The sequence below is a fragment of the Magnetospirillum sp. LM-5 genome (genome assembly GCF_902729445.1).
GTDB lineage: Bacteria > Pseudomonadota > Alphaproteobacteria > Rhodospirillales > Magnetospirillaceae > Magnetospirillum.
The window spans coordinates 168,873-212,748 of record NZ_CACVCE010000034.1 but is presented as its reverse complement, the minus strand read 5'-3'; the positions used below and the strand labels follow the sequence as shown (position 1 = coordinate 212,748).

Here is a 43,876-nt window from a genome sequence, read left to right as displayed (position 1 = left end):
TGTTAGACCCTTACGGTGCGGCGAAGTCGGTGCGGTCGAGGCCGCAAATGTGATCCAGCAGCCAGAAGGTCAGGTATTCCGACGCCAGCGCGCCGGGATTGGCCTTGCTGGCGGCTGCCATCTCGGTCAGGCGGTCCAGCATGCTTTGATGATGGCGGCGGTGCTCGGTGACCGAGCCGCCCCGGCGGAGCAGTTCCTGCTCTTCGTCAGTGAAATGGCGCCGCGTGTGTTCGACGAAGTCGTCCAGCATGGCCCCGGCCTGGTCTCGGGACTCGGCATCGTGGGCGCAGGCGATCACCTTGGACAGATCGGCCATGAGCGCCCGATGCTGGTCGTCGATCCAATCGACGCCGATGGCGTAGACCGGCTTCCATTCCAATAGCGGCGACGCCACGTCCTCGGCGCGATGGTCGCGCAGGAATTCCCAATATTGGGTGTCCTCGACGATCTCGTGCTCGAACAGCACCTGCTCCATGCGATCGACCGCCTCGTGACGCAGTGCGGGCGAGTGATCGACGGCGAAGTGTTCGATCATGGCGTCGATGTCGGTCAGGATCTGGCGGTGACGCGCGCGATGGGCCGGGGCGGCGGCAAAGCCGGCACCGCCGACGATGACCTCCTCGACATCGAAGTGCAGGGTCAACATCCGGCGGAACTCCTGCAATGTCGGCAGGAAATCCGGGTGGACATCTTCCTCGCGCGCCAGCAGGGCGGCGCGTCGGATGATCGAGGCCAGCCGGGCATGGTCGGCGTCGATGAACCGGTTCCCGGTCTTGGGAATGCTCTGATGGGGCAGGGGGGGGCTCCTCAGGTCTGGCGGATCGACGGTGAACCAGACCTAAGTATAGCCCGCCATGGATTTTGAATCCAGGATTAGCCGCCCGCCGCCACGCCGGCCTCGGCGAAGGTGGCCATGCCGACATGGCAGGCCAGGGCGGCGCGCACGGTGCCGACCGCCAGGGCCGCGCCCGACGCCTCGCCCAGGCGCATGCCCAGGTCCAGCAGCGGCGCCTTGCCCAGCTTTTCCAGGATGCGCCGATGGCCGGGCTCGGCCGAGGCATGGGCGACCAGGCAATGGTCCAGCGCCCCGGGGGTGTGGGCTTCCAGCGGCGCCACCGCCGCGGTGCAGACATAGCCGTCCAGCAGGACCGGCACCCGCTTCAGGCGGGCGGCCAGCACCGCCCCGGCCATGGCCGCCAGTTCGCGTCCGCCCAGGCAGCGCAGGATGGAAAGCGGCGTTTGGTGCCGATGGCGTTCGATGCCGGCGGCGACCACCTCGGTCTTGCGGGTCAGGCCGGCCCCTTCGATTCCGGTGCCGCGCCCGGTCCAGAAGCTGGCCTCGCCGCCATACAGGGCGCCGGGAATGGCCGCCGCCGGGGTGGTGTTGCCGATGCCCATCTCGCCGATGCACAACAGGTCGGTGTCGTCGGGCACCGAATCCATGCCGGCATTGAAGGCGCGCGCGAACTCGGCCTCGTCCATCGCCGGGCCTTGGGTGAAGTCGGCGGTGGGGCGGTCAAGCTCCAGGGCGACGACGTCCAGCTCGATGCCGAAGGTCTTGCACAATTGATTGATGGCGGCGCCGCCATGGCGGAAATTGGCCACCATCTGCACCGTCACTTCCGGCGGAAAGGCCGAGACCCCCAGCGCGGCGATTCCGTGGTTGCCGGCGAACACCCGGGCGCGGACCCGGTCCAGGCGCGGCGGGTGGCGCCCCTGCCAGGTCGCCAGCCAGCCCGATATCTCTTCCAATCGGCCCAGCGAGCCGGCCGGCTTGGTCAGTTGGGGCTCGCGCGCGCTCCAGGCCGAAGCCGCGTCGGCATCGGGGCCGGGCAGTGAACTCAACAGGGTCGCGACATCGTCAACACTAGAAATGGAGGTATTCAAGAAAACTCTCCCCAACATATTGCGGTGGCGCGGTGATCTGCTCTATAAACCATCCATCCTTCACCGTCACTATGTCCGATGACCGAACCGCCCAATTCTTTCGCCCGCACGCTGGGCGCCGACCTTCATTTGGCCGCCTCGTTCCTGACCCGGCTGCCGCTGCCCGATTGCACGATCGTCGCGGCCGGCGGTCTGGCGCGGTCGATGCGGGTGTTTCCCGTCATCGGCGCCGTGATCGGCGCCCTGGGCGGACTGGTGCTGCTGTTGGCCGATTCCTGGCTGCCGGCCTTGCCGGCGGCGCTGCTGGCCGTGCTGGCGCTGGTGCTGCTGACCGGGGCGCTGCACGAAGACGGACTGGCCGATGCCGCCGACGGGCTGGGGGCCAGGGGCGATCGCGACCGCCGGCTTGAGGTCATGCGCGATTCCCGTTCGGGCGCCTTCGGGGTGCTGGCCTTGATCTTTTCGGTGGGGTTGCGCGCCACCGCCCTGGCCGAGGCGCCCGACGCGCTGGCCGGCCTGGGGGCCTTGGTGGCGGCCGGCGCGCTGTCGCGGGCGTTGGTCCCGGCGGTGATGCAGGTGCTGGGGCCGGCTCGCGCCGACGGGCTGGGGGCCGGGGCCGGCTGTCCCGATATTACCGTCGCCGCCAGCGCGGGCGTGGTGGGGCTGATCTTCGCCTTCATCGGGCTGGGCGGCGGCGCCGTGGCCGCGGTGGCGGCCGCCGGTGTGGCGGTGGCGGCTGGCGTCACGCTGGCCAGGCGCGCTTTCGGCGGCTATACCGGCGACATCCTGGGCGCCCATCAGCAATTGGCCGAAATCGCCATTTTGCTGGCGGCGGCCGGACTTTGGGCGGGGGCGGAACCATGAGCAACGCCACCACCCGCTGGTGGCTGGTCCGCCATGCCCCGGTGCCCTGTCCGCATGGGCGCATCCACGGTCAGCTGGACGTCGCCTGCGACACTTCGGACGACGAGGATTTCCGGCAATTGGCCGCCCGGGTGCCGCCGCAGGCGACCTTGGTGGAAAGCGGCCTGATGCGCTGCCGCCAGACCACCGGCGCCTTGGAGGCGGCCGGCCTGGTGGTGCCGCCGCCGCTGGTCGAGCCTGATTTGATGGAACAGAATTTCGGCCGTTGGCAGGGGCGCAGCTGGATGGAGCTGGAAGCCGCCAAGGATGCCGACCTCGACGCCTTCTGGGCCGAGCCGGCCTTCGCGGTGCCGCCGGGCGGCGAAAGCTTCGCCGCCCTGTGCGACCGCGTCGGCGCCGCCCTGGCCCGGCTGTCGGGGCCGCTGGCCGGTCGCGACGTGCTGGCGGTGGTGCATGCCGGCACCGTGCGTGCAGCCCTGGCCGCCGCCCTGTCGCTGCCGCCCGACATCGCGCTGCGCTTCGCCGTTCAGCCGCTGTCGCTGACCCGTCTGGACCTGACGCCCGAGGGCTGGCGGGTCGAATGCGTCAACGTCACGGCAACGTAAGCGGTTCCACCCGCCAGCTGCCGATGCCGGGCGCCAGCGCTTCGGCCAGCCACGGCAGCAGCTCGGCCATCGCAATATCCAATTGCCACGGCGGGTTGACTACCACCAGACCGCAGCCGTTCAAGGTCTGCGGGTTGTCGCCCGGCTTGATCATCAGTTCGGCGGCGAAGGCGCTTTTCAGCCCCATCATCGAAAGATCGGCATGGAAGCGGGCGACCGGCTCGCGGTCCTTGATGGGGTACCACAGGGCATAGATGCCGGTGGACCAGCGCTTCAGCCCCTGGGCCAGGCCACGGCGCATGCGCTCGAATTCACCCGGCTTCTCGAACGGCGGGTCGACCAGCACCAGGCCGCGCCGCTCGGGCGGGGGCACCAGGGCCTTGATGCCGTCATAGCCGTCGCGGTGATGAACGCCTGCGCGCGCATCGGCGGCGAAGCGTCGGCGCAGATCGGCCGCATCCTCGGGGTGCAGCTCGCACAGGGTCAACCGGTCCTGCGGGCGCGACAGCGTGGCCACCACAGCGGGCGAACCGGGATAGAACCGCAACGCCCCGTCGGGATTGAGGGTGCGGACCACCCGCAGCAGCGGCGCCGCGCTGGGGGGTGGGTTCGGGGCCGCCATCACCCGGGCGATGCCGGCCTGCCATTCGCCGGTCTTCTCCGCCTGGACCGAGGTCAGGTCGTAAAGGCCCAGGCCGGCATGGGTGTCGAGATAGGCGAAGGCCGCCTCCTTGCGGGTCAGATGTTCGATCATCAACCCCAGGGTGGCGTGCTTGTGGACGTCGGCGAAGTTTCCGGCGTGGTAGGCATGGCGATAATTCATGGCCGTTGTCATGACCGATTGCGGTCTTGCTGGCAAGAGCCGCCTGTCGATGCGGATCGTTTGATCAATACGCACAGTGTCATTTTAGAAATTATGTAAAGTGCAGATGTTACACTTGGCCTCGCTATATGTGCCGGCGGTTTATAAAGCACAGGTTGAACCTTGTTTCCCGGGGATGAATGTGAGCTCAAATTAATCTTGGTTTAATTCTTTACGGTCATTAGATTGGCTGTCGTGGTAAGACCACGGCTAGGCCCAGCGCAAGCCGTTCCGTTTGGGGGGGACATGGCAAACGTGCATCTGACCGGCGTCGAGAAGACCTTCAGACCCGACGAAATCATCGTCAGCAAGACCGACACCACCGGCCGCATCATCTATGCGAACGAAGTATTCCTGCGCATGGCCGGCTTCACCGAGGCCGAGATCCTGGGTAAGCCGCACAGCATCATCCGCCATCCCGAGATGCCGCGGTGCGTCTTCAAGCTGCTGTGGGACACCATCAATACCGGGGCCGAGATTTTTGCCTATGTGGTCAACCGGTCCAAGAACGGCGATCATTATTGGGTTCTGGCCCACGTAACGCCGACCTTCGATGCCGCCGGCAAGATCGTCAGTTTCCATTCCAACCGCCGCACCCCGCGCCCCGAGGCGGTGGCCAAGGCTGCGGCGCTTTACGCCGAATTGCGCGCCATTGAAACCGGCCATTCCGACCGCAAGGCCGGTCTGGAGGCGTCGTTTTCGGCGATGCTATCCAAGCTCGAAGGACTGGGAGTGCCTTACGATGAATTCGTCTTCGCTCTCTAAGGCCTGGCAGGCGGCCGCCTTGGCCGCCCTGGCCGGCATGATGGTGGTCATCCTGGAACTGTCGCATGGCGACCAGCTGTCCGCGGCCTTGGGCGCCATCACCGCCCTGGCGGCCGGTTTCGCGCTGATGTCGGTCCTGAAGGCAAGGCAATCGATTCATCGCACAGCCCTGTTGCTGGAACAGGCCGCCGCCGGCCGGCTGGACGTGCGCGTCATCGGCATCCGCGAGGCTGGCGTGCTGGGCGAACTGGACCATGCCGTCAACCGCCTGCTGGACCTGACCGAGGCCTTCACCAAGGAGGCCGACGCCGCCATGGCCAAGACCGCCCAGGGCCGCTATTTCCGGCACATTCTGCTGGAAGGCCTGGTGGGCGAGTTCGCCGACCATGCCCGTCTGATCAACGCGGCGCTGACCAGCATGGAAGACAAGTCGAAGGACTTCGCCACCGAGGCCAACGCCGTCGGCTCTTCGATCAAGACCATGAGCCAGGCCGTGGCCGCCACCGCCACCGAGCTGGAGGCGACCGCCCAGCAGATGAGCCACATCGCCAGCCAGACCAGCAGCCAGTCGGCGACGGTGGCGCGTGCCGCCGAGGACGCCTCGTCCAGTGTCGAATCGGTGGCCTCGGCCGCCGAGCAGGTGTCGTCGGGCATCCGCGAGGTCGCCGCCCGCATCCAGACCTCGGCCGACATGGCCCAGGAAACCGTGCTGGTCGCCGGCCAGGCCGACGTGGCCATTCAGGGCCTGCTGGACGCCACCCGCAAGATCGGCGATGTCGTCAACCTGATCACCCAGATCGCCAGCCAGACCAACCTTCTGGCCCTGAACGCCACGATTGAAGCGGCGCGAGCGGGCGAGGCGGGCAAGGGCTTCGCGGTTGTCGCCAACGAGGTCAAGCACCTGGCCAACCAGACCGCCCGGGCCACCGACGAGATCTCGGCGCAGATCAACGGCATGCGCGAGGCCACCGCGGCGGCGGTCGATGCGGTGCGGGGCATCGCCGGGCGCATCCGCGACATCAACGACAATTCCACCGGCATCGCCACCGCCACCGAACAGCAATCAGCGGCCATCGCCGAGATCAGCCGGGCCATCCGCACCGTGGCGGCCGGCGTCCAGACCGTCGCGGTGACCATTTCCGAAGTGTCGGAAGTCGCCGGTACCGCTACCGAGGCGGCCGATCAGGTGCTGATGGCGGCGGGCGAAATGGCCGGGCGGACGGTGTCGATGAACGATGACATCGACGGCTTCATCCACCGCGTCTGCGCCGGCATCAAAACCGCCTAACGGGGAATTATTCCACCAGTTCTGTTTCCAGGCGGTCGCGCAGGGCGGCCGCCTCTTGCTGCTTGCGCCACATGGCGGCGTAGGCGCCGTCGGCCGCCAGCAGGTCGGGGTGGCGGCCCCGTTCGACGATGCGGCCCTTGTCCAGCACGATGATTTCGTCGGAATCGACCACCGTCGACAGCCGGTGGGCGATGACCAGGGTGGTGCGGTCCTTCGACACCTCGCGCAAGGATGCCTGGATTTCCTTTTCGGTGTGGGTGTCGAGGGCGCTGGTCGCCTCGTCGAACAGCAAGATCGCCGGGCGCTTCAGGATGGTCCGCGCGATGGCGACGCGCTGTTTCTCGCCGCCCGACAATTTCAGGCCGCGCTCGCCGACCCGGGTGTCATAGCCGGCCGGCAGGGTGACGACGAAATCATGGATGCGGGCCAGGCGGGCGGCGGCCTCGATTTCGTCCTGGGTCGCGCCCGGTTTGCCATAGGCGATGTTGTAGCGGATGGTGTCGTTGAACAGCACGGTGTCTTGCGGAACGATGCCGATGGCGGCGCGCAACGAGGATTGCGTCACCTGGCGGATGTCCTGGCCGTCGATGGTGATCCGGCCCCCCGTCACGTCGTAGAAGCGGAACAGCAGGCGGGAAATGGTGCTTTTGCCGGCCCCCGACGGGCCGACGATGGCCACGGTGCGCCCGGCCGGCACGGTGAAATCGACCTTGTCCAGGATGCCCCGGTCCGGGTCGTAGCCGAACGACACCGCCTGGAAACGGACCTCGCCACCATTCACCGAAAGGTCCAAGGCGCCGTCTTCGTCCCTGATTTCGGCGTTTTGTTCCAGCAGGCGGAACATCGCCTCCATGTCGGTCAGCGATTGCTTGATCTCGCGATAGACGAAGCCCAGGAAGTTCAGGGGCAGGTAAAGTTGGACCAGATAGGCATTGACCAGCACGAAGTCGCCCATGGTCATGCTGCCGTCGGCCACCCCCTGGGCCGCCATGATCATCACCACGGTCAGGCCCAGCGCGATGATGGCGCCTTGGCCCATGTTCAGCAGGGCCAGGGTGACCTTGCTTTTGACCGCCGCCGCCTCGTAGCGGGACAGGGCGCGGTCGTAGCGTTCGGCTTCGTGCGATTCGTTGCAGAAATATTTGACCGTCTCGAAGTTCAACAGCGAATCGATGGCCTTGGTGCTGGCCTCGGAATCGGTCTCGTTCATGGCGCGGCGGAACTTGGTGCGCCATTCGGTGACGGTCAGGGTGTAGGTGATGTAAAGGGCGATGGTGCCGAAGGTGACCAGCGCGAAGCGGGCGTCGTACATCTGCCACAGCACGATGGTCACCAGGCCGATTTCCAAAAGCGTCGGCAGGATGTTGAACAGCATGAAGTTCAGCAGGAACTCGATGCCCTTGGTCCCGCGCTCGATGGCGCGCGACACGCCGCCGGTCTGGCGGTCGAGATGGAAGCGCAGCGCCAGCCTGTGCAGGTGGCGGAACACCTTCAGGCCGACCGCGCGGATCGCCGCCTGGCCGACGCGGGCAAAGGCGATGTCGCGCGCTTCGCCGAACAGGCCGGCCAGGGTGCGCGCCGCGCCGTAAGCCACCAACAGCCCCAGCGGCACGGCGATCACCGGCTGGCCGAGTGCGTCGATGGCTTGCTTGTAGATCAAAGGCACGCCGACGGTGATCAGCTTGGCGAGCGCCAGGAAGATCACGGCGACCACCACCCGCACCCGCAGCATCGGCTGCTCGGCCGGCCACAGATAGGGGGCCAGCGTGCGCAGGGTCTGCCAGTCGTTGCGGGACCCGGTCTGCGGGTTGCGCCAGTAATTCGAGGGGTCGCGTCGTCTCATCGTCTCCTAACATGAGGGGCGATCGGCCGGGGCGCAACCGCTCGATCTGTGCTTAAGTCGGGAAAGATTGCTCTTGTGTGCATGGCTGCTTATGCTGCGGCGCATGCGTCATCCACCGACCCTGCATTCGGGCGACATCGATTGGAAATCCGTGCGGCTGCTGCTGTTCAGCGCCGACGATGCCTTTCGATTCCTGGTGCGCCAGACCTTTCGCAAGCTCAATGTCCGCGACGTCTTGTCCACCAGCGTCGCCGCCGACGCCCAGACCTTCATGGGCCAGTCGCCCGACATCGCCCTGATCGACCTGGAAACCGACCCCGAGGCCGGCTTCGCCTGCCTTGAGCGGGTGCGCGGCGCCGACGCGGAAATTCCGGTGCTGGTGGTGGCACGGTCCGACGACAAGGCGGTGATGCACCCGGCGCTGAAGGCCGGCATCGAAGGCGCGGTGCCGAAGCGGGTTTCGGGCCATGAACTGGCGCACCGGGTGTCGCAGACCCTGAAGATTCCGACGCGCCTGCCGGCTCCGGCCGAGATCAAGCCACGCGCCCCCATCGTGCTGGAGAAAGTGCCGCCGACCCCGGTCAAGGTCGAGGCCGGGGCACCGACGAATGCCACCACCGCCGCGGTTCCGGCCGACGGCGACGCCTTGAAGCGCGAACTGGCGGCGCTGACGGCACGGCTGGGGCAAAGCCCGGTGGTTTCCGGCAAGGCCCCTGGTGGAACGGTGAGCGGCGGCCATGGTGGCACGATCGGCGGCGGGTCCTCTGCTCCGGTACGGCCCGGTGGCGGAACCTATGGCGGCGCCGACCTGCCGGCGGCCAAGGGTGCGGGCGGCGGTGGTCTGCTGGTCGATGACCTGCCGGCCGTGTCGGCCAAGCCGGGCGGCAAGCTGGATTTCGACGATTTCGCCGTGGTCGCCCCCAAGGTGTCGGGCGGCAAGCTGATCGAGGATGACGGCCCGGCGCCGGCCAAGCGCGACCAGACCATCGAATTGCGCCAGGATGCCCGCGATCAGGCGGCCAAGAAGCGGGCCGAGGACGCCAAGGCCAAGTGGAAGGAATTGCTTGAGGAAGCGGGTCACGAAACCCGCACCGGCAAGGATGTCGCCGCCTTGAACGTCGATGCCATCGTCGCCGAGCACGGGCTGTGGCTGACCTCGAAGGGGGCCGAGGGCAAGCGCGCCACCTTCCAGGGCATGGATCTGGCCGGGGCCGACCTGTCGGGGGCAATTCTGGCCAATGCCACCTTCCGCGAGGTCGATCTGTCCGACGCCCATCTGGTGGAAAGCCGTCTGGACGGCGCCGATTTCCGTTATGCGGTGATGGGCGCGGCCAATCTGGCCCGGGCCGAGCTGGGCGTCGCCCAACTGCGCCATGCCGATCTGCGCTTGGCCAACCTGGAAGGCGCCAATCTGCGCGGCGCCGACCTGTCCGGGGCGCGGCTGGCGGGATCGAAGCTGGAAGGTGCCGATTTCGGCGGCGTCACCCTGATCAGCGCCGACCTGTGCGAGGCCGACCTGTCCAAGGTCGAGAACCTGAAGCAGTCGCAGGTCGAGAAGGCTTTGTGCGACATGAAGACCAAGCTGCCGCCGGGTATCTTCCGCCCCCGCAAGGATGAAGATTAGCTTCTGTCGGCGATCAGCCGGGGGAAGGTCAGGACGAAGCGCGTGCCGCCCCCCGATTCGCTTTCCATGGCGACGGTGCCCTGCATCGGGCCGGTGACCAGATTATAGAGAATGTGCAAGCCCAGGCCGGTGCCGCCCTGGCCGCGCCGGGTGGTGAAGAACGGGTCGAACACCCGGTTGCGATATTCTTCCGGGATGCCCTTGCCGTCGTCGGAATAGACCAGGCGGATCTGATCGGGCGCCGGTTGCTCCACCGCGATGCGCAGCGTGCCGGACTGACCAGGATCATAGCCGTGGGTGGCGGAATTCAGGACCAGGTTGGTCAGGACCTGACTGAGCGCGCCGGGATAGCCGTCCATCTCGATCCCGGCGGGGCAGTCGATCACCACCTTGTGGCCGTTCTGGCGCAATTTCGGGCTCAGGCTCGACAGGGTCTCGGCGATATAGCCGGCCAGTTCGAAATTACGCCGTTCCGAGCTGGTGCGGTCGACCGCCACCTGCTTGAAGCTGCCGATCAACGCCGCCGCCCGCTCGCAATTGGCCTGAATCAGGCGGGCGGTGTCGGTGGCGGTGGCCAGATAGGCCTGGAAATCATCGACTCCAACGTCGTCGGCCTCGAACAGGGCGGTCAAACGTTTGGTGGAATCCGCGAGGTGCGAGGCGCAGGACAGCGCGATGCCGACCGGCGTGTTGATCTCGTGGGCGACGCCGCCGACCAAGGCGCCCAGCGACGCCAGCTTTTCGGCCTGGACCAGGGTTTCCTGGGTTTCCTTCAACTGGGCCAGCGCCTCTTCCGCCTCGGCGCGGCGCTTGGCCAGTTCCTGGTTCAGGTTGGCCAACTGGTTCTGCAGGCGGTCGCTGACCTTGACCAGGCGGCGTTGTTCGCGCACCGAACGGGAATAGGCCTCGGTCAGTGCCTCGACGCCCTGGCGGGTGTCGGGGTCGGCGTTGGTCAGGCGCCGCTGCAGCCGGGCGGCGGCGGCCAGCACCCGCTCTTCGGCATCGAAAAGATTGAAGCCACCGCCGGACTCGGAATCGCCGCTGTTCATCAAGCGGCCGGGGACGAGGTCACCAGGTTGAAGGTGACGTTTTCCAGGTCTTCCGAGAAGTCCTCGCCGAATTCCTTCATGGTCTCGTCGTCGGCGGCGTAGTGCCAGTTGACCACGACCTTGGTGCCGCGACCTGCCGCGTTTTCCATCATCTGGAACATGTTCATCAACGCCTTGGCGCTGGAACTGTTGAAGTAGATCAGGTCGAAATCGAAGCGCAGTTCACGGATGTCGGCGCTGGAAAAGAACCGGTCGAGGGCGGCGAAGATCGGGCCGAACACCGTCGAGGCGTCCTCGGGATAGGATTCGCCCTTCAGCGAGAACACCCCTGCCTCGAAGTCGAAATCGACATCCGGCGAGCGATCGGTCGCCGCAATCTTGAGATGATCCATGGTTTTCCTCAGATGGACACTTTGAGGCAAAAGAATTGCTGCTTGTCGCCGACCGGATCGAAATCGAACTGGATCGGCTCGCTGGCACGCCGGGCGATCTCGATCAGTCCGATGGTGGCGCCCCGGCTGCTTTCCTCCGGCGGCTCCCGCAGTTGTTCCTTGTAATAGGCCTTGATGGCGTCCTTATCCATGCCGGCCAGTTGCTCGAGGCGGGCCTTCAGCTTCGGGACATCCTCGTTCAACATGGTGTTGGCGCAGACGATGAAGAACTTGTCGCCGTCGGTGCCGATGGTGACCATGCCCGACGACAACTCGATGGCCTTGCCAAGGTTGCCCTGCACCTTCTCGGCGGAATAGCGGATGATGTTCTGCGCCTGCTCGATGAACACCGAGAACACCTTCTTGACGGTGGTCAGGTCGGTGTCCTCCAGCGCCATCTTGTGGCGCAGCGCGTCGCCCAGGGAATAAAGAATCCCCTCGGACAGATAGCCCGAGAACGAGAAGATCACTCCCCGGGCATCAAGGATCGATTTGAATTCGCGATAGTCTCTCGCCAGCATCGCCGACACCCCGACCCCCTGTGGTCACGAACTAACCCCGCACGACAGCCTAGCGTGGATCGACGCCGATGTCATCCATGCCACGGCTGCCGCCTGCACCTTTCCCGCGCGGCGGCATCCTGAGCCAGATGGTGAAGGTGCTGCCCTCGCCCAGGCGGCTGTCGACCGAAAGGGTGCCGCCGTGCAGGTCCATGATCTGACGGACCATGTGCAGGCCGATGCCCGACCCCGGCATGGTCTGGGTGTTCGAGGCGCGGAAGAAGCGGTCGAAGATCTTCGGCACGTCGTCGGCCGGGATGCCGATGCCGCTGTCCTGAACCGACACCGACACGCCGCTATGTTCCGGTGTCGCGCTGATCCGGACCGCGCCTTCGGTCGAGTATTTCAGCGCGTTGGCGAGCAGGTTGTTGATGACCAGCGCGATCAGCCCGGGATCGCCCCAGACCGGGGCGGCCATTTCGGCTTCCAGCTCGATGGCGCGGCCGGGCGAGGCGGCGCGGTGATGATCGACGGCGGCCAGCAGGATCGGCGCCAATTCGAACGCCTGTTCCTGCATGACGATCCGGCCGCTTTCCAATTGTTCGTCGGCCAGGCAGGTGGTGATCAGGTCGATCAGCCGGCCGACGGCCTCGCGGATGGTCTTGAGGCGCGGCAGCATGCCGGTATCGGCGCGTTCCGCCCGCATGGTCAGCATTTGCGCCGCCGAATCGATAATCGCCAGCGGCGTGCGGAATTCGTGGCTGACCATGCCGAGGAACTGGCGCAATTGGCCGCGCGCCTCGGTCTCGCGCTCGAGGGCCATTTCGGCGCGGTCACGCGCGCGGCCCAACTCGGCGGTGCGGGCCTCCAGCTCGGCGGTGCGCTTTTGCACCTTGGCCTCGAGCTGGGCGTTCAGCTCGACCAGTTCGCGGTTCAGGCGGCCGATGGTGACGATGTCGCGCCAGGCGCGAACGCCGCCGACGATCGAGGTGAACAGCTTCTGCGCGGTCAGCTCGGATTTGCTTTTGTAGTCGTTGATGTCATAGGCCAGGACGACGTCGCGCTCGGGGGCCTCGCCCGGCTGGCCGGTGCGCAGGATGATGCGGATGTCGCGGTTGCCGATATCGCCCCGGATGCGGCGGACCAATTGCAGGCCGGCATCGCCGGTTTCCATCACCACGTCCAGCAGCACGACCGGGATATCCGAACGCCCACCCAGCAGTTCGGCCGCCTCGGCGGCCGAGAAGGCCGACAGCACCTCGAAGTCGCGGCCCTCATAGGAATAGTCGCGCAGCAGGACCCGGGTCATGTCGTGGACCTGGGAATCGTCATCGACCACCAGGATCGGCCAGGGTGTGGCGCCGACGCGCGCGCCGCCCTTGTCGCCCTTTTGGCTAAAGATCAGCCGGGCGGCGCGGGCCATCGGGCTAGATCACCGCGATCGGCGCCGCGAAGGCGTAGCCGGTGCCGTGCACCGCCTCGATCGGCAATTCGCAGCCCAGGGCATCCTGGGCCTTGGCGCGCAGGCGCCGCACCATCGAATCGACCGAGCGGTCGCTGGGGTCCCATTGGCGCTTGCCGAGCGCCTTGAAGATGTCGTCGCGCGACACCGGCTCGCCCGGTCGTTCGACCAGCAGCGACACGAAGACCCGTTCATTGGCGGTCAGCTTGACCGATTGCCCGTCCGGCGCCAGCACGGTCCAGCCGATCGCGTCGTAGGCCCAGCCGGATGGGGACGGCGAAGCCGTGTGCGACACCGTGGGCGCACAGGGCGGGAACAGTTTGAGGCGACGCGATAGCGTGCGGATCTGGGCTTCCAGCTCCCGCAATTCCACCGGCTTGACCAGATAGACGTCGGCGCCGATTTCCAGGCCGACCACGCGGTCGATGCCGACATTGCGCGCCGTCAGCATGATGATGCCGACATCGGAATGGTCGCGCAGACGCTTGGCGATGGAAAAGCCATCCTCGCCGGGCAAATTCACGTCAAGAATGACGATATCGACCGGCTTGTCGGCAAGGACGAGGTCCAATTCCCTTCCGTCCCCGCAGCCTAACGCTTCGTGCCCGCAGGCGGACAGGTACTCAACCACATCCGCCCGCAGCGAGGTTTCATCCTCGACAATCGCTATGCGAGCCATCCCAAACCCTCTAGCCACATCCGAGCACCCATAGGGAAGCATCGCGCCGCCCCAAGGTCAAACGGCAAGTAGCCTTACAGGCGCGGCGCGACGATCTTTTCAACCAATTTGACCAGCAGGCGATCCATGCGGCCGGCCCAGCTTTCGTCGGCGTCGATCATCTCGCGGCAGCGGCGGAAGGCGCGCAGAACCGTGGTGTGGCTGCGGCCGCCGAACACACGGCCCAGTTCGGGCAGCGAGCACGAGGTCAGCAGGCGGAAATAATACATGGCGGCCATTCGCGGCTTCCACAGGCGGTGATCGCGCGAATGAACCATCATCTCCCGCTCGGACAGTCCGAATTCGGCAGCCACGGCGGCGATAACGTCGGCCACGAACGGATCGCTGACGCGGTACCGGAGCGTCGGGGCCTGTGCGGAGCGGATTTCGGCCAGGGCGATGGACATCGGGAACCCCCAAAAAATTGAACACTAGACATGGTGCTATTGTGCGCATGTGCGCACCAGCTTCCACCCGCGAGTTGCGACTCGATGTGTCGCCGTGTGACGGCGAATGTGAACGATTTGTATATGTGCGGAGAAGGAAGGCGACCGTGCCAAAAGCGCGGGAATCCGCCGGGTCAGCCGGACAGGCTCAGACCTAAGATATAAAACACATGCAGCTTTAGTACCCGTAGGGCTTGTCCGAGCCCCAGATCAAGGTCGCGACGTGACGACTGACCATCTTCATCAGGTCATAGGACGGACGGACGAATTGCAGCGCCATCCAATCGCCGACCACCGCGCGGATTTCGGCCTTGCCCTTGGCGGTGCGCATGTCGGGCCAATTGGTCGAATCCATCTCGAAATCGACTTCCAGCCCTTTCCAGACACGGGTTCCCGCCGGCACCGGGACCTTCATGCCGCCGATGGAGATGTCGAGCACTTCGAATTCATGCCCCTCGAAACGGGTGACAAGGCCGGTCCCGACATGACGGTCGTCAAAACGGCGATCATTCTTGGTGGGCTTGGACATGAATGCGGTTCCATCGACTTGGTTCGGCGCGATTGTAGCGCGGCTTCGGTTGCTTAGCCACCCCTCGCGTCCGGGCACAAAAAAACCCGCGAAAGCGCGGGTTTTGTTTGGTGGAGCCGAGGGGAATCGAACCCCTGACCTCCGCAGTGCGATTGCGGCGCTCTCCCATCTGAGCTACGGCCCCATCAAGGGCGCCGAAAATATGGGAAGGCCCTGGGGCTGTCAAGCGATGGTTCGGGCCCCGGATCGGGCCGCCACCTCTTGCGCCGCGAGCCTTGTGCGGCTAGGTTTCCATCGGTCGCGCCACCTTTGAGGGGAAGCCCCGTTCCATGAGCATCATCCTGGAGCCGTTGCTGACGGTCATCTATTTCGCCCTGGAACTCTATTGGTACATCGTCCTGGCGACGGTGATCTTTAGTTGGCTGCTGGCCTTCGGGGTGATCAACACCTACAACCACGCGGTGCGCACCATCGGCGACGTGCTGAACCGGCTGACCGAGCCGGCGTTGCGGCCGATCCGCCGCTGGATTCCCGATTTCGGCGCCGTCGATCTGTCGCCGGTGGCGCTGTGGCTGATCTTGCTGTTCCTGCAGATGGTGGTGCAGAAGCTGATCATGGCGGTTCGCGGCCTGTGACCGGCTCGCCGGTCACGAAGGTTGCCGCGACCGACGGGCCGGTGACGGTGGTGGCCGGCGGTGTTCGCGTCGCCATTCGCCTGACGCCCAAGGCCTCGCGCGATCGCGTCGAGCAGGTGGTCGCCGACGCCTGCGGCAATCAGGCGCTGAAGGCCACCGTGACCGCGGTGCCCGAGGACGGCAAGGCCAATCAGGCCCTGCTGAAGGTGTTGTCGAAGGAATGGAAGGTGCCCAAATCGACGATGGAGATCGTCCAGGGCGCCACCGACCGGCGCAAAGTGGTTTTCATCTCCGGCGACGCGGCCGACCTGGCCGCCCGCCTTGACCAATGGATGGCGAAACGATCATGACCCAGGCCAAGCTCATCGACGGCAACGCGTTCTCGGCCGGATTGCGCGACGAAATCACCGCCCGCGTCCACGAAATCCGCGACGGCCATCGGGTCACCCCCGGCCTGGCGGTCGTGCTGGTGGGCGAGGACCCGGCCAGCCAGGTCTATGTCCGCAACAAGAACAAGCGCGCCGCCGAATGCGGCATGACCTCGTTCGAGCACATCTTGCCGGCCGACACCCCGGAAAAGCACCTGCTGACCCTGATCGAGGGGCTGAACGACGATCCGATGGTCCATGGCATCCTGGTTCAGTTGCCGCTGCCGCGACACATCGATTCCCAGAAGGTCATCGAAGCCATTCGTCCGGACAAGGATGTCGACGGCTTCCATCCGTGGAATGTCGGCAAGCTGGCGGCCGGCGGCGTCGGGCTGATCCCCTGCACGCCGTTGGGCTCGATGATGATGCTGCGCGACCATCTGGGCCAGCTTTCCGGCATGAAGGCCATCGTGGTCGGCCGCTCGAATATCGTCGGCAAGCCGATGGCCCATCTGTTGATCCGCGAGAATTGCACCGTCACCGTGGCCCATTCGCAGACTCGCGACCTGCCGGGCGAGGTCCGGGCCGCCGACATCGTCATCGCCGCCGTCGGCAAGCCGGAAATGATCAAGGGCGACTGGATCAAGCCGGGCGCCACGGTGATCGATGTCGGCATCAACCGCGTGCCGGCCGAAGGCGGCAAGACCCGGCTGGTCGGCGACGTCGATTTCGCCGGTGCGGTCAAGGTGGCCGGGGCCATCACCCCGGTCCCGGGCGGCGTCGGGCCGATGACCATCGCCTGCCTGCTGCGCAACACCCTGACCGCCGCGGCCCGCCTGCACCGGCTGGACATCCCCGAGGCGCATCCGTGGAACTAGCGGAACTGGGGCTGGCCATAGCCCTGTTCCTGTTTTCGCACAGCCTGACCAATCGCCCGGGTTTTCGCCGCCGCGCCGAGACCCGCCTGGGCGGCAAGCTGGGCTTCATCCTGGCCTATTCGGCCCTGTCGCTGGCCTTGCTGGCCTGGATCGTCGCCGCCTATCGCGCCGCGCCGGTGGTCTTGCTATGGGAGCAGGCGGCCTGGATGCGGTGGGTGCCGCCTGTGGCCATGGTTCCCGGCTGCCTGCTGCTGGCCGGCGGCATGGTCAGCGCCAATCCCTTTTCCATCGGCCCGGGCGGCAAGGGATTCGATCCGGCCCGGCCCGGCCTGCTGCGGCTGACCCGCCATCCGGTCCTGTGGGGGCTGGCCCTGTGGGCCGCCGCGCATATCGTGCCCAACGGCGATGTCGGCGCCTTGATGGTGTTCTTGCCGCTGCTGGGCTTGGCGCTGCTGGGGCCGCGCATCCTGGATGCCAAGCGCCGGGCCGGGCTGGGCGAGCCGGAATGGGGCCGGCTGGCCGCACTGACCGGCCAACCTCGCTGGGCGATGATCGCTGAAATGGGGGTTTGGCGCCTGCTGGCCGGGCCGGCCCTGTGGGCGATCCTGGTGGTCGGTCACGAGATGGTGATCGGGGTCAGTCCGCTTCCATAACCGATCGCCGATCAGGCCTTCTTGCCCTGATTGTCCAGCAAGATGCGCAGCATCGGCCCGTCGGTCTTGGTTCCCGACACCGGCGGCGGCAACGCCACCGGGAACATCCGGTTGGTGTCGGCGCTGGCGGTATGGACCGGCGGCGGGGCGGTGAAGGCCTCGATCAACGGCTCGGCCGGTTCGGGTGGCATTTCGGGCTGGCGCGCCGGCGGCTTCAGGGCGGCCAGATCGATCTGCGGGCGTTCGCGCCGGGCCACCGCGTTGACGTCATTCATGGCGTGCTGGAAGCGCGACAACACCGTCTTGTAAAGCTGGGCGAGCGACTTGGACTGGCCGCTTTCGGCGTGGGTGAACATCTCGGGGTTGGCGTCGGCGGCTTCGGGCAGGTGCTCGGCGGCCTCGGCCTTGGGGGTTTCCTGCATGCCCTTCAGCACCCGCAACGCCCCGCCGGCTCCCAGGAAATGGGCCAGATACAGGTCCTGGGCCGACACTTCGCGGCCCAACTTGCGTTCCAGGTAGGCTTCATTTTCCTTGGCGTATTCGCCGGCCATCAGCGACGACACCTTGGGATCGCGGCGCAGATCCAGAATCTCTTTCTTCATCGCCTTGTCGGCGACGGTCCAGCGGCCATCCGAGTTCTTGGTGATGGCGTCGGCATACTTGCCCAGCCCGTGCTCGGCGCCGTGGTTCTTGATCATGTCCAGCCAGGTGCCGGCGGTGAACTGGTAAAGCCCCATGGCCGACGAGCGGGCCGAGCGGGCATCGGGGTTCAGGCGGCTTTCCTGGTTGGCCTGGGCCAGCAGGTATTCGAAGGGAACGCCGGTGACGTCCGAAGCCTCGCGGATATGCCCGGCCATGCGGGTGTCGCGTGCTTCGGCAAGCTCGGTACGGGAAGCGACGGCAGGAGTTTGCATCAAACGCTCCGGCGGGTCTCAATGCGTCATCGGGACAGATGATAGCATGGAAATGGTTACCGGATTTCCTAATGCCAAGGGCCGCTCACTTGGCCGCCTGGCCCGGGGTTTCGACGAACAGGACGTTGACCTCGACCGCGTTGGGGTCGGGGCGTTCCAGGATGATGCGGAAGCCGGCTGTGGCCCCGGAATCCAGCGAGTTGACCGGCGGCGGGTTGGTCTTTTCCTGTACCGCCTTCTTGTCCTTGTCCAACAGCACCAGCTTCAGGGTCGGCACCGGGCGGGTGCGATCCGAGATGTTGGCGACGATACCGCGCACGATCAGGACTTCGGTGTCGTTATGGACGAAGCGTTCCGGCGTTCCGGCATTGCGCAGCTCCAGGCCGACGCCCAGCTTCTCGTGGCGCAGACCGGCCTGGGTCAGAAGCTCGTGGGCCTGCGGGACGTAATCGACGACCATGTCCTGGAAGTAATAGCCGGCGCCGCCGATGCCGCTCAGCAGCAGTAGCAGCAGCAGCAGCCACAGCCCGCCGGTGCCCTTCTTTTCGGTCTTGTTGGCGAACATCTCAGGGACGTCGCGCGGTGCCGAGTCCGGGTCGAGGTCGAAATCCATCGGCTTTTCGGCCGGCCCGCTGGGCCGGTTGCCGAAATCGGGGATCGGCGGTTCGTCGAGGTCGACATCAAGGTCGGCCGTCGCCTTCGAGGCCGAGGCGACGCGGGTCGGGGTGTCGAATTCCAGATCGGGGTCGGGCTCGCGCACCGGGTTGAACGAGAAGTCCGGCGCCACCACCGGCTTGGGCGGCGGCGGAAAAGCGTCGGCATCCAGGCCGAAGCTGGGGCGCGGCGCGGCGGCGGCGGCGGCCGGCGGGTCTTGGAACCACTTATGGCCGCACTTGGCGCACTTCAGCGTTCGACCCTTCGGCTGCAGGGCCTTGTCGGGTACCGAGAAAGTAGTGGTGCAGGCCGGGCAAGAGATCTGCATGTCGTCAACGTTCCCCCAGGACGTTCTCCCTTATAGGCGCAAGGCCGAATCGACACAAGCGCCCTGGACGAAGCCGCGCGCGCCATGGCATCCTCCGGCTTCGTCGGGAGAGGTAGGCTGTGCGGCACCGTCCACGGGGGCAACATATCATCCGGTTCGAAGGCGTCGGACTGCGCTACGGCCTGGGGCCGGAAGTGCTGCAGGACGTCGATTTCGCCTTGCCGGCCGGATCGTTCCACTTCTTGACCGGCGCGTCGGGGGCCGGCAAGTCGTCGCTGCTGCGCCTGATGTATCTGGGGCTGCGTCCCAGCCGTGGCCGCGTCACCTTGTTCGACAAGGACATCGCGCTGACCCGACGCTATGAATTGCCGGCGCTCAGGCGCCGGATCGGCGTGGTGTTCCAGGATTTCCGCCTGCTCGACCATCTCTCGACGCTGGACAATGTGGCACTTCCGTTGCGGGTGCGCGGCGTCAAGGAATCCGAGGTGCAAAAGCACGTCCCCGAATTGCTGTCCTGGGTCGGGCTGGCCGACCAGATGCATTCGAAGCCGCCGACCCTGTCGGGCGGCCAGAAGCAGCGCGTCGCCATCGCCCGGGCGGTGATCGGCCGCCCCGACCTGTTGCTGGCCGACGAGCCGACCGGCAATGTCGATGACCACATCGCCATGCGCCTGTTGCACCTGTTCGAGGAACTGAACAAGCTGGGGACGACGGTGGTGATCGCCACCCACAACCAGTTTCTGGTCGATCGCTTCTCGCAGCATTCGCGCCTGCATATCGAGCGCGGCACCGTGGTCGAACCCGAGGACGAAGCATGAGCCTGCTGTCGCGCCGCTCGGACCTGCCGCTCAAGGGCGACCCCAACAGCCGCTTCCTGCCCTGGCTGGTGGCGCTGATGGTCTATCTGTCGTCGATCGCGGTGGCCAGCGTGCTGGTGCTGGCCGGTTTGGTGGAACGCTGGGACCACGACGTGTCGGGCACCTTGACGGTGCAGGTCCAGCCGGTCCCCGGCGAGGCCGGCGAATTGCTGACCGACGACCGGGTGCGCCAGGCCGCCGACCTGATGCGGCGTATCCCGGGGGTGACCGCCGTCCGGCCGCTCGACAAGCGCCAGACCCTGGCGCTGTTGGAGCCGTGGCTGGGCTCGGCCGAGCTGGTCAAGGACCTGCCGCTGCCGCGCCTGATCGACGTGTCGATCGATAGTGCGGTGCGCCTGGACCTGGGCGGCCTGGCCGACCGGCTGGGCAAGTCGGTGCCGGGGGCGACCATCGACGATCACCGGGTGTGGTTGTCGCGGCTGATCAACCTGTCGCGCACCACCGAATGGGTGGCCATCGCCATCCTGGTGCTGATCGGCTTCGTCACCTCGGCCACCGTGGTCTATGCCACCAAGACCGGCATGAGCGTGCATCGCGGCGTCATCGAGGTGCTGCACCTGATCGGCGCCCACGACGATTATATCGCCCGTCAGTTCGCCGACCGCGCCTTCTCGCTGGGCTTCTCGGGCGGCATGATCGGCCTGGCCATGGCGGTGCCGACCCTGACCGCCATCGGTTGGGCCGCCAAACGGGTCGAGGGCGGATTCCTGCCGTCCCTGTCGGTGCCCTTGTCCGGCTGGGTGGTGGTCGGCCTGTTGCCGGTGCTGGCGGCGATCCTGGCCATGTATACGGCGCGCCTGACCGTTCACGGCGTGCTGTCCCGGATGCCATGATCCGGGTCGTCGCCCTGCTGCTGACCCTTGCGTGCGCCTGGGCGGCCGGCTTCCTGTGGTTCGTCGCCGTGGCGGTGCCCGAGAGCGTCGAGGACGATTCCACCCGGACCGACGCCATCGTGGTGCTGACCGGCGGGCGCGAGCGGGTCAATACCGGCCTGGCGCTGCTGCAATCCGACATGGCCGGCCAATTGTTCGTCTCGGGCGTGCCGCGCGGCGTCGATCTGGCCGACATCCTGCGCCATGCCGGCCCGGGCCAGCATGCCCGGTCCGATCAGGTGGTGCTGGGCCACGCCGCCGAGGACACCGTCGGCAACGCCATCGAGACCGCCGGCTGGGCCGCCGGTCGGCGTATCTCGTCGGTGCGGCTGGTGACCGGCGCCTATCATATGCCGCGCGCCCTGCTGGAATTCCGGCGCGCCCTGCCCGACGCGATGATCGTGCCGCATCCGGTCTTCCCCGACAGCGTCAAGAGCCGCGAATGGTGGCGCTGGCCGGGGACGGCTTTGCTGTTGGCCACCGAATATGCCAAATATGGCGCCGCCATCGTCCGCCACTGGTTCCTGCCAAGGAAGGCCCTGCCGTGACCGCGTTCCGTTCCGCCCTGTTTTTCGTGCTGCTTCAGACCTGGACCCTGACCCTGGGGACCTTGTACCTGCCCCTGCTGCTGGCCGGCGAGCGGGCGGTCTCGGTGGCGGCCTCGTTCTGGATCCGCGGCGTGTTCATCCTGCTGAGGGTGACCTGCGGCCTGAGCTGGGAGGTGCGCGGCACGGTCCCCCAGGGGGCGGCGCTGGTCGCCTCGAAGCATCAATCGACGCTGGAAACCTTTGCCTTCTTCCTGATTCTCGGCAGCCCGGCGGTGATCTTGAAGAAGGAATTGCTGAAGATCCCGTTCTTCGGCTGGTATCTGGGCAAGACCGGGGCGATCGCCATCGATCGCGCCGCCGGCACCAAGGCGCTGAAGGAAATGGTCAAGGGCGCCGAGGCCGCCGCCGCCCTCGGCCGTCCGGTGTTGATCTTCCCCGAGGGGCACCGCATGGATGTCGGCGCCGCCCCCGACTATCATACCGGCATCGCCATGCTGTATGGCGCCCTGGGTCAGGCTTGCGTGCCGGTGGCGCTGAACACCGGCTGCTTCTGGGGGCGCGGTTCGTTTGCCAAGAAGCCGGGGAAGGCGGTGATCGAGTTCCTGGAACCGATCCCGGCGGGCATCGACCGCAAGACCTTCATGGTCGAGCTGCAGTCGCGCATCGAAGGGGCCACCGCCCGACTGGTGGCCGAGGCGACAGGCGTTTCCGCATAGGGTCTATGCCGGATTGGCGGGTCTCGTTTAACGCCCATTTACCTCGTCGAGGCATTGCGTTGATGTCGTCGTGATACCCTTTCCCCTAATGGATGAGGGAGAGGTGTGTCATGTTGTCTGTTCGCAAGCTTTGGTCGAAAGTGCCGTCTCCCGGTCTGGTTCCCAAGATCATGGGCCTGGTGGTTTGCGGCATCATCGCCCTGGCGGTCGCCGTCACGGCGGTTTCTGCCTGGGTGCTGCGCGAAGATGCCGCGCGCACGGCGCAGGAGCGGGTCGATACCAACATCAAGGTGGCGTGGAACCAATTGCGGGCCAAGGGGACCGATTTCCGCGTCGTGGACGGCAAGCTGCTGGCCGGCGACCATGTGCTGAACGGTAATTTCGAGGTGGTCGATCGGGTCAAGGAACTGGTCGGCGGCACCTGCACCGTTTTCATGGGCGACACCCGCGTCTCCACCAACGTCATGAAGGCCGACGGTTCGCGGGCCATCGGCACCACCCTGGCCAAGACCGCCGCCTATGAATCGGTGTTCACCCGCAAGGCGCCGTTCCGGGGCGAGGTCGCCATCCTGGGCGAGCCCTACATGACCGCCTACGATCCCATCCTCGACGCGTCGGGTCAGGTGGTCGGCATCCTTTATGTCGGCATCAAAAAGGCCGAGTTCCTGAAGGCCGCCAACAATACCCTGCTGCTGATCGGTCTGGCGACCTTGCTGGTGATGGTCGGCGCGCTGACGGTCAGCTATCTGATCGCCCGCCAGGCCATCGCCAAGCCGTTGCGGGCCGCCGTGTCGGCGATGGGCGAACTGGCCGAGGGCGAGCTTGATGTCACTTTGCCGGCGACCGATCGTGGCGACGAACTGGGCGATGTCGCCCGCGCCCTGGTGGTGTTCAAGACCAACGCCATCGAGCGCGAACATCTGGCCGCCGCCCAGGCCGCCGAGCAAGAGGCCCGCAACCGCCGCCAGGAAGCCATGGAAAAGCTGACCCGCGATTTCAATCTGGGCGTCCAAGGGGTGCTGAAGGAAGTCACTCAGTCGGCGCAGCAGATGCGCGGTGCCGCCGATTCCATGAACGTGGTGGCGCATGAGACCAGCGCCCAGTCGGCGGTGGTCGCCGCCGCCGCCGAGCAGGCCTCGGCCAATGTCGAGACCGTCGCCGCCGCCGCCGAGGAACTGGCCGCCGCCGAGGGCGAGATCGCCCGCCAGGTCGCCATGGCCTCCGAGATCGCCGGCACCGCCGCCGCCGAGGCCGGCAAGGTCACCGAGATCGTCGGCACCCTGTCCGAGACCACCGGCAAGATCGGCGAGGTGATCGAGCTGATCAACGCCATCGCCAGCCAGACCAACCTGTTGGCCCTGAATGCCACCATCGAGGCGGCCAGGGCCGGCGAAGCCGGCAAGGGCTTCGCCGTCGTTGCCAACGAGGTCAAGGGTCTGGCCAGCCAGACCGCGCGTGCCACCGGCGATATCGCCGCCCAGATCGGCTCGGTTCAGGCGGTCACGCGCGATGCGGTCGCCGCCATCGCCGGCATCGGGCACACCATCACCTCGATCTCGGAGAACGCCGCCGCCATCGCGGCCGCCGTCGAGGAACAGACGGCCGCCACCCACGAAATCGCCCGCAACGTCCAGCAGGCCTCGTCCGGCACCCGCGAGGTGACCTCGTCGATTTCGCTGGTGCGCGAGGGCGCCACCACCACCGGCGTTGCCGCCGAGCAAGTGTTGCAAAGTGTCGATTCGTTGTCGCAGCAATCCGATGAATTGGCCCGTGAAGTCGCCGATTTCCTGGCCGCCATCCAGTCGGCCGGCGATCGTCGCCGGTTCGAGCGCCGCGCGGTCCACGCGCGGGCCGAGTTGAAGGGGGCGGGGGAAGCGGTGGCGCTGCAGGTCCACGACTTGTCGGTGGGCGGTGCCTGCCTGGACGGAATCGTCAGTCAGTCCATCGGAAGCCTGGTCACCGTGTCGATCGGCGGCAGTCTGACCCTGAAGGCTCGAGTGGTGTCCGTCGATTCGGTTCAGACCCATCTGCAATTCGCGCTGGATGACAACACCCAGCGTCAGGTCGCAGCCATCATGGACAAGCTGGCGGCGTGACCGCCGTGTCGCTTGGGGCGGGGGACGCCGCCTGTGGATAAGTGTGTGGAAGATGGCTCGGGTGTCCCCCCGAGCCCACCTGTGGATAAGCGTGGATAAGCCGGTTCCGGCCTGCCGAATCAAGCGCTTGCCCTGTGGAAACAAAAAAAGAACACTGATCTTGACGGCGCCATTCGGCCAAGCCTAGACTGGCGCCGAAACGGGGGTCGAACCCGGTTTCCAATCAGAGCGACGGGACTTCGGAAGGCGCAGCCGCCGAAGCGTGGCGGCGTGGAGGACGGGGCGATGACGCAGGTGGCTTCCATTTCCCAACAGATCTGGGACATGAAGTACCGACTGAAGGGCGCGGACCAGCGTCCTGTGGACAAAACCATCGAGGAAAGCTGGCGCCGCGTCGCCCGCGCCCTGGCCGAGCCCGAGGCCGATCCCGCCCTGTGGGAAGAGCGCTTCTACGATTCCATGAGCGACTTCCAGTTCCTGCCGGCCGGCCGCATTCTGTCGGGCGCCGGCTCGGACCGCCGCGTCACCTTGTTCAATTGCTTCGTCATGGGCGACATCCCCGACGACATGAGCGGCATCTTCGAGCATCTGAAGGAAGCCGCGCTGACCATGCAGCAGGGTGGCGGTATCGGCTATGATTTCTCGCCGCTGCGGCCGAAGGGCGCGCCGGTCAAGGGGGTTGGCGCCGACGCCTCGGGGCCGTTGTCGTTCATGGATGTGTGGGACGCCATGTGCCGCACCATCATGAGCGCCGGGTCGCGTCGGGGCGCCATGATGGCGACCATGCGTTGCGATCACCCGGACATCGAGGCCTTCATCGATGCCAAGCAGGAACCCGGGCGGCTGCGCATGTTCAACCTGTCGGTGCTGGTCACCGACGCCTTCATGGACGCGGTCAAGACCGATCAATCGTGGGAGCTGACCTTCAACGGCACGGTCTATCGCTCGATGCCGGCGCGCGCGTTGTGGGACAAGATCATGCGGGCGACCTATGCCTATGCCGAGCCCGGCGTGATCTTCATCGACCGCATCAATCGTATGAACAACCTTCATTATTGCGAGACCATCCACGCCACCAACCCGTGCGGCGAACAGCCCCTGCCGGCCTATGGCGTCTGCCTGCTGGGGTCGGTCAACCTGGCCCGGCTGGTGGACAAGCCGTTCGAGGACGGCGCCCGGCTGAACATGGCGCGGCTGAAGGACATCGTCCGCGTCGCGGTGCGCATGATGGACAACGTCATCGAAGTGTCGGGGTTCCCCCTGGAAGCCCACCGCGCCGAGGCCCGGTCCAAGCGCCGCATCGGCTTAGGGATCACCGGGCTGGCCGACGCGCTGATCCTGTGCGGGGCCCGCTATGGCGGCCGCGAGGCGATCCGCCTGACCGAGCAATGGATGGCCGCCATCCGCCGCGAGGCCTATCTCGCCTCGGCCGACCTGGCTGCCGAGAAGGGCGCCTTCCCGCTGTACAACCGCGATGCCTATCTGGCCGGCGAGACAATCAAGGAACTGGACGACGACGTGCGGGCCGCCATCGCCGAGAAGGGCATCCGCAACGCGCTTTTGACCTCGATCGCGCCGACCGGCACCATTTCGCTGTTCGCCGACAATGTGTCGTCGGGGCTCGAGCCGGTGTTCTCATTCACCTATACCCGCTCGGTGCTGCAGCCCGATGGCTCGCGCCGCGAGGAGGAGGTCAGCGACTACGCCTATCGCCTGTTCCGCCGCATGAAGGGCGACGGCGCGCCGCTGCCCTCGGCCTTCGTCGATGCCCAGCGCCTGACGCCGTCCGAGCATGTGGTGATGCAGGCGGCGGTGCAGAAATACATCGACAGCTCGATCTCGAAGACCATCAACGTGCCGGAAAGCATCGGCTTCGAAGCGTTCCGCGACGTCTATGAACAGGCCTATGAGCTGGGTTGCAAGGGCTGCACCACCTATCGCCCCAACGACATCACCGGCGCGGTGCTCGAGGTCAAGGCCGACAGCCGGACCCAGGCCCCGGTCGACGAGCCGCAATTGCCGCTGGAAAAGCCCACCCCCCGGCCCGAGGACCATCTGGAGGCCGGCGCGGTGATCCATCTGACCCGCCCGCTGGATCGGCCCGAGGATCTGCCCGGCAAGACCTACAAGGTCCGCTGGCCGGAAAGCGAGCACGCCATGTACATCACCATCAACGACGTCATCCAGGACAGCCGGCGCCGCCCGTTCGAGGTGTTCATCAACTCGAAGAACATGGAGCATTACGCCTGGACGGTGGCGCTGACCCGAATGATCTCGGCGGTTTTCCGCCGGGGCGGCGACGTCGCCTTCGTGGTCGAGGAACTGAAGGCGGTGTTCGATCCGCGCGGCGGCCAATGGGTCGGCGGGCGCTATGTGCCGTCGCTGCTGGCGGCGATCGGCGAGGTGATCGAGCGCCACATGATCGACATCGGCTTCATCGCCGATCCCAAGGCCGCCCGCGAGCCGCCCGAGGCCCGCGACGACCGCAAGGTGGTCAATCTGGACAGCAGCCGGCTGCGTCACTGCCCGAAATGCAACCAGCCGGCCCTGATCCGGTCGGAAGGCTGCGACACCTGCACCTCGTGCGGCTATTCCAAGTGCGGGTGAGGACAGGGATGATGCCTTCGCAGAACATTGACAAATGTTGCTTCAAAGGTGTAGGTAGGATGTATCGCGTGTACACACGACGCAACGAGATAGACGAGCGAGCCGGCTCATCCGACAAACCGCGATGCGGAGGCGCAAGCCTAGGGATGGTCCGGCTCCACGCGTTTCAGGGGGCCGGTCAGCGAGGGGCGGTATGATCAAGCCGCTCTATGCCATCCTTCTCGATGGCGGGTTTGTCACCAAAAAGCTGTATGCGAGGCTGGGGCGTCATGCGACAGCGGACGATATCGTCGCCGAGTGTGACCGGTTGAGGGCGGTATCGGACCTCGACGGTTACGAATTGCTCCGAATTTATTACTACGACGCAGCCCCGTCTTCGGAATCGGCGAAGCTGCCCGTGTCGAAAGGCAAGTACGAACTTTCTGGTTCGGAACGATATCGGCAAGCCCAAAGCTTTTTGGGGCACCTGGAACTGAAGCCGCACGTTGCATTGCGCATGGGAGAGACCGTCGTTTCTCCCCATAAGTGGAAAATCAAACCGACAGTGGCAAAAAGCTTGATCGAAAGCCCTCGGCAGTTAGCCGATGCCGATTTCGCTCTCGACATCAGCCAAAAGGGCGTCGATATGCGAATTGGCTTGGATCTCGCGCGCTTGGCGCTGAGGGACATGGTGCGCGCGGTTATCGTCGTGACCGGCGACAGCGATTTTGTGCCAGCTTTTAAGTTCGTTCGACGGGAAGGCGTCAAAGTGATCCTTGACCCGATGGGACACCATATCCGGCGGGAGTTACGTGCCCACGCGGATTTGGTCCTGGAAGACGATGCGGCAGGTGGCCAGGCGCGGGCTTAATGGCCGAAAGTCTCCGTCTCGACAAGTGGCTGTGGTTCGCCCGCTTCTTCAAGACCCGCGGCCTGGCCCAGAAGGCGATCGAGGACGGCCTGGTGACCGTGGGCGGCCGGACCGTCGGCAAGGTCGCCCAGGCGGTCAAGATCGGCGATGTGGTGTGCTTCCCGGCCGGGCGCCGTTTCCGCCAGGTGCGCGTCGTGGTCCTGGGGACGCGCCGCGGGCCGGCCGCCGAGGCGCAAGGCCTTTATGCCGACGAGGTTTTTGTCGAGCAGCCCCTTTAATCCGCGCCAAATTCACTTACACTGCGGCCCACTGCTTTCATCCCGGGGACATCACCGCCATGGAATGGCTTGCCGATCCGCAAATCTGGATCAGTCTGGCGACGCTTGCCGCACTGGAAATCGTGCTGGGCATCGACAATCTGGTCTTTCTGACCATCCTGTCCGACCGCCTGCCCGAAGCGCAGCGCCCTGCCGCCCGTCGCGCCGGCCTGGCCTTCGCCCTGTTGACCCGGCTCGCCCTGCTGGGCTCGCTGTCATGGATCATCGGCCTGACCGAGCCGGTCTTCTCGATCTGGGAGCGGGCGGTGTCATGGCGTGACATCATCCTGATCGGCGGCGGATTGTTCCTGCTCGCCAAGGCCACCCACGAGATCCACGGCTCGCTGGAAGGCGAGGACGAGGGCGAGGCCGGAGCGGCCAACGTGGTCGCCGCCGGCTTCGTCGCCACCATCATCCAGATCGGCATCCTGGACATCGTGTTCTCGCTGGATTCGGTCATCACCGCCGTCGGCATGGTCGATGAACTGGAGGTGATGGTCGCTGCCGTCATCATCGCCATGGTGGTGATGCTGTTCGCCGCCGGCCCGCTGGCCGGCTTCGTGTCGAAGCACCCCACCGTCAAGATGCTGGCCCTGTCCTTCCTGCTGCTGGTCGGCACCGCGCTGATCGCCGACGGTCTGGGCTACCATATTCCCAAGGGGTACTTGTACTTCTCGATGGGCTTCTCGGTTCTGGTCGAGGCGCTCAACCTGATCGCCCGGCGCCGCCGCCAGGCGGTCAGGCTGCGAAACTCGCTGTAAAGACCGCAACTCGGCCGGGGTTGAGCCCCGGGCCGGGCTGTGCTATGTGCCAGCAATCAGGTTCAAGGGAGTGGTGGTATGGCTTATGTGGTGACCGAGAACTGCATCAAGTGCAAGTTCCAGGATTGCGTCGAAGTGTGCCCGGTGGATTGCTTCTATGAGGGCGAGAACTTCCTGGTGATCAACCCGGACGAATGCATCGATTGCGGCGTCTGCGAGCCGGAATGCCCGGCCGAAGCGATCTTCCCGGACAGCGACCCCCAAACCGCCGACTGGACCGAGACCAATCGCAAGTTCGCGAGCATCTGGCCCAACATCACCAAGAAGGGCGACGCCCCGGCCGACGCCCAGGATTGGAACGGCAAGCCCGGCAAGGCTTCGCTGCTGTCGGACAAGCCCGGCCAGTCCTGATCCGTTCAGGTTGACGTCTGCCAATCTCGATTGGCAGCAATGCAGAAATGGCCCGGCTCACCGCAAGGTGGCCGGGCTTTTTCACTGTCATTCGATCGTCCCATCGTGCTATAAGAGCCAGTCCGCCGCATCAGGCTCGGCGGAACGCGAAGCTCGGCGAACACGGGCTTTTTTTGATGGTGCGAGCCTACGGGCGGCCTACCGCCCCTTAAACGGTAACAACTGAAGTCTAAACCTTCCGCCCGCCCTTTGGCCGAGGCCGGAGTCCCTGCCGTCGTCGGCATGGATTCGGGCAAGGGGGCCTGCGTTTCGCGGGTGGACATTCCGAGGAATTGAACAGATGTCGAGCATGTCTTTCGCCGAAGGTGACTACGTGGTGTACCCGACCCATGGCGTGGGTCAGGTGGTGGCCATCGAGAACCAGGAGATCGGGGGCCTGAAACTCCAGCTGTTCGTCATCACCTTCGATCGCGACCGCATGACGCTGCGGGTTCCGGTGGCCAAGGCCACCAAGTCCGGCCTGCGCAAGCTGTCGTCGCGGACCATCATGGACACCGCCCTGACCACTCTGAAGGGCCGCGCCAAGGTCAAGCGCACCATGTGGAGCCGCCGCGCCCAGGAATACGAGGCCAAGATCAATTCCGGCGATCCCGTCTCGATCGCCGAAGTGGTCCGCGACCTTTACCGCAACGCCAACCAGCCCGACCAGTCCTATAGCGAACGCCAGATCTACGAAGCCGCGCTGGAGCGTCTGGCCTCGGAACTGGCCGCCGTCGAGCGGATCGAGCCGGAAGCCGCCGCCGCCAAGCTGGAGCAGCTGTTGCAAGCGGCCTAATGTGCCGACACGATTGACGGATTCTTCCGTCGCTGTACGATGGACCGGCGGCTGGGGTGCCCCTGCCGCCGGTTTGCTTTTGTGGGGCAGGGCCTTTGTCCGATAACAATGTCTTCGCCAGCTTGCGCGGTTCCGGCCGGGTGTGGGCGGTTGCCGCCATCCACGGCGAGTCGCAGCGTCTGCAATCCCTGCACCGCCGCCTGGCCGACGACATGGCCGCCGGCGATCAAATCGTCTATCTCGGCGATTATCTTGGTTATGGTCCGGCCGTGCGCGACACCATCGACGAGTTGCTGCTGTTCCGCCGCGCCTTCCTGGCCCGTCCCGGTGTCGAAGTCGACGACATCGTCTATCTGCGCGGCGCCCAGGAGGAGATGTGGCAGAAGCTGCTGCAATTGCAGTTCGCGCCGGCCCCGCAAGACGTCCTGAAATGGATGATCGAGCATGGGTTGGAACCGACGCTCGCCTGCTATGGCGGTTCGGTCGAGGAAGGTTTCGCCAATGCCCGCGAGGGCGTGTTGGCCTTGACCCGGTGGACCGGCCAATTGCGTCAGAACATGCGGGCCCACGACGGCCACACCACGCTGATGAGCGTGCTGCGCCACGCCGCCTACACCGACGATAACAGCCTGCTGTTCGTCCATGCCGGCATCGACCCGTCGCGTCCGCTGTCGGCTCAGATGGATGCGTTCTGGTGGGGCTCGACCGCCTTCGAGATGATGGAGGCGCCCTACGGTTCCTATCGCCTGGTGGTGCGCGGATCCGATCGCCGTCGCGGCGGCGTCCGTGTCGGGGCCTTTTCCGCCACCTTGGATGCCGGCTGCGGCTTCGGCGGCCCGCTGACCGCGGCCTGTTTCGGTCCGGGGGGCGAGTTGCTGCATCTCTTGGAAGCGTGACACGCATCAATGAAAAAACCCCGGAAGCGGCGCTTCCGGGGTTTTTTTAAGCGAAACGTCTTAGCGGACGAAGACCTGGACCTCGCCGGTCTGGGTCGAGGCGCTGGCGCTTTGCGACACGCGGATGCGGCTGGCCGGCAGACCCATCTGGGTCAGCGAGCGAACCACCTGCTCGGCGTTGCGCCGGGCCGAGCTCTGGCCGAGAGCGGCACCGCCCGGGGTCGAGCCGGCCGGCGACACCGCGACGACGTCGAAAGACGCGCCGGGGCGACGGTCCATGGCGCTCTTGACCGCGGTGTAGAGCGCGCTTTCATACGACACGTTGGGCCGGTCGAAGCGGATGGTGACCAGGGGCGCATCCGAGCCGACGGCGGCGCGGGGCGCGCCCATCGGGGCGTCATAGGACATCGGGGCCATCGCCGACGGGCCGCGGCCCGACAGAGCCGAGCTGTAAAGCTGGCCGTTCTTGATGGCCACCGCCAGCATGTTGAGGTTCTGGCGCTCGTTGGCGACATAGGCCTGCTGGCGGTTGATGTCGTCCGACAGCTCGGTCAGCAGACGCTCGACCAGAACGACGGTGCGGTTGGTTTCGTCTTCCAGGATGCGCAGCTGGCGATGGTCTTCATCGACGGCGCCGGACAGCTGGCGGGCGGCCCGCACCGATTCCAGCAGATAGGCGGCCAGGGCCGACGAGTTGGTGACCTCATTGGCCAGGCGGGTCATCTTCAGGACGTCTTCGTTGATGCGGTCCAGCTCGCCCTGCGAGGCGTTCCATTGCTGGTTCAGGATCGGGTTGCCCGGGGTGGTGCCGACCTGCAGGCGCGCGTTGATGGCGGCGATGGTGCCGTGGAAGCGCTGCGAGTCCTGCACGGTGTCGGTGCGGATCGCCTGCAGCGACTGGTTATGCCGGCTCAGCATGCCTTGCAGCTGGGTCAGGTCGCTCCGCAGTCCGGTGACCTTGTGTCCGACGAAGGTGCCGGTGGCGACGCCATTGGTGACGCCCGGTGCTTCGAAGCTCGAGGATCCCAGCATCGGCGGGGCGCCCACCTCGGCCTGCGGGGCCGGAGCGCTCGTCGGGAACAGAGTATCCTCGGCGAACGAACATCCGCCGGCAAGGAGAACCGCGCACAAGGCAGCGGCATGGGTCGTCTTCAGGGCCATTTGGACTGCTTACCTTTTAGTCGCCAGTTCGGATAAACCCGACGGGTCCACAGACAAGTGTTTGAAATAGGGAAAAGACTTGCCCCCCGCAATCGTCGCGGATTTTACGCAAACAGCCACGCCCCTACAAGCCGTATTCGTACCACAGACTTGGGTTATGTGCAGTTTTTCGCCCCATATTTGGTGATGCAAAAGGGGGCTTGCATCCCCCTGGGGCTTTGTGTATGGTCCGCGCCTCTCCAGCCGGCAACGGTTCGGAGGGAAGTGCGAAGCGCCCGTAGCTCAATTGGATAGAGCACCAGACTACGAATCTGGGGGCTGGAGGTTCGAGTCCTTCCGGGCGCGCCATTTCCCAAGATCGAAGCCCCGCCTGTCGCGGGGCTTTTGTTCTTTTGGGGTTCTTTCAGGCAGCGCGGGTATCTGGCCATGTTTACGCCGACCGACGATTTCCTGTCCCATGCCTGCGCCGCCGAGTTGGTGGCTTTGGGGCCGAAGCCCGGCGTCGAAGCCGCTTGCGCCGCGCTGGATCGGGTCTTCGCCCTGGCCGAGCAAAGTTGGCAGGTTCGGCGGACCTGCCTGGATTACATCCGTTCGGCTCCGGCCGCAGCCTGTAAGGCGGGCTGTGGCTGGTGTTGCCACCAGCAGGTCGGGGTCACGCCTGTCGAGGCGGTCCGGGTCGCCTGCTATGTGAAGGACCTTCCCGCCGACCAGAGGGAAGAGATGGTTGCCGCCGTTCGGGAGGGCGGCCTTACGACCGCCAAGATGAATCCGGCCCAGCGGGTCGCGGCGCGGATGCCGTGCGTCTTTCTGGGCGTGGACGGCAATTGTCGGATTTATCCGGTCCGGCCGCTCCGCTGCCGGGGTCTTTATTCGGTGGACGTGGAGTTCTGCATCGCTTCGCTGAAGGACCCGGCGGGAATGCGGGCGAAGCTGGAAAGCGGGCTGTTGCGGCCGGTCTATCTGTCGCTGCCCGAATTCATCTTCGGATCGGCGCTGTCGGGCGTGCTCAAGGCCTCGGGCCGACTGAAATGGGCGGCGGTTTCCCTGGAACTGACCGCTGCCGTCGCCGCCCTTCTGGCCGATCCTCGTCTGGCGGCACGATGGCTGGCCGGCGGACGTCCCGATCGATCGATCCAGTCGCGCGCCTGACCTTCGTCAAACCCTTTCTGCCCGGCTCGTGGAATCCTTCGCGCTGTCGCCCGTGCCTTACGGATTCTTAATATGGATTCCAATGCGCATCGGCGTTAAGAGAATGGACCATGCATCGCTTCGCCAATCCCGCCCGTTTTCTTCGCCTGTCCGCCCTGATCCAGCCGTGGGCCGCCGCCATCGCCGTCGCCTGCCTGGCGGGCGGGCTTTATTTCGCGCTGTTCGCCTCGCCCGCCGATTACCAGCAGGGCGAGACGGTGCGCATCATGTATATCCATGTGCCCTCGGCGTGGATGGGACTGTTCTGCTACACCGCCATGGCGGTGTTTTCGGCCATGGCGCTGATCTGGAAGCATCCGCTGGCCGACCTGATGGCCCGGGCCTCGGCTCCGGTCGGCGCCGCCTTCACCTTCATCTGCCTGGTCACCGGCGCCCTGTGGGGCAAGCCGATGTGGGGCACCTGGTGGGTGTGGGACGCCCGGCTGACCAGCATGCTGATCCTGCTGTTCCTTTATCTCGGCTATATGGCCCTGGCCGACGCCTTCGACGATCCCGAGCGCGGCCAGAAGGCCGCGGCCATCCTGGCCCTTGTCGGCGTCGTCAACGTCCCCATCATCAAGTGGTCGGTGGATTGGTGGAACACCCTGCACCAGCCGGCCAGCGTGGTGAAGATGGGCGGGCCGTCCATCGACCAGACCATGATGGTGCCGTTGATCCTGATGGCGGTGGGTTTCAAGGCTTATTGGGTGCTGGTGCTGATCTTGAGGACCCGGGCCGAGATCGCCGCGGCCAAGTTGCGGACCTTACGCATGGCCCAGATCCATGCCGCCGGCCAGGTGGAGCAAGCGTGACCATGGAAAGCCTGTCGTCGTTTTTCGCCATGGGGGGCTATGCCGGCTATGTCTGGCCGTCCTATGGCCTGGCCATCGTGTTGATGGTGGTGGTGCTGGTGGCCTCGGCCCGCGGCGTCAAGAATGCCGAGCGCGAGCTTGAACAAATCCAAAGCCTGCGCCCCAGCCGGCGCCGCCGCGCCCAGCAAGCCGCATCCGTGACCGAGGTTCCCGAGACATGACCCGTAAGCGTCGTCGCCTGTATTTCGTCGTCCTCGGCCTGCTGGCGGTGGGCACCGCCGCGGCGCTGGTCCTGTCGGCGCTGCGCCAGGACATCGTGTTCTTCTTCAGCCCGTCGGAAATCGTCGAGGCCAAGGTGCCGACCGAGGGCCGCCGCATCCGTCTGGGCGGTTTGGTCGAGCAGGGCTCGGTGGTCAAGGACGGCGCCACCGTCAAGTTCCGCGTCACCGACGGCGCCCATGTGGTGCCGGTGGTCTATGCCGGCCTGCTGCCCGATTTGTTCCGCGAGGGACAGGGCGTGGTGACCGAGGGCAAGCTGGGCAAGGATGGCGTGTTCCAGGCCGCCGAGGTGCTGGCCAAGCACGACGAGAATTACATGCCGAAGGAAGTCGCCGATTCCTTGAAGAAGTCCGGCCATTGGCAGGACGAGAAGAAGGTGGACAAGCCATGATCGCCGAGATCGGCCATTTCGCTCTGATCCTGGCCCTGGCCGTCGCCCTGATCCAGGCGGTGATCCCGCTGGTGGGGGCTGCCCGCGGCAACGCCACCTGGATGGGGCTGGCAGGTCCCGCCTCGGTGGCGCAGATGCTGCTGGTCGGCATCGCCTTCGCCGCCCTGACCCATGCCTATATGACCTCGGACTTTTCGGTCCTGAACGTCGCCCAGAACAGCCACACCGACAAGCCGATGCTTTATAAGGTGACCGGCGTGTGGGGCAACCACGAGGGATCGCTGTTGTTGTGGATCACCATCCTGGCCCTGTTCGGCCTGGCGGTGACCCTGTTCGGCGCCAATCTGCCGCCCGGCCTGAAGGCGCGCGCCCTGGCGGTGCAGGCGATGATCACCGTCGGCTTCTTGCTGTTCATCTTGCTGACCTCCAATCCGTTCGAGCGGCTGGACCCGCCGCCGATGAACGGATCGGGGCTCAATCCCTTGCTGCAGGACCCGGGTCTCGCCTTCCATCCGCCGTTTCTGTATCTGGGTTATGTCGGCTTCTCGATGGCCTTTTCCTTCGCCATCGCGGCCCTGATCGAGGGCAAGGTCGATGCCGCCTGGGCGCGCTGGGTCCGCCCCTGGACCCTGGCCGCCTGGATATTCCTGACGCTGGGCATCGCCTTGGGCTCGTGGTGGGCCTATTACGAATTGGGCTGGGGCGGCTGGTGGTACTGGGACCCGGTGGAAAACGCCTCGTTCATGCCGTGGCTGGCCGGCACCGCGCTTTTGCATTCGGCGGTGGTGGTGGAAAAGCGCGATTCCTTGAAAAGCTGGACCATCCTGCTGGCCATCGTCGCCTTCGGCCTGTCGCTGCTGGGCACCTTCCTGGTCCGCTCGGGCGTTATCACCTCGGTCCACGCTTTCGCCTCGGACCCGGCGCGCGGCGTGTTCATCCTGGGCCTGCTGATCTTCGCCGTCGGCGGGTCCTTCACCCTTTACGCGGTGCGCGCACCGTCCTTGAAGACCGGCGGCCTGTTCGCTCCGGTCAGCCGCGAGGGCGCGTTGCTGCTGAACAACGTGCTGATGGCCACCGGCGCCGGGACCGTGCTGTTGGGCACGCTGTATCCGTTGTTCGCCGACGCCTTGGATCTGGGCAAGGTCTCGGTGGGGCCGCCCTTCTTCAATTCGGTGTTCCTGCCCTTGATGGTGCCGATGGTGCTGGCCATGGCCGCCGGTCCCTTGCTGTCGTGGAAGCGCGGCGACCTGGCCGGCGTGCTGTCGCGCCTGTCGGTGGCGGCAGTCGCGGCCTTGGCGGTGGCGCTTGCCACCTGGCTGTGGCAGGGCGGCTCGGCCGGGCCGTGGTGGGCGGCCGGCGGCATGGCCCTGGCGGTGTGGCTGCTGGGCGGCACCATCGTCGAATGGGCCGAACGCATCCGTCTGTTCCGCGCGCCTTTGTCCGAATCGCTGGATCGCCTGGGCAAGCTGCCGCGCTCCAGTTGGGGCATGACCATCACCCATGCCGGCCTGGCCGTGCTGATCATCGGCATGACCGCCTCGTCGGCGTGGAAGCTGGAATCGGTGCAGACCCAGAAGCTGGGCGAGACCATCACCGTCGCCGGCTATGCCTTTACCCTGACCCATGTCGAAGATATCGCCGGCGCCAATTACATGGCGACCCAGGGGACCTTCGAGGTCAAGAAGGACGGACGCGACTTCGCCGTCCTGCAGCCGGAAAAGCGGGTCTATCGCCAGCCGCCGCGCCCGACCACCGAGGCGGCCATCGTCTCGACCATCCTGGGCGACGTCTATGCGGTGATCGGTGACGCGGTTCCGGAAGGCGGCTGGGTGACCCGGCTTTACTTCAATCCGCTGGTGCCGTGGATGTGGGCCGGCTGCCTGATCATGGTGCTGGGCGGATTGATGTCGCTGTCGGATCGTCGTCACCGGATCGGCGCGCCGACCCGGGCGCGCGCCGCCGTGCAAGCGGCCAAGGCCTAGGGGGGGATCGATGCGCCGTCTTCTTTATCTGCTGCCGGTGCTGGTGTTCGCCGGGCTGGCCCTGTTCTTCTTGAAGGGGCTGACGCTCAATCCGCGTGAGCTGCCGTCGATGCTGATCGACCGCCCGGTGCCCGAGATGAACCTGCCGCCGCTGCCCGGGCGCGGTGCCGATACCGGGCTTGCCAGCGCCGATCTGACGGGCCGGGTGTCGCTGGTCAACATCTATGGGTCGTGGTGCATCGCCTGCATCCAGGAACATCCCTATCTGCAAAAGATCAAGGAGCTGGGGGTGGTGCCGATCCACGGCATCGACTGGCGCGACGATCCGGTCGAGGGCGCCAAGTGGCTGAAGAAGCACGGCGATCCTTATGCCCGGGTGGGCTCGGATCCGGCGCCCGGGCGCACCGCCATCGATTTCGGCGTCACCGGCGCGCCCGAGACCTTCGTCGTCGATAAGAACGGCATCATCCGCTACAAGCATATCGGCCCGGTCGATATGCGGGTGTGGGAAAAGACCTTGCTGCCGATCATCCGGGAGCTGAACAAATGATCCGTCTGGCCGTGCTTTTGTCGGTCTTGTGGCTGGCCCAGCCCGCTTTCGCCGCCGACCCGTCCGAGATGCTGAAGGACCCGGCGCTGGAAAAGCGTGCCCACACCCTGGGCAAGGAATTGCGCTGCCTGGTCTGCCAAAGCGAATCCATCGAGGATTCCAACGCCGACCTGGCCAAGGATCTGCGCATCATCGTGCGCGAGCAGATCGGCAAGGGCGCCAGCGACGAGCAGGTCAAGAAGTTCGTGGTCGATCGCTATGGCGATTACGTCCTGCTGAACCCGCCCTTCAAGGGGGCGACCCTGGTGCTGTGGCTGGGGCCGTTCGGCCTGTTGGCGGTATCGCTGGTGGCGGCCTGGGCCTTCTTTCGCCGTCGCGCCAAGGGCCAGGCGCCGGCCGGATCCGCCCCCCTGTCCGATGCCGAGAAGCGTCGCCTGGAAGCCCTGTTGAAGGACGGCAAATGATCTGGCTGGTTTTCGCTGCGTTGGTTCTGGCCACCCTGGCTATCTTGCTGGTGCCGCTGCTGCGGCCCAAGGCGGCCGGGCCGGATCGGGCCGAATACGACCTGACCGTCTATAAGGACCAGTTGGCCGAGATCGAGCGTGAGCTGGAACGCGGCACCTTGAAGCCCGACCAGGCCGAGGCGGCGCGGACCGAGATCAGCCGCCGCATCCTGGCTGCCGCCGAGCAGCGCGGCAAGAAGGCGACCAAGGCGGGGCGGCCGTTGGGGCTGATCATCGGCCTGGCGCTGGCGGTGCCGATGATCGCGGCGGGCTTTTATGTCACGCTGGGCTCGCCCGATTTGCCCGACCGCCCGTTCTCGGGGCGCGCCGCCCAGGTGCGCCAGGCCCAGGACCAGACCGAGATGATCCGCGGCATGGTCGCCCAACTGACCGCCAAGCTGGAAAAGAACCCGGCCGACGGCAAGGGCTGGAACATGCTGGGCCGCTCGCTGCGGGTGATGGGCCAGACCGACGATGCCGCCGAGGCCTATCGCAAGGCGGTCAAGCTGCTGCCCGGCGATACCCAGGTGCGGATGGAATTCGCCGCCCTGCTGCTGGATCAGGTGCCGCAAGGCTCGGCCCTGCCGGCCGAACTGGTCGGGCTGATGCGCCAGGTCGCGGCCATCGATCCCACCAATGTCGATGCCCTTTACTTCCTGGGCATCGCCGCCGCGCAAGCCGGCGACAAGGCCAAGGCCAAGGATTTGTGGCGAAAGGCGGCCGCCCTGTTGCCCGAGGGCAGCCAGGATCGCCAAGATATCATCAAGCAGATCGAGACACTGGAATAGGGCTGCGCTAGAATCCTGACCGCCTTGTAGGAATGCATGGGGGGAGCCGGTGATGACGCATCCGACGGAAAGGCCCGCCTGGCGGGCGCTTGAAGCCCATGCCCAGGCGATGGCGCCGGAAACCATGCGCGAGATGTTCGACCGCGATCCCGGGCGGTTCGCTGGCTTCTCCGCCCGGCTTGACGATTTGCTGCTGGATTATTCCAAGAACCGCGTCAGCCATCAGACCATGACGTTGCTGATGGACCTGGCCCGCCAATCCGGCGTCGAGCACGCCCGCGCGGCGATGTTCGCCGGCGAGAAGATCAACGCCACCGAACGGCGCGCCGTGCTGCACGTCGCCTTGCGCCACCGCGACCATTCCGCCATCCGTGTCGATGGCGCCGACGTCATGGGGCCGGTGCGGGCGGTGCTGGCCAAGATGAAGGATTTTTCCCGGTCCGTGCGCTCGGGCACCTGGAAGGGTGCGACCGGTAAGCCGATGACCAGCGTGGTCAATATCGGCATCGGCGGCTCGGACCTTGGCCCGGTGATGGTGACCGAGGCGCTGAAGCCCTATCACCAGCCGGGTCTGGCGGTGCGCTTCGTCTCGAACGTCGACGGCACCCACATGGCCGAGACGCTGAAGCTGTGCGACCCGGAAACCACCTTGTTCATCGTGGCGTCCAAGACCTTCACCACCCAGGAAACCATCGCCAACGCCACCAGCGCGCGGGACTGGCTGGTCGGCCATCTGGGCGAGGCGGCGGTGCCCCGGCATTTCGTGGCGCTATCGACCAACGAGGCGGCGGTGACCGCCTTCGGCATCGACCCGGCCAACATGTTCGAGTTCTGGGACTGGGTCGGCGGGCGCTATTCGCTGTGGTCGGCCATCGGCCTGTCGATCGCGGTGGCCATCGGCTTCGAACGGTTCGAGGAATTGCTGGAAGGGGCCGCCCGCATGGACCAGCACTTCCTGACCGCGCCGCTGGACGTCAACATGCCGGTGATCCTGGCCATGCTGGGGGTGTGGTACAACAATTTCCTGGGGGCCGCCGCCCATGCCGTGCTGCCCTACGACCAGTATCTGCACCGGCTGGCCGCCTATCTGCAGCAGCTCGACATGGAAAGCAACGGCAAGGGGGTGGCGCTGGACGGAATTCCGGTCAGCTGGCAGACCGGCCCGATCCTGTTCGGCGAGCCGGGCACCAACGGCCAGCACGCCTTCTATCAATTGATCCACCAGGGCACCAAGCTGATCCCCTGCGACTTCCTGGTCGCCGCCAACAGCCACAATCCGCTGGGCGAGCATCATGACCTGCTGCTGTCCAACGTGCTGGCCCAGCCGGAAGCGCTGATGAAGGGCCGCACCCTGGCGGAAGTGAAGGCGGCCGACCCCACTTTGTCGGACGAGCAGGCGGCGCACCGGGTGTTTTCCGGCAACCGGCCCAGCAACACGCTTCTCTACAAGCAACTGGACCCGCGCACGCTGGGCATGCTGATCGCCCTTTACGAACACAAGGTGTTCGTCCAGGGCGTGGTGTGGTCGATCAATTCCTTCGACCAATGGGGGGTGGAACTGGGCAAGCAACTGGCCAAGACCATCCTGCCCGAGTTGAAGAACGGCCCGAATCCTGGCGCCCACGACAGCTCGACCACCGGCCTGATCGAGGCGGTGCGGGCGATGCGCTCGTAAAGAAGTCCTTCGCTTGGATCGGGGTGCCTTTTCTTGTTTGGCGCCCGCTATAAGGCGGGCAGAGCCCGCCGCAGCGCGGGAAAACGACCGGAACCCGCGCGGAAAGCTTGCTTGAGCACGGGTTCACCCAACAAAAATCGGGGAAAAGTACACCGAGGCGAAGCCGAGGGACTTTTTCACGGACAACGGTATCAGTGATGGACCAGGGTCTCGGCCTTGTCCATGACCCGGCGCCACATCAGCCAGGCGATCGAGGGCAGCATCAGGGTCAGGCCCAAACGGGCGAAGACGGCGCTGGCGCCGTTGCGTTCGCCCGATAGCAAGATGGTGTCGGTGCAGGCGAAGCGCTGGGCGAACTCGCCCTCGCAGCCGGCCAGGCGTTCCTTGACCGCCGGCGAGCGGTGATTTTCCAGCGCGTTGGGGTTCAGCTCCGACAGCATGGCCTGGCCGACCACGCCGATCCACGCACAGCACAAGATCGCCAGCACCTGGCCCAAAAGGCGCAGGCGGTGATGAAGTCGTTCCAGCGGATGGATGCGGTGGGTCACGTTGCCAAGCCTTCTGCTGACAATCGGAGTTTCTCTCCAGGTCGTCATTATGCCGGTTTTTGGCGATTTTCGCAAGTTTAGCCTAACAGAAGTCGCGCGAGCGCGGCACCAGCAGGCCCAGCGCCCCGGTCATGTCCAGGATGGTCTTGGCGACGAGGTGGACCACCGGGCCTTCGCGCTGGATGGTGCCGTCGATGCGCAACAGCCGGCCGGTCAGCACCGCCTTGCGCGCCGCCTCGAACACGGTCGGCCACACCACGATGTTGGCGATGCCGCTTTCATCTTCCAGCGTCAGGAAGATCACGCCGCTGGCGGTTCCGGGGCGCTGGCGCACCAGCACCAGGCCGGCCACGGCGATGCGGCCGCCCTGACGCCGGGCCAGATCGGCCGCCGGCCTGACGCCGGCACTATCCAGGTTGGGGCGCAGCAGGGCCAGCGGATGGGCCTTCAGCGACAGGCGCAGGCTGGCGTAATCGTGCACCACCTCCTCGCCCAGACCCATGGTCGGCAGGCTGACCGTGGGTTCCCGCGACGGTGTCGCCGCCAATGCCGCCAGCAGCGGCGGCGGCGGCGCGGTCAGCGCCTTGGCCTGCCACAAGGCGTCGCGACGCGACAGCTTCAGCGAGCCGAAGGCGTCGGCGCGGGCCAGGCGTTCCAGTTCGGCCCGGGTCAGGCCGGTGCGGGCGACCAGATCGGCGAACGAGCCATAGGGCCGCCTTGCCGCCAGGCGCCGGCCGCAGGCCTCGGGCAATCCGTCGATCTGGCGAAGGCCCAGCCGCAGGGCCAGGCCACCGCCCTTTCGCTCTTCCAGGCGATTGTCCCAGTCGCTGGCCGACACATCGACCGGGCGGACCTCGATGCCGTGATCCTGGGCGTCGCGGACGATCTGGGCTGGGGCGTAGAACCCCATCGGCTGGCTGTTGAGCAGGGCGCAGGCGAACGCCGCCGGGTGATGGCATTTCAGCCAGGCCGAGACATAGACCAGATGGGCGAAGCTGGCGGCGTGGGATTCCGGGAAGCCGTATTCGGCGAATCCCTCGATCTGGCGAAACACCCGCTCGGCGAATTCGTCGGTATAGCCGCGCTCCCGCATGCCCTTGATCAGCTTGTCGCGGAAACGCCCGACCTGGCCGGTGCGACGGAAGGCGGCCATCGAGCGGCGCAATTGGTCGGCCTCGGCCGGGGTGAAGCCGGCGGCGACGATGGCGATCTGCATCACCTGTTCCTGGAACAAGGGCACCCCCAGGGTCTTGCCCAGCACCCGTTCCAGCTCGGGCGAGGGGTATTCGACCTTTTCCAGGCCCTGGCGGCGGCGCAGATAGGGGTGGACCATGTCGCCCTGGATCGGGCCGGGCCGCACGATCGCCACCTCGATGACCAGATCATAGAAACAGCGGGGCTTCAGGCGCGGCAGCATGGTCATCTGCGCCCGGCTTTCCACCTGGAACACCCCGATGGAATCGGCCCGGCCCAGCATGTCGTAAACGGCTGTGTCCTCGCGCGGCACGGTGGCGAGGTCGATCTCGATGCCGCAATGGGCGGCCAGCAGGGCGAAGGCCTTGCGGATGCAGGTCAGCATGCCGAGCGCCAGCACATCGACCTTGACCATGCCCAGGGTGTCCAGATCGTCCTTGTCCCATTCGATCACGGTGCGCCCTTCCATGCGGGCGTTCTCGATGGGAACCAGTTCGTCCAGGCGGTGGCGCGACACCACGAATCCGCCGACATGCTGCGACAGATGGCGGGGAAAGCCGGTCAGTTGGGCGGCCAGGTCCAGCACCCGGGCCAGGGCGGGCTGGTCCGGGTCCAGCCCCAGCTCGCGCACGCGGGCCGGGTCGATGGGTTTCGAGGAATAGCCCGAACTGGTCTTGGCCAGGGCGGCGACGGTATCTTCGGACAGGCCCAGGGCGCGGCCGACCTCGCGCACCGCCGAGCGGGCGCGGTAATGGATCACCGTCGCGGTCAGGCCGGCGCGGTCGCGGCCGTGGCGGGCATAGATGTGCTGGATCACCTCTTCCCGGCGCTCATGCTCGAAATCGACGTCGATGTCGGGCGGCTCGCCCCGCTCGGCCGAGATGAAACGCTCGAACAGCAGGTCGAAGACGGCCGGATCGACATTGGTGATGCCCAGGCAGAAACACACCGCCGAATTGGCCGCCGAGCCCCGGCCCTGGCACAAGATGCCCCGCTGGCGGGCGAAGCGGACGATGCCCTCGACGGTCAGGAAATAGGGGGCGAAGCCCAACTGGTCGATCAGCGCCATCTCGTGGGCCAGAGCGGCCTGGACCTTGGCCGGGATGCCTGCCGGGTAACGCTGTGCGCCACCCACGGCGACCAGGGCTGCCAGGCGCTGGTGCGGGGTTTGGCCGTCGCCTTCTTCCTCGTCGGGATATTCATAGCGCAACTGGTCCAGCGAGAAACGGCACAACCGGGCGATGTCGGCGGTCCGGGCGATGGCGTCGGGGTGGCGGGCGAACAGGCGGGCCATTTCCTCGGGCGGTTTCAGATGGCGCTCGGCATGGGCGGCCAGGGCCCAGCCGGCGGCGGTGATGCTGGTGCCCAGGCGGATGCAGGTCAGCACGTCCAGCAGCGGCCGGCGGTCCGGCACATGCATCAGCACGTCGTTGGTGGCGACCAAGGGCGTGGCGCATTGGCCGGCCAGGTCATCAAGGCCAGCCAGGCGGGCGCGGTCGCGGTCGTCGAAGCGGCGGCTGGCGGCCAGGAACACCCGGCCGGGGCGGTCGCGGCCCCAGGCGGCCAGTTCGGCGGCAAAGGCCGCATCGGGATCGGGGGGCGGCAGGGCGATCAGCACTTGGCCGTCGGCATGGCCGGCCAGCTCGGCGCGGGTGAAGGCGCACGAGCCTTTGTCGGCGCGCCGGCGCCCCAGGGTCAACAGCCGGGTCAGCCGA

Annotated in this window: 46 protein-coding genes and 2 tRNA genes (1 of these 48 running past the window's edge); 31 read left to right on the top strand and 17 right to left on the bottom strand. The window is 66.1% G+C overall.

Translation table 11 applies throughout. The features are described from left to right. Positions 1 to 10 precede the first annotated feature (10 nt). Both MTBLM5_RS12945 and cobT read right to left on the bottom strand, forming a co-directional pair. A complete protein-coding gene (locus tag MTBLM5_RS12945; protein WP_173976503.1) occupies positions 11 to 646 on the bottom strand; it encodes a bacteriohemerythrin in 636 nt (211 codons plus the stop codon). 227 nt (positions 647 to 873) lie between these two features. Continuing rightward, positions 874 to 1,905, bottom strand: coding sequence for a nicotinate-nucleotide--dimethylbenzimidazole phosphoribosyltransferase (cobT, locus tag MTBLM5_RS12940; protein WP_173976502.1), 1,032 nt, complete (start codon positions 1,903 to 1,905; stop codon positions 874 to 876). A gap of 60 nt (positions 1,906 to 1,965) precedes the next feature. On the opposite strand from cobT, the gene cobS reads away from it, so the two are divergent. Then, on the top strand, positions 1,966 to 2,751 hold the full coding sequence (gene cobS / locus MTBLM5_RS12935) for an adenosylcobinamide-GDP ribazoletransferase (RefSeq protein ID WP_173976501.1): 786 nt from the start codon (positions 1,966 to 1,968) through the stop codon (positions 2,749 to 2,751). Continuing rightward, positions 2,748 to 3,356: a histidine phosphatase family protein gene (locus MTBLM5_RS12930; RefSeq protein ID WP_173976500.1), complete on the top strand. Its 609-nt coding sequence runs from the start codon at positions 2,748 to 2,750 to the stop codon at positions 3,354 to 3,356. Before cobS ends, MTBLM5_RS12930 begins: the two co-directional genes overlap by 4 nt. Here the strand turns inward: MTBLM5_RS12930 and MTBLM5_RS12925 are convergent. Next, a complete protein-coding gene (locus MTBLM5_RS12925; protein ID WP_173976499.1) occupies positions 3,343 to 4,179 on the bottom strand; it encodes a 23S rRNA (adenine(2030)-N(6))-methyltransferase RlmJ in 837 nt (278 codons plus the stop codon). The genes MTBLM5_RS12930 and MTBLM5_RS12925 overlap by 14 nt on opposite strands. Positions 4,180 to 4,464: 285 nt before the next feature. Here MTBLM5_RS12925 and MTBLM5_RS12920 point away from each other — a divergent pair, with 285 nt between their 5' ends. Beyond that, on the top strand, positions 4,465 to 4,983 hold the full coding sequence (locus tag MTBLM5_RS12920) for a PAS domain-containing protein (protein ID WP_173976498.1): 519 nt from the start codon (positions 4,465 to 4,467) through the stop codon (positions 4,981 to 4,983). Then, positions 4,961 to 6,271, top strand: a complete 1,311-nt coding sequence (locus tag MTBLM5_RS12915; protein ID WP_173976497.1) for a methyl-accepting chemotaxis protein — start codon at positions 4,961 to 4,963, stop codon at positions 6,269 to 6,271. Before MTBLM5_RS12920 ends, MTBLM5_RS12915 begins: the two co-directional genes overlap by 23 nt. Before the next feature lie 7 nt (positions 6,272 to 6,278). Here MTBLM5_RS12915 and MTBLM5_RS12910 read toward each other — a convergent pair whose 3' ends face one another. Beyond that, entirely contained in the window at positions 6,279 to 8,114 is a 1,836-nt protein-coding gene (locus tag MTBLM5_RS12910; RefSeq protein ID WP_173976496.1) for an ABC transporter ATP-binding protein/permease, read from the bottom strand. 103 nt (positions 8,115 to 8,217) lie between these two features. Here MTBLM5_RS12910 and MTBLM5_RS12905 point away from each other — a divergent pair, with 103 nt between their 5' ends. Continuing rightward, positions 8,218 to 9,738: a pentapeptide repeat-containing protein gene (locus MTBLM5_RS12905; RefSeq protein WP_173976495.1), complete on the top strand. Its 1,521-nt coding sequence runs from the start codon at positions 8,218 to 8,220 to the stop codon at positions 9,736 to 9,738. On the opposite strand, the gene MTBLM5_RS12900 is transcribed toward MTBLM5_RS12905, so the two are convergent. The 8 genes from MTBLM5_RS12900 to MTBLM5_RS12865 form a co-directional block, all read right to left on the bottom strand. After that, a complete protein-coding gene (locus MTBLM5_RS12900; RefSeq protein WP_173976494.1) occupies positions 9,735 to 10,787 on the bottom strand; it encodes a sensor histidine kinase in 1,053 nt (350 codons plus the stop codon). The genes MTBLM5_RS12905 and MTBLM5_RS12900 overlap by 4 nt on opposite strands. Continuing rightward, a complete protein-coding gene (locus tag MTBLM5_RS12895) occupies positions 10,787 to 11,179 on the bottom strand; it encodes a DUF1987 domain-containing protein (protein WP_173976493.1) in 393 nt (130 codons plus the stop codon). The genes MTBLM5_RS12900 and MTBLM5_RS12895 overlap by 1 nt, the downstream gene beginning before the upstream one ends. An 8-nt stretch (positions 11,180 to 11,187) precedes the next feature. After that, positions 11,188 to 11,739, bottom strand: coding sequence for a SiaB family protein kinase (locus tag MTBLM5_RS12890; protein WP_173976492.1), 552 nt, complete (start codon positions 11,737 to 11,739; stop codon positions 11,188 to 11,190). 49 nt (positions 11,740 to 11,788) lie between these two features. Next, on the bottom strand, positions 11,789 to 13,141 hold the full coding sequence (locus MTBLM5_RS12885) for a hybrid sensor histidine kinase/response regulator (protein WP_173976491.1): 1,353 nt from the start codon (positions 13,139 to 13,141) through the stop codon (positions 11,789 to 11,791). 4 nt (positions 13,142 to 13,145) lie between these two features. Next, positions 13,146 to 13,859: a response regulator transcription factor gene (locus MTBLM5_RS12880; protein WP_173976490.1), complete on the bottom strand. Its 714-nt coding sequence runs from the start codon at positions 13,857 to 13,859 to the stop codon at positions 13,146 to 13,148. 74 nt (positions 13,860 to 13,933) lie between these two features. After that, positions 13,934 to 14,305, bottom strand: coding sequence for a helix-turn-helix domain-containing protein (locus MTBLM5_RS12875; RefSeq protein WP_173976489.1), 372 nt, complete (start codon positions 14,303 to 14,305; stop codon positions 13,934 to 13,936). 217 nt (positions 14,306 to 14,522) lie between these two features. Beyond that, complete coding sequence (locus MTBLM5_RS12870) at positions 14,523 to 14,873, bottom strand: PilZ domain-containing protein (RefSeq protein ID WP_173976488.1); 351 nt, start codon at positions 14,871 to 14,873, stop codon at positions 14,523 to 14,525. Positions 14,874 to 14,981: 108 nt separating this feature from the next. After that, a tRNA-Ala gene (locus tag MTBLM5_RS12865) sits at positions 14,982 to 15,057 on the bottom strand. A gap of 145 nt (positions 15,058 to 15,202) precedes the next feature. On the opposite strand from MTBLM5_RS12865, the gene MTBLM5_RS12860 reads away from it, so the two are divergent. Genes MTBLM5_RS12860 through MTBLM5_RS12845 form a run of 4 tightly spaced genes read left to right on the top strand, consistent with a single transcriptional unit; the run spans position 15,203 to position 17,407 of the window. Continuing rightward, positions 15,203 to 15,508 (top strand): YggT family protein, encoded by a 306-nt coding sequence (locus tag MTBLM5_RS12860; protein WP_068500628.1) that lies wholly within the window; start codon positions 15,203 to 15,205, stop codon positions 15,506 to 15,508. Further along, on the top strand, positions 15,505 to 15,858 hold the full coding sequence (locus MTBLM5_RS12855) for a DUF167 family protein (protein WP_254431035.1): 354 nt from the start codon (positions 15,505 to 15,507) through the stop codon (positions 15,856 to 15,858). The genes MTBLM5_RS12860 and MTBLM5_RS12855 overlap by 4 nt, the downstream gene beginning before the upstream one ends. Next, positions 15,855 to 16,754, top strand: coding sequence for a bifunctional methylenetetrahydrofolate dehydrogenase/methenyltetrahydrofolate cyclohydrolase FolD (gene folD, locus MTBLM5_RS12850; RefSeq protein WP_173976487.1), 900 nt, complete (start codon positions 15,855 to 15,857; stop codon positions 16,752 to 16,754). Before MTBLM5_RS12855 ends, folD begins: the two co-directional genes overlap by 4 nt. Further along, the gene (locus tag MTBLM5_RS12845; protein WP_173976486.1) at positions 16,745 to 17,407 is read left to right on the top strand and encodes an NnrU family protein; all 663 of its coding nucleotides are present in this window, start codon (positions 16,745 to 16,747) and stop codon (positions 17,405 to 17,407) included. The genes folD and MTBLM5_RS12845 overlap by 10 nt, the downstream gene beginning before the upstream one ends. 11 nt (positions 17,408 to 17,418) lie before the next feature. On the opposite strand, the gene MTBLM5_RS12840 is transcribed toward MTBLM5_RS12845, so the two are convergent. Together MTBLM5_RS12840 and MTBLM5_RS12835 are read right to left on the bottom strand one after the other, a co-directional pair. Further along, complete coding sequence (locus MTBLM5_RS12840; protein ID WP_173976485.1) at positions 17,419 to 18,321, bottom strand: transglycosylase SLT domain-containing protein; 903 nt, start codon at positions 18,319 to 18,321, stop codon at positions 17,419 to 17,421. An 85-nt stretch (positions 18,322 to 18,406) separates the two neighbouring features. After that, a complete protein-coding gene (locus MTBLM5_RS12835; RefSeq protein WP_173976484.1) occupies positions 18,407 to 19,303 on the bottom strand; it encodes a DUF3426 domain-containing protein in 897 nt (298 codons plus the stop codon). A 119-nt stretch (positions 19,304 to 19,422) separates the two neighbouring features. Between MTBLM5_RS12835 and ftsE the strand changes: the two genes are divergently transcribed. The 12 genes from ftsE to MTBLM5_RS12775 all read left to right on the top strand — a co-directional run bounded on the left by ftsE (position 19,423) and on the right by MTBLM5_RS12775 (position 31,090). Continuing rightward, a complete protein-coding gene (ftsE, locus tag MTBLM5_RS12830) occupies positions 19,423 to 20,121 on the top strand; it encodes a cell division ATP-binding protein FtsE (RefSeq protein WP_068500640.1) in 699 nt (232 codons plus the stop codon). Then, the gene (locus MTBLM5_RS12825) at positions 20,118 to 21,014 is read left to right on the top strand and encodes an ABC transporter permease (protein WP_173976483.1); all 897 of its coding nucleotides are present in this window, start codon (positions 20,118 to 20,120) and stop codon (positions 21,012 to 21,014) included. The genes ftsE and MTBLM5_RS12825 overlap by 4 nt, the downstream gene beginning before the upstream one ends. Then, entirely contained in the window at positions 21,011 to 21,601 is a 591-nt protein-coding gene (locus tag MTBLM5_RS12820) for a YdcF family protein (RefSeq protein WP_173976482.1), read from the top strand. The genes MTBLM5_RS12825 and MTBLM5_RS12820 overlap by 4 nt, the downstream gene beginning before the upstream one ends. Further along, positions 21,598 to 22,317 (top strand): 1-acyl-sn-glycerol-3-phosphate acyltransferase, encoded by a 720-nt coding sequence (locus MTBLM5_RS12815; protein ID WP_173976481.1) that lies wholly within the window; start codon positions 21,598 to 21,600, stop codon positions 22,315 to 22,317. The genes MTBLM5_RS12820 and MTBLM5_RS12815 overlap by 4 nt, the downstream gene beginning before the upstream one ends. Positions 22,318 to 22,427: 110 nt before the next feature. Next, complete coding sequence (locus MTBLM5_RS12810) at positions 22,428 to 24,413, top strand: methyl-accepting chemotaxis protein (protein WP_254431034.1); 1,986 nt, start codon at positions 22,428 to 22,430, stop codon at positions 24,411 to 24,413. A gap of 285 nt (positions 24,414 to 24,698) precedes the next feature. Next, positions 24,699 to 27,020 (top strand): adenosylcobalamin-dependent ribonucleoside-diphosphate reductase, encoded by a 2,322-nt coding sequence (locus MTBLM5_RS12805; protein WP_173976479.1) that lies wholly within the window; start codon positions 24,699 to 24,701, stop codon positions 27,018 to 27,020. A 193-nt stretch (positions 27,021 to 27,213) separates the two neighbouring features. After that, a complete protein-coding gene (locus MTBLM5_RS12800; RefSeq protein ID WP_173976478.1) occupies positions 27,214 to 27,870 on the top strand; it encodes an NYN domain-containing protein in 657 nt (218 codons plus the stop codon). Further along, entirely contained in the window at positions 27,870 to 28,148 is a 279-nt protein-coding gene (locus tag MTBLM5_RS12795) for an RNA-binding S4 domain-containing protein (RefSeq protein ID WP_173976477.1), read from the top strand. Before MTBLM5_RS12800 ends, MTBLM5_RS12795 begins: the two co-directional genes overlap by 1 nt. Positions 28,149 to 28,207: 59 nt before the next feature. Next, positions 28,208 to 28,948, top strand: a complete 741-nt coding sequence (locus tag MTBLM5_RS12790; RefSeq protein ID WP_173976476.1) for a TerC family protein — start codon at positions 28,208 to 28,210, stop codon at positions 28,946 to 28,948. 78 nt (positions 28,949 to 29,026) lie between these two features. Then, on the top strand, positions 29,027 to 29,359 hold the full coding sequence (gene fdxA / locus MTBLM5_RS12785) for a ferredoxin FdxA (RefSeq protein ID WP_173976475.1): 333 nt from the start codon (positions 29,027 to 29,029) through the stop codon (positions 29,357 to 29,359). Positions 29,360 to 29,699: 340 nt separating this feature from the next. Further along, a complete protein-coding gene (locus MTBLM5_RS12780; protein ID WP_068500660.1) occupies positions 29,700 to 30,194 on the top strand; it encodes a CarD family transcriptional regulator in 495 nt (164 codons plus the stop codon). Between the two features lie 95 nt (positions 30,195 to 30,289). Further along, a complete protein-coding gene (locus tag MTBLM5_RS12775; RefSeq protein WP_173976474.1) occupies positions 30,290 to 31,090 on the top strand; it encodes a hypothetical protein in 801 nt (266 codons plus the stop codon). A gap of 60 nt (positions 31,091 to 31,150) precedes the next feature. Here the strand turns inward: MTBLM5_RS12775 and MTBLM5_RS12770 are convergent, their stop codons facing one another. Continuing rightward, positions 31,151 to 32,251 carry a hypothetical protein gene (locus tag MTBLM5_RS12770; protein ID WP_173976473.1) on the bottom strand — a complete coding sequence of 367 codons (1,101 nt, stop codon included), beginning with the start codon at positions 32,249 to 32,251 and terminating at the stop codon, positions 31,151 to 31,153. Between the two features lie 271 nt (positions 32,252 to 32,522). On the opposite strand from MTBLM5_RS12770, the gene MTBLM5_RS12765 reads away from it, so the two are divergent. From MTBLM5_RS12765 to pgi, 10 genes are all read left to right on the top strand, one after another. Then, positions 32,523 to 32,599: transfer RNA gene (locus tag MTBLM5_RS12765), tRNA-Arg, on the top strand. A gap of 78 nt (positions 32,600 to 32,677) precedes the next feature. After that, entirely contained in the window at positions 32,678 to 33,400 is a 723-nt protein-coding gene (locus MTBLM5_RS12760) for a YkgJ family cysteine cluster protein (RefSeq protein WP_173976472.1), read from the top strand. Between the two features lie 110 nt (positions 33,401 to 33,510). Further along, positions 33,511 to 34,251: a heme ABC transporter permease gene (locus MTBLM5_RS12755; RefSeq protein ID WP_173976471.1), complete on the top strand. Its 741-nt coding sequence runs from the start codon at positions 33,511 to 33,513 to the stop codon at positions 34,249 to 34,251. 2 nt (positions 34,252 to 34,253) lie between these two features. Beyond that, positions 34,254 to 34,472 carry a heme exporter protein CcmD gene (ccmD, locus tag MTBLM5_RS12750; RefSeq protein ID WP_217425026.1) on the top strand — a complete coding sequence of 73 codons (219 nt, stop codon included), beginning with the start codon at positions 34,254 to 34,256 and terminating at the stop codon, positions 34,470 to 34,472. Then, positions 34,469 to 34,921, top strand: a complete 453-nt coding sequence (gene ccmE, locus MTBLM5_RS12745; RefSeq protein WP_173976469.1) for a cytochrome c maturation protein CcmE — start codon at positions 34,469 to 34,471, stop codon at positions 34,919 to 34,921. The genes ccmD and ccmE overlap by 4 nt, the downstream gene beginning before the upstream one ends. Next, the gene (locus MTBLM5_RS12740; protein ID WP_173976468.1) at positions 34,918 to 36,903 is read left to right on the top strand and encodes a heme lyase CcmF/NrfE family subunit; all 1,986 of its coding nucleotides are present in this window, start codon (positions 34,918 to 34,920) and stop codon (positions 36,901 to 36,903) included. The genes ccmE and MTBLM5_RS12740 overlap by 4 nt, the downstream gene beginning before the upstream one ends. A gap of 10 nt (positions 36,904 to 36,913) precedes the next feature. Continuing rightward, positions 36,914 to 37,453: a DsbE family thiol:disulfide interchange protein gene (locus MTBLM5_RS12735; RefSeq protein WP_173976467.1), complete on the top strand. Its 540-nt coding sequence runs from the start codon at positions 36,914 to 36,916 to the stop codon at positions 37,451 to 37,453. Beyond that, entirely contained in the window at positions 37,450 to 37,917 is a 468-nt protein-coding gene (locus tag MTBLM5_RS12730) for a cytochrome c-type biogenesis protein (RefSeq protein ID WP_173976466.1), read from the top strand. Before MTBLM5_RS12735 ends, MTBLM5_RS12730 begins: the two co-directional genes overlap by 4 nt. Further along, complete coding sequence (gene ccmI, locus MTBLM5_RS12725; RefSeq protein ID WP_173976465.1) at positions 37,914 to 38,744, top strand: c-type cytochrome biogenesis protein CcmI; 831 nt, start codon at positions 37,914 to 37,916, stop codon at positions 38,742 to 38,744. Before MTBLM5_RS12730 ends, ccmI begins: the two co-directional genes overlap by 4 nt. A gap of 52 nt (positions 38,745 to 38,796) precedes the next feature. Next, positions 38,797 to 40,419, top strand: a complete 1,623-nt coding sequence (gene pgi, locus MTBLM5_RS12720) for a glucose-6-phosphate isomerase (protein WP_173976464.1) — start codon at positions 38,797 to 38,799, stop codon at positions 40,417 to 40,419. A 191-nt stretch (positions 40,420 to 40,610) separates the two neighbouring features. Here pgi and MTBLM5_RS12715 read toward each other — a convergent pair whose 3' ends face one another. Next, positions 40,611 to 40,967, bottom strand: coding sequence for a hypothetical protein (locus MTBLM5_RS12715; RefSeq protein ID WP_173976463.1), 357 nt, complete (start codon positions 40,965 to 40,967; stop codon positions 40,611 to 40,613). Positions 40,968 to 41,049: 82 nt separating this feature from the next. Beyond that, positions 41,050 to 43,876: the 3' portion of an error-prone DNA polymerase gene (locus MTBLM5_RS12710; RefSeq protein WP_173976462.1), read on the bottom strand. 260 nt of this gene lie beyond the right edge of the window; only the last 2,827 of its 3,087 coding nucleotides appear in the window; the start codon falls outside the window, past its right edge — the gene reads right to left on this strand; its stop codon occupies positions 41,050 to 41,052.

What these genes read in the sequence shown, in the direction of transcription:
- MTBLM5_RS12930 (WP_173976500.1), top strand. Translation starts at nt 2,748, where the DNA reads ATGAGCAACGCCACCACCCGCTGGTGGCTGGTCCGCCATGCCCCGGTG.
- MTBLM5_RS12795 (WP_173976477.1), top strand. Translation starts at nt 27,870, where the DNA reads ATGGCCGAAAGTCTCCGTCTCGACAAGTGGCTGTGGTTCGCCCGCTTC.
- MTBLM5_RS12770 (WP_173976473.1), bottom strand. Translation starts at nt 32,251, where the DNA reads ATGGCCCTGAAGACGACCCATGCCGCTGCCTTGTGCGCGGTTCTCCTT.
- MTBLM5_RS12885 (WP_173976491.1), bottom strand. Translation starts at nt 13,141, where the DNA reads ATGGCCCGCGCCGCCCGGCTGATCTTTAGCCAAAAGGGCGACAAGGGC.
- pgi (WP_173976464.1), top strand. Translation starts at nt 38,797, where the DNA reads ATGACGCATCCGACGGAAAGGCCCGCCTGGCGGGCGCTTGAAGCCCAT.
- ccmD (WP_217425026.1), top strand. Translation starts at nt 34,254, where the DNA reads ATGGAAAGCCTGTCGTCGTTTTTCGCCATGGGGGGCTATGCCGGCTAT.
- fdxA (WP_173976475.1), top strand. Translation starts at nt 29,027, where the DNA reads ATGGCTTATGTGGTGACCGAGAACTGCATCAAGTGCAAGTTCCAGGAT.
- MTBLM5_RS12790 (WP_173976476.1), top strand. Translation starts at nt 28,208, where the DNA reads ATGGAATGGCTTGCCGATCCGCAAATCTGGATCAGTCTGGCGACGCTT.
- MTBLM5_RS12735 (WP_173976467.1), top strand. Translation starts at nt 36,914, where the DNA reads ATGCGCCGTCTTCTTTATCTGCTGCCGGTGCTGGTGTTCGCCGGGCTG.
- MTBLM5_RS12760 (WP_173976472.1), top strand. Translation starts at nt 32,678, where the DNA reads ATGTTTACGCCGACCGACGATTTCCTGTCCCATGCCTGCGCCGCCGAG.
- MTBLM5_RS12755 (WP_173976471.1), top strand. Translation starts at nt 33,511, where the DNA reads ATGCATCGCTTCGCCAATCCCGCCCGTTTTCTTCGCCTGTCCGCCCTG.
- MTBLM5_RS12820 (WP_173976482.1), top strand. Translation starts at nt 21,011, where the DNA reads ATGATCCGGGTCGTCGCCCTGCTGCTGACCCTTGCGTGCGCCTGGGCG.
- folD (WP_173976487.1), top strand. Translation starts at nt 15,855, where the DNA reads ATGACCCAGGCCAAGCTCATCGACGGCAACGCGTTCTCGGCCGGATTG.
- MTBLM5_RS12810 (WP_254431034.1), top strand. Translation starts at nt 22,428, where the DNA reads ATGTTGTCTGTTCGCAAGCTTTGGTCGAAAGTGCCGTCTCCCGGTCTG.
- MTBLM5_RS12910 (WP_173976496.1), bottom strand. Translation starts at nt 8,114, where the DNA reads ATGAGACGACGCGACCCCTCGAATTACTGGCGCAACCCGCAGACCGGG.
- cobT (WP_173976502.1), bottom strand. Translation starts at nt 1,905, where the DNA reads ATGTTGGGGAGAGTTTTCTTGAATACCTCCATTTCTAGTGTTGACGAT.
- MTBLM5_RS12870 (WP_173976488.1), bottom strand. Translation starts at nt 14,873, where the DNA reads ATGTCCAAGCCCACCAAGAATGATCGCCGTTTTGACGACCGTCATGTC.
- cobS (WP_173976501.1), top strand. Translation starts at nt 1,966, where the DNA reads ATGACCGAACCGCCCAATTCTTTCGCCCGCACGCTGGGCGCCGACCTT.
- MTBLM5_RS12805 (WP_173976479.1), top strand. Translation starts at nt 24,699, where the DNA reads ATGACGCAGGTGGCTTCCATTTCCCAACAGATCTGGGACATGAAGTAC.
- MTBLM5_RS12905 (WP_173976495.1), top strand. Translation starts at nt 8,218, where the DNA reads ATGCGTCATCCACCGACCCTGCATTCGGGCGACATCGATTGGAAATCC.
- MTBLM5_RS12730 (WP_173976466.1), top strand. Translation starts at nt 37,450, where the DNA reads ATGATCCGTCTGGCCGTGCTTTTGTCGGTCTTGTGGCTGGCCCAGCCC.
- MTBLM5_RS12920 (WP_173976498.1), top strand. Translation starts at nt 4,465, where the DNA reads ATGGCAAACGTGCATCTGACCGGCGTCGAGAAGACCTTCAGACCCGAC.
- MTBLM5_RS12875 (WP_173976489.1), bottom strand. Translation starts at nt 14,305, where the DNA reads ATGTCCATCGCCCTGGCCGAAATCCGCTCCGCACAGGCCCCGACGCTC.
- ccmE (WP_173976469.1), top strand. Translation starts at nt 34,469, where the DNA reads ATGACCCGTAAGCGTCGTCGCCTGTATTTCGTCGTCCTCGGCCTGCTG.
- MTBLM5_RS12880 (WP_173976490.1), bottom strand. Translation starts at nt 13,859, where the DNA reads ATGGCTCGCATAGCGATTGTCGAGGATGAAACCTCGCTGCGGGCGGAT.
- MTBLM5_RS12860 (WP_068500628.1), top strand. Translation starts at nt 15,203, where the DNA reads ATGAGCATCATCCTGGAGCCGTTGCTGACGGTCATCTATTTCGCCCTG.
- MTBLM5_RS12925 (WP_173976499.1), bottom strand. Translation starts at nt 4,179, where the DNA reads ATGAATTATCGCCATGCCTACCACGCCGGAAACTTCGCCGACGTCCAC.
- MTBLM5_RS12740 (WP_173976468.1), top strand. Translation starts at nt 34,918, where the DNA reads ATGATCGCCGAGATCGGCCATTTCGCTCTGATCCTGGCCCTGGCCGTC.
- MTBLM5_RS12915 (WP_173976497.1), top strand. Translation starts at nt 4,961, where the DNA reads ATGAATTCGTCTTCGCTCTCTAAGGCCTGGCAGGCGGCCGCCTTGGCC.
- MTBLM5_RS12890 (WP_173976492.1), bottom strand. Translation starts at nt 11,739, where the DNA reads ATGCTGGCGAGAGACTATCGCGAATTCAAATCGATCCTTGATGCCCGG.
- MTBLM5_RS12900 (WP_173976494.1), bottom strand. Translation starts at nt 10,787, where the DNA reads ATGAACAGCGGCGATTCCGAGTCCGGCGGTGGCTTCAATCTTTTCGAT.
- MTBLM5_RS12945 (WP_173976503.1), bottom strand. Translation starts at nt 646, where the DNA reads ATGTTGACCCTGCACTTCGATGTCGAGGAGGTCATCGTCGGCGGTGCC.
- MTBLM5_RS12835 (WP_173976484.1), bottom strand. Translation starts at nt 19,303, where the DNA reads ATGCAGATCTCTTGCCCGGCCTGCACCACTACTTTCTCGGTACCCGAC.
- MTBLM5_RS12895 (WP_173976493.1), bottom strand. Translation starts at nt 11,179, where the DNA reads ATGGATCATCTCAAGATTGCGGCGACCGATCGCTCGCCGGATGTCGAT.
- MTBLM5_RS12800 (WP_173976478.1), top strand. Translation starts at nt 27,214, where the DNA reads ATGATCAAGCCGCTCTATGCCATCCTTCTCGATGGCGGGTTTGTCACC.
- MTBLM5_RS12840 (WP_173976485.1), bottom strand. Translation starts at nt 18,321, where the DNA reads ATGCAAACTCCTGCCGTCGCTTCCCGTACCGAGCTTGCCGAAGCACGC.
- MTBLM5_RS12780 (WP_068500660.1), top strand. Translation starts at nt 29,700, where the DNA reads ATGTCGAGCATGTCTTTCGCCGAAGGTGACTACGTGGTGTACCCGACC.
- MTBLM5_RS12825 (WP_173976483.1), top strand. Translation starts at nt 20,118, where the DNA reads ATGAGCCTGCTGTCGCGCCGCTCGGACCTGCCGCTCAAGGGCGACCCC.
- ccmI (WP_173976465.1), top strand. Translation starts at nt 37,914, where the DNA reads ATGATCTGGCTGGTTTTCGCTGCGTTGGTTCTGGCCACCCTGGCTATC.